General features: G+C 46.3%; 46 protein-coding genes, 2 tRNA genes and 1 rRNA gene. 9 read left to right on the plus strand and 40 right to left on the minus strand.

Annotated features, from left to right (window positions below; all coding sequences use genetic code 11):
* The 6 genes from NE665_RS15950 to NE665_RS15975 all read right to left on the minus strand — a co-directional run.
* Positions 1-203 (minus strand): 16S ribosomal RNA (locus tag NE665_RS15950); the annotation flags it as partial.
* Positions 204-496: 293 nt separating this feature from the next.
* Positions 497-1,642, minus strand: coding sequence for an ankyrin repeat domain-containing protein (locus tag NE665_RS15955; protein WP_233104715.1), 1,146 nt, complete (start codon positions 1,640-1,642; stop codon positions 497-499).
* A gap of 249 nt (positions 1,643-1,891) precedes the next feature.
* Positions 1,892-3,307 (minus strand): MATE family efflux transporter, encoded by a 1,416-nt coding sequence (locus NE665_RS15960; protein ID WP_117444315.1) that lies wholly within the window; start codon positions 3,305-3,307, stop codon positions 1,892-1,894.
* Positions 3,308-3,319: 12 nt separating this feature from the next.
* Complete coding sequence (locus NE665_RS15965; protein WP_117444314.1) at positions 3,320-3,790, minus strand: MarR family winged helix-turn-helix transcriptional regulator; 471 nt, start codon at positions 3,788-3,790, stop codon at positions 3,320-3,322.
* Positions 3,791-4,801: 1,011 nt separating this feature from the next.
* Positions 4,802-6,373, minus strand: a complete 1,572-nt coding sequence (locus NE665_RS15970) for a glycine betaine ABC transporter substrate-binding protein (RefSeq protein ID WP_117444312.1) — start codon at positions 6,371-6,373, stop codon at positions 4,802-4,804.
* Positions 6,370-7,503: an ABC transporter ATP-binding protein gene (locus tag NE665_RS15975; RefSeq protein WP_117444311.1), complete on the minus strand. Its 1,134-nt coding sequence runs from the start codon at positions 7,501-7,503 to the stop codon at positions 6,370-6,372. The genes NE665_RS15970 and NE665_RS15975 overlap by 4 nt, the downstream gene beginning before the upstream one ends.
* Before the next feature lie 291 nt (positions 7,504-7,794).
* Here NE665_RS15975 and NE665_RS15980 point away from each other — a divergent pair.
* Positions 7,795-7,881 (plus strand) — tRNA-Leu (locus NE665_RS15980).
* Positions 7,882-8,222: 341 nt separating this feature from the next.
* Here NE665_RS15980 and NE665_RS15985 read toward each other — a convergent pair.
* The 5 genes from NE665_RS15985 to NE665_RS16005 form a co-directional block, all read right to left on the minus strand.
* Entirely contained in the window at positions 8,223-8,924 is a 702-nt protein-coding gene (locus NE665_RS15985) for a biosynthetic peptidoglycan transglycosylase (RefSeq protein WP_117444310.1), read from the minus strand.
* Positions 8,925-9,052: 128 nt separating this feature from the next.
* Positions 9,053-9,268, minus strand: coding sequence for a YneF family protein (locus tag NE665_RS15990; RefSeq protein ID WP_002611396.1), 216 nt, complete (start codon positions 9,266-9,268; stop codon positions 9,053-9,055).
* 65 nt (positions 9,269-9,333) lie between these two features.
* Positions 9,334-9,669: a hypothetical protein gene (locus NE665_RS15995; protein ID WP_117444309.1), complete on the minus strand. Its 336-nt coding sequence runs from the start codon at positions 9,667-9,669 to the stop codon at positions 9,334-9,336.
* Between the two features lie 228 nt (positions 9,670-9,897).
* The gene (locus NE665_RS16000; protein ID WP_117444308.1) at positions 9,898-11,346 is read right to left on the minus strand and encodes a 4Fe-4S dicluster domain-containing protein; all 1,449 of its coding nucleotides are present in this window, start codon (positions 11,344-11,346) and stop codon (positions 9,898-9,900) included.
* Between the two features lie 134 nt (positions 11,347-11,480).
* Positions 11,481-12,365 (minus strand): DMT family transporter, encoded by an 885-nt coding sequence (locus NE665_RS16005; RefSeq protein ID WP_117444307.1) that lies wholly within the window; start codon positions 12,363-12,365, stop codon positions 11,481-11,483.
* A gap of 228 nt (positions 12,366-12,593) precedes the next feature.
* On the opposite strand from NE665_RS16005, the gene NE665_RS16010 reads away from it, so the two are divergent.
* A complete protein-coding gene (locus NE665_RS16010) occupies positions 12,594-13,184 on the plus strand; it encodes a xanthine phosphoribosyltransferase (RefSeq protein ID WP_117444306.1) in 591 nt (196 codons plus the stop codon).
* A 304-nt stretch (positions 13,185-13,488) separates the two neighbouring features.
* Here the strand turns inward: NE665_RS16010 and NE665_RS16015 are convergent, their stop codons facing one another.
* From NE665_RS16015 to NE665_RS16055, 9 genes are all read right to left on the minus strand, one after another.
* A complete protein-coding gene (locus tag NE665_RS16015; RefSeq protein ID WP_117444305.1) occupies positions 13,489-14,010 on the minus strand; it encodes an ECF transporter S component in 522 nt (173 codons plus the stop codon).
* Positions 14,011-14,020: 10 nt separating this feature from the next.
* The gene (locus NE665_RS16020; RefSeq protein WP_117444304.1) at positions 14,021-14,638 is read right to left on the minus strand and encodes a transporter accessory protein; all 618 of its coding nucleotides are present in this window, start codon (positions 14,636-14,638) and stop codon (positions 14,021-14,023) included.
* Between the two features lie 128 nt (positions 14,639-14,766).
* The gene (argF, locus tag NE665_RS16025) at positions 14,767-15,675 is read right to left on the minus strand and encodes an ornithine carbamoyltransferase (RefSeq protein WP_117444303.1); all 909 of its coding nucleotides are present in this window, start codon (positions 15,673-15,675) and stop codon (positions 14,767-14,769) included.
* Between the two features lie 11 nt (positions 15,676-15,686).
* Entirely contained in the window at positions 15,687-16,856 is a 1,170-nt protein-coding gene (locus NE665_RS16030) for an aspartate aminotransferase family protein (protein WP_117444302.1), read from the minus strand.
* Between the two features lie 4 nt (positions 16,857-16,860).
* The gene (argB, locus tag NE665_RS16035; protein WP_256302571.1) at positions 16,861-17,724 is read right to left on the minus strand and encodes an acetylglutamate kinase; all 864 of its coding nucleotides are present in this window, start codon (positions 17,722-17,724) and stop codon (positions 16,861-16,863) included.
* 21 nt (positions 17,725-17,745) lie between these two features.
* Positions 17,746-18,963, minus strand: a complete 1,218-nt coding sequence (gene argJ, locus NE665_RS16040; RefSeq protein WP_178760206.1) for a bifunctional glutamate N-acetyltransferase/amino-acid acetyltransferase ArgJ — start codon at positions 18,961-18,963, stop codon at positions 17,746-17,748.
* A gap of 16 nt (positions 18,964-18,979) precedes the next feature.
* Positions 18,980-20,020 (minus strand): N-acetyl-gamma-glutamyl-phosphate reductase, encoded by a 1,041-nt coding sequence (gene argC / locus NE665_RS16045; RefSeq protein WP_117444299.1) that lies wholly within the window; start codon positions 20,018-20,020, stop codon positions 18,980-18,982.
* Positions 20,007-21,401 (minus strand): argininosuccinate lyase, encoded by a 1,395-nt coding sequence (gene argH / locus NE665_RS16050; RefSeq protein WP_117444298.1) that lies wholly within the window; start codon positions 21,399-21,401, stop codon positions 20,007-20,009. Before argH ends, argC begins: the two co-directional genes overlap by 14 nt.
* A 91-nt stretch (positions 21,402-21,492) precedes the next feature.
* Positions 21,493-22,716 (minus strand): argininosuccinate synthase, encoded by a 1,224-nt coding sequence (locus NE665_RS16055; RefSeq protein WP_117444317.1) that lies wholly within the window; start codon positions 22,714-22,716, stop codon positions 21,493-21,495.
* 552 nt (positions 22,717-23,268) lie between these two features.
* On the opposite strand from NE665_RS16055, the gene NE665_RS16060 reads away from it, so the two are divergent.
* Positions 23,269-24,447, plus strand: a complete 1,179-nt coding sequence (locus NE665_RS16060; protein ID WP_117444297.1) for an ATP-grasp domain-containing protein — start codon at positions 23,269-23,271, stop codon at positions 24,445-24,447.
* 147 nt (positions 24,448-24,594) lie between these two features.
* Here the strand turns inward: NE665_RS16060 and NE665_RS16065 are convergent, their stop codons facing one another.
* Entirely contained in the window at positions 24,595-24,852 is a 258-nt protein-coding gene (locus NE665_RS16065) for a thioredoxin family protein (RefSeq protein ID WP_117444296.1), read from the minus strand.
* A gap of 59 nt (positions 24,853-24,911) precedes the next feature.
* Positions 24,912-25,574 carry a lysoplasmalogenase family protein gene (locus tag NE665_RS16070; protein WP_117444295.1) on the minus strand — a complete coding sequence of 221 codons (663 nt, stop codon included), beginning with the start codon at positions 25,572-25,574 and terminating at the stop codon, positions 24,912-24,914.
* A gap of 90 nt (positions 25,575-25,664) precedes the next feature.
* Here NE665_RS16070 and NE665_RS16075 point away from each other — a divergent pair, with 90 nt between their 5' ends.
* Entirely contained in the window at positions 25,665-26,423 is a 759-nt protein-coding gene (locus tag NE665_RS16075; RefSeq protein ID WP_117444294.1) for an alpha/beta hydrolase-fold protein, read from the plus strand.
* Positions 26,424-26,458: 35 nt separating this feature from the next.
* Here the strand turns inward: NE665_RS16075 and NE665_RS16080 are convergent, their stop codons facing one another.
* From NE665_RS16080 to NE665_RS16100, 5 genes are all read right to left on the minus strand, one after another.
* Positions 26,459-26,638: a hypothetical protein gene (locus tag NE665_RS16080; RefSeq protein ID WP_117444293.1), complete on the minus strand. Its 180-nt coding sequence runs from the start codon at positions 26,636-26,638 to the stop codon at positions 26,459-26,461.
* Between the two features lie 101 nt (positions 26,639-26,739).
* On the minus strand, positions 26,740-27,228 hold the full coding sequence (locus NE665_RS16085) for a GNAT family N-acetyltransferase (RefSeq protein ID WP_117444292.1): 489 nt from the start codon (positions 27,226-27,228) through the stop codon (positions 26,740-26,742).
* Complete coding sequence (locus NE665_RS16090) at positions 27,228-27,815, minus strand: nitroreductase family protein (protein WP_233104714.1); 588 nt, start codon at positions 27,813-27,815, stop codon at positions 27,228-27,230. Before NE665_RS16090 ends, NE665_RS16085 begins: the two co-directional genes overlap by 1 nt.
* 44 nt (positions 27,816-27,859) lie before the next feature.
* The gene (locus NE665_RS16095) at positions 27,860-29,080 is read right to left on the minus strand and encodes an MFS transporter (RefSeq protein WP_117444290.1); all 1,221 of its coding nucleotides are present in this window, start codon (positions 29,078-29,080) and stop codon (positions 27,860-27,862) included.
* A gap of 112 nt (positions 29,081-29,192) precedes the next feature.
* Positions 29,193-30,377, minus strand: coding sequence for a helix-turn-helix transcriptional regulator (locus NE665_RS16100; protein WP_117444289.1), 1,185 nt, complete (start codon positions 30,375-30,377; stop codon positions 29,193-29,195).
* 806 nt (positions 30,378-31,183) lie between these two features.
* On the opposite strand from NE665_RS16100, the gene NE665_RS16105 reads away from it, so the two are divergent.
* Complete coding sequence (locus NE665_RS16105) at positions 31,184-32,278, plus strand: metallophosphoesterase (RefSeq protein WP_117444288.1); 1,095 nt, start codon at positions 31,184-31,186, stop codon at positions 32,276-32,278.
* Between the two features lie 253 nt (positions 32,279-32,531).
* Here the strand turns inward: NE665_RS16105 and NE665_RS16110 are convergent, their stop codons facing one another.
* From NE665_RS16110 to NE665_RS16140, 7 genes are all read right to left on the minus strand, one after another.
* Positions 32,532-33,575, minus strand: a complete 1,044-nt coding sequence (locus NE665_RS16110; RefSeq protein ID WP_117444287.1) for a low specificity L-threonine aldolase — start codon at positions 33,573-33,575, stop codon at positions 32,532-32,534.
* Positions 33,576-33,995: 420 nt separating this feature from the next.
* Entirely contained in the window at positions 33,996-35,543 is a 1,548-nt protein-coding gene (locus NE665_RS16115; protein WP_117444286.1) for an acyl CoA:acetate/3-ketoacid CoA transferase, read from the minus strand.
* Positions 35,544-35,632: 89 nt separating this feature from the next.
* Entirely contained in the window at positions 35,633-36,412 is a 780-nt protein-coding gene (locus tag NE665_RS16120) for a short-chain-enoyl-CoA hydratase (protein ID WP_117444285.1), read from the minus strand.
* A gap of 99 nt (positions 36,413-36,511) precedes the next feature.
* On the minus strand, positions 36,512-37,351 hold the full coding sequence (locus tag NE665_RS16125) for a 3-hydroxyacyl-CoA dehydrogenase NAD-binding domain-containing protein (RefSeq protein WP_117444284.1): 840 nt from the start codon (positions 37,349-37,351) through the stop codon (positions 36,512-36,514).
* A 74-nt stretch (positions 37,352-37,425) separates the two neighbouring features.
* On the minus strand, positions 37,426-38,454 hold the full coding sequence (locus tag NE665_RS16130) for an electron transfer flavoprotein subunit alpha/FixB family protein (RefSeq protein WP_117444283.1): 1,029 nt from the start codon (positions 38,452-38,454) through the stop codon (positions 37,426-37,428).
* 14 nt (positions 38,455-38,468) lie between these two features.
* A complete protein-coding gene (locus tag NE665_RS16135; RefSeq protein WP_117444282.1) occupies positions 38,469-39,257 on the minus strand; it encodes an electron transfer flavoprotein subunit beta/FixA family protein in 789 nt (262 codons plus the stop codon).
* A gap of 30 nt (positions 39,258-39,287) precedes the next feature.
* Positions 39,288-40,427 carry an acyl-CoA dehydrogenase gene (locus tag NE665_RS16140; protein ID WP_117444281.1) on the minus strand — a complete coding sequence of 380 codons (1,140 nt, stop codon included), beginning with the start codon at positions 40,425-40,427 and terminating at the stop codon, positions 39,288-39,290.
* A 342-nt stretch (positions 40,428-40,769) separates the two neighbouring features.
* Between NE665_RS16140 and NE665_RS16145 the strand changes: the two genes are divergently transcribed.
* Together NE665_RS16145 and NE665_RS16150 are read left to right on the plus strand one after the other, a co-directional pair.
* Entirely contained in the window at positions 40,770-41,978 is a 1,209-nt protein-coding gene (locus NE665_RS16145; protein WP_117444280.1) for an acetyl-CoA C-acetyltransferase, read from the plus strand.
* 197 nt (positions 41,979-42,175) lie between these two features.
* Positions 42,176-43,381, plus strand: coding sequence for an acetyl-CoA C-acetyltransferase (locus NE665_RS16150; protein ID WP_008819296.1), 1,206 nt, complete (start codon positions 42,176-42,178; stop codon positions 43,379-43,381).
* A 117-nt stretch (positions 43,382-43,498) separates the two neighbouring features.
* Here NE665_RS16150 and feoB read toward each other — a convergent pair whose 3' ends face one another.
* The 6 genes from feoB to NE665_RS16180 all read right to left on the minus strand — a co-directional run bounded on the left by feoB (position 43,499) and on the right by NE665_RS16180 (position 51,147).
* A complete protein-coding gene (gene feoB, locus NE665_RS16155; RefSeq protein WP_117444279.1) occupies positions 43,499-45,613 on the minus strand; it encodes a ferrous iron transport protein B in 2,115 nt (704 codons plus the stop codon).
* On the minus strand, positions 45,603-45,848 hold the full coding sequence (locus NE665_RS16160; RefSeq protein ID WP_117444278.1) for a FeoA family protein: 246 nt from the start codon (positions 45,846-45,848) through the stop codon (positions 45,603-45,605). The genes feoB and NE665_RS16160 overlap by 11 nt, the downstream gene beginning before the upstream one ends.
* 369 nt (positions 45,849-46,217) lie before the next feature.
* Positions 46,218-47,354 carry an aldo/keto reductase gene (locus tag NE665_RS16165; RefSeq protein ID WP_117444277.1) on the minus strand — a complete coding sequence of 379 codons (1,137 nt, stop codon included), beginning with the start codon at positions 47,352-47,354 and terminating at the stop codon, positions 46,218-46,220.
* A 531-nt stretch (positions 47,355-47,885) separates the two neighbouring features.
* A complete protein-coding gene (gene metA / locus NE665_RS16170; protein ID WP_117444276.1) occupies positions 47,886-48,833 on the minus strand; it encodes a homoserine O-succinyltransferase in 948 nt (315 codons plus the stop codon).
* Between the two features lie 13 nt (positions 48,834-48,846).
* Positions 48,847-50,112 (minus strand): aminotransferase class I/II-fold pyridoxal phosphate-dependent enzyme, encoded by a 1,266-nt coding sequence (locus NE665_RS16175; protein WP_117444275.1) that lies wholly within the window; start codon positions 50,110-50,112, stop codon positions 48,847-48,849.
* A gap of 84 nt (positions 50,113-50,196) precedes the next feature.
* Positions 50,197-51,147: a Gfo/Idh/MocA family oxidoreductase gene (locus NE665_RS16180; RefSeq protein WP_117444274.1), complete on the minus strand. Its 951-nt coding sequence runs from the start codon at positions 51,145-51,147 to the stop codon at positions 50,197-50,199.
* Between the two features lie 111 nt (positions 51,148-51,258).
* On the opposite strand from NE665_RS16180, the gene NE665_RS16185 reads away from it, so the two are divergent.
* Both NE665_RS16185 and NE665_RS16190 read left to right on the plus strand, forming a co-directional pair.
* Positions 51,259-51,936 carry a TIGR00266 family protein gene (locus NE665_RS16185; protein WP_117444273.1) on the plus strand — a complete coding sequence of 226 codons (678 nt, stop codon included), beginning with the start codon at positions 51,259-51,261 and terminating at the stop codon, positions 51,934-51,936.
* Between the two features lie 378 nt (positions 51,937-52,314).
* Positions 52,315-52,388, plus strand: a tRNA-Gly gene (locus NE665_RS16190).
* Positions 52,389-52,774 lie beyond the last annotated feature (386 nt).

Genomic DNA, 52,774 nt, shown 5'->3' on the forward strand with positions numbered 1-52,774 from the left:
GAGCATGCGCTCCGTATACCTATCCGGTTTTAGCTACCGTTTCCAGCAGTTATCCCAGACACATGGGCAGGTTACCTACGTGTTACTCACCCGTTCGCCACTAAGTCTCTTTGGAAGCAAGCTTCCTGAAGACTTCGTTCGACTTGCATGTATTAGGCATGCCGCCAGCGTTCATCCTGAGCCAGGATCAAACTCTCCATTTGATTTAGCTCTAACGCATGACTTGCGTTTGAATTTCATTTTAGTCATCGTTATTTCCGAGAATATTGTTTTCTCAAATAATTGACGTTTCCTGTTCAGTTTTCAAAGACCGAAATTTCTATTTCGTTTGCCGCTGTACTCATCAGCGCTCGTATATAATACAACACATATCCCTGTGTGTCAACAGCTTTTTTTGTTTTTTTGACTTTTTTGTCATAAATCGACAAACTATGTCATAAAGCCTTTCTATATACCGTATCCAGCAGCAAGGTTTCCTACATCGCACAAACCTTCCCTATCGCTTATAGGACGATGAACCCAACGGAATTAAATCAGGATTTCGTAGGATCCAGTCTACCGTACATTCACACAAGCGTCTCATACCTTCGCCTCCCCTTCCACCGATGCACGCAGATAAAATCTCATGGACTTCCTGTAGCTCCTCTTGTGTAAATCCGTTTCCTATGGAAATGTATCTCTTCATTGCCTGTACCATCCTTTGATATTCTCTATCCCAATTCATACCACCGTTATCCAGCAGCTCATAAGAAAGTTTTCCAGTGATGCGAAGCACCTCTCCCTGTAGTGTTTCCGCAGCCCCACTAGCAGGCACCAACAACTCCCATAATTCCTGATACTGCTGTTGCCATTGATTGCTTTGTACTACAACACACTCTCCACTTTTCATTCTTGTTCGTTTCTCCACCGGTTTTACATGAAAGATCCTATATAGCTTTCGTAACGCCTCATCCGTTGCCTCCTGTATTTGAAGTGCAGCTTCATCACAAGCAGTAGGATCACAGCGGTAAAATTCTACATCTTTGCCAATCCGCTCCACTGACACCTTCATCTTCTTGCGGATATATTCTCCATGCTGCAACAGCAATTCCGCGATTTCAACCACCTCTGGCAAATGAAGACCATCCGCTCTCACTAGCATTTCCTCCAAGGGTGTTTCTCCGCTGTGGTTTTTCTTACGGACCTTCACCCCTGCAAACAGTAATTCTCTCACATGCTCCACCATAAAATTTGAAGCAGCAACATGCATTGGAGTATCTCCCTGATCATCCTGTTGCACATTTGCGCCAAGGGAAAGAAACAAAGCAAGATGACTTCCCCGATAGGATGCCTGATAATGCAGTGGCGTCTTACCCCAGCGTCCTACATAGTTCAAATTACATCCCTGTTCCACCAGCCAGAGAATCGCCTCTTTTGAAAGACCATAAAAGCTCAATGCATTGTTTTTAGTAAAGGTATCATACGCATTGATATCACAACGCTGAAATACTTTTTGAAGCTCCTGCAGATCGCCCTGTGCTACGATAGCACGAAAATCATCAACCAGTGTTTTTCTCTTATACCCCTTTTTGACGGCTGGCTGCTGGATTACTGTCTTCGTATCCTGTTCCTGCACCGCCTGCTTTCCATCTTCCTTACGCATTGTTTTCAAGAAGCCTCTTACCCTCATCGTTCTGTTCCTTTCCTTCATCCGTATTCTATATATAATAGCAGTATACCATACGACAAAGCCATTTTTAGTATTTTTTCCCTATTTGCCACAGGCTTTTTATAGTTCCCCTTTCTTCTTTTTCATAAAAAAAAGGCTTCCTATCGCATAGTATCCGATAAGAAGCCCTTCTATATATCAGAAATGTAGGAAAGCTCTTTATCAGCTATTCCCACTAACGGTTTACACTTCCTTTGCTTCCAGCTGTGCTTGCTGCTTTGCTTCTTCCACTTGTTCTTCATCCATGTTATGAAGCAGCTTTTTAAAGAAGAGCACAAACATCGTTACTGTAGTCAGAACGGCCAGTATATCCGCAATCGGCTCTGCCAGGAAAACTGCCATGACCTTATCCTCTATAAACATTGGAAGGATATAAATCAGCGGAATCAAAACGATAATTTTACGAAACATCGCCAGGAAGGCTGAGGTCTTTGCGTTACCAAGGGCAATAAAGGTTTGCTGACAGGCAATCTGTGCGCCAAACAGCAAACACCCTCCCATATAAATGCGCAGGGCCCATACGGTGATTTCTGTTAAAGCAGGATCACTGGTGAAAATCGCCGCAAACATATTCGGCACCACCATGGCAAGCAGCCAGAGTATAGCTGAGTAGGTCAGACAGCTGATCAGCAAAAGCCGAAAGGCCTTTTTCACGCGATAGGCATTGTTTGCGCCATAGTTATAACTGATAATCGGCTGTGCTCCCTGTGTGAAACCGGATAACGGCAGCATGGCAAACTGCATAACACTTGATAGTATTGTCATTGCTCCAACAGCAAGGTCTCCTCCATATTTCAATAAGGAGGAATTAAAGCACAATACGAGGATACTTTCCGTTGATTGCATAATAAAGGGTGCCACACCTAAGGCGAGAGATGGAAGCAGCACCTTTGCGTTTAATCGGAAATTGCTCAGGCGCAGCTTTAATACCGTCTGCTTTCCCATCAGAAAGCGCATTACCCAGATGGAAGAGATTCCCTGCGATATGACCGTAGCAAGTGCGGCTCCCTGCACTCCCATATCAAAAACAAAAATCAGAATCGGATCCAGGATGATATTGGTGATTGCTCCGATCACAACCGTCAGCATACTGATTCTGCTGAATCCCTGTGCTGATATAAAGGCATTCATCCCCAGCGTCAGCTGAACGAAAATCGTACCGGCCGCATATATGATCATGTAGGATTGGGCATAGCCAATCGTGTTCTCACTCGCGCCAAACATGTACAGCAGTGGTGTATGAAAGCCGATGACAACCACCGTAAGCACCAGTGCGGTGATGATCAACGCACAGCAGCAGTTTCCCAGTATCTTTTCCGCACCCTTCATATCCTGCTGTCCCATCAGGATGGAGGCACGCGGTGCACCGCCCATTGCGACCAGTGCCGCAAAGGCGGAGATGATCATGATAATGGGAAAGCTGATGCCCACACCGGTCAGAGCCGTCGCTCCCACTTCCGGTATATGACCGATGTACATACGGTCGACCATATTATAGAGCGCATTGACCAGCTGTGACAGAATAGCCGGTACTGCCAGCATAAAAAACAATCTGCCGATGCGCTCCTTCCCTAAATCTACTTCTTTTGACATCTTCATTCAGCATTCCTCCTATGTATGTTCGTTTGTATGTTCATTTGCTTCTGTGATGCTTTCAATATTCGCGTTGATGCGATCGAAGGTCTGTACAAGGATATCCAAATGCTCCTGAGGAATCCCCTTCAGTATCTGTGCTTCCACCTCACTGCGCTGTTTCGATAGAACCTGTATGACCTCCTGCACCTCTTCTGTTAGAAACAGGTGCTGTATACGCCGGTCACTGTTATCCGTTTCAATGTATACATACTCTTTCAACAGCAGGGATTCAATTCCTCTGGCAACCAGTCCTTTGGATATACCAAGAAACGCACAAAGCTCCTTCGCCGTATTGATCGTGCGGTTGTTAGATAAGAAAATCAGAATATCCACCTCACTGGGCGACAGCTGATATTGCTTTAGCTGTGGCGCACAGACCCTGGCATACACCTTACGAAAGGCTGCACAGCGTTTTACGAGTGTTTCCAGATTGGTATGGTCCAGCATGACATCACCTCCATTAGTTTACCTGTAAACGAATATAGTATATCATGTTTTTATGAACTTGCAAGCACCTTCTGGAAAGCGCTGTTGACTGTGAGCATGATACTCGCTTCCTTTTGCTATCGCTTCATGCTTTTATACCTGATGCAATGATTATCCAGATGCATTCCTTTTATGTAATTTTTTATGCTATTTGCTTCTTTATGTGATTGCTTTATCGGATGCATCCTATTATATGGATTGCCATCCCATGAAGCTTCGCCCCTTTCCCTATAAAAGATATAAGAGCGAAAGCAAGAGCATAGCTGCGAGTGTTCGTTTCTCAGCATTCCTACCATTTATTTCACTGTCATCGATAAGAAGCAGCTCGATCACCCTTCAGCCGAAAAAAAGCAGTGCTTCAAAATCCAATACCGCCTTGTAGGTATCCTTCGTCCAAGCAGTTCCTCTATGGCAAAGTCCTCCTCAAGTTACTCGTCACTGAAATCCGATTGTATAAGGTCAACGCCCTTTTCAAAGAACCGTGCTGTACTGAATTCATATAGATAAAAGGATGTGAGAGTATGCAGAAGCAGCCATCAGAGCCAATAGCAATCGCAGAGTCAATGGTGAAAGAGATCAGACTCATCATCATAAACAGAATGAAGTCTGCGAAACCGTTTCCCATCATCTAAACCTGTTTTATTTCATTCACATAACAGGACATTCACCGATAGTCACAACGGAAATGAAAAAAAGCGGTGTAATCCATGCTGCACAGCCCTTCATCCGCGCTACCTCATTCATCCACACAAAAGCATATAGTATGAAATTCAAGCTGTATCCTACATCGCGCATACCAGCAGCATACCGTAATTGCATTCCTTCCATTTGATTTTCTCAGAACAAAAAGAGGCCTCATATCCTATCAGATCAGCAACTGATAGAATACAAAGCCATGCTTTCTTTTATTTTAAAATCATTGTTACACTCAAGCCGCAAGCTGCAGCACTTTGACTTCGCTTTTTTACAGGCTTATTTTTCAAGCAATCCTTCCTGTACCAGAAATTCATGTGCAACCTCCGCCGGCTCGCGTTTTTTTACATCCACCTCATAGTTCAGCTTCCGCATGCCTTCACTGCTCAGGTGCTTGCTGAGCTCATTGATAACAGGAACAGCATCCGGATATTCCGTAAGCAGATGCTCACTTACCATCGGTACTCCATAGTATGGAAGAAAATACTGCTTATCATCTTCCAGCACAACCAGATCATAATAGGAAATCAATCCATCTGTGGAATACGCATCAATTACATCGCTTTCTTTATTGGCGAGAGCCACATAGCGTGTCGCTCCATCCATTGCAATATTATCCTTAAAGCTCATGTTCGGATATTTGCTTTTGATACCGGGCAGTGCTTCTTTCCGGTTATTGAATGCCAGTGTTGGTGTAATGATAAGACGATCGGATACCTTTTCCAAATCACTGACTGTCTTCAAATTATATTTCTCAGCCGTATCCTTACGCACAGTAAAGGTATAGGTATCATTAAACGGTGTCTGATCCAGCAGTGTAAGATTATACTTTTCTTTGATTTTCTCTTTTGCAACGCGATACACCTCATCTGCATTGCTGTTAGACTTCATTTTCAAAATATCGCCATATAATGTTCCGGTATAATCAACATACATGTCAATCTGACCATTTTGCAATGCACTGAAGCAAATTTGCACTCCGCCTAGAGAAAGATCTCTTTGCACCTTGTAGTCCGTTTTCGCTTCTATCATATCGGCATACATGTTACCGAGAATCAGCTGTTCACTCATATCAGAGCTACCGATATGCAAAGCTTCCTTATTTACACCCTTCATAAGTCTGCCGCCAACAGATGCCAGCAGCAAACAAAGGCATAGCAGCGATACGATAATTTTTGTTGATTTGCGTACCGGACGGTTTGTCTGTGAATTTCCGATGGTCAGTCCCTCCGGTACAACCACACGCTCCAGAATGCCCATGAAGGAATCGATGACCAAAGCCAGAATACAGGCTGGAATCGCACCGGCCAGTATTTGCATATTGTTGGATGTTCGGATACCGGAATATACAAGATATCCAAGACCACCTGCTCCGATAAAGGCCGCAATCGTCATCAGCCCGACAGCCGTAACCGCCGAAATCCGCACACCTGCCATAATGATTGGTAATGCCATGGGAATTTGTACCTTTATCAGAATCTGTGCTCTTGTCATGCCGATTCCCTTTGCAGCCTCCAGTGTCTGATCCGGGATGCTTTGAATACCGGTATACGTATTTTTGATAATGGGCAGCAGGGAATATAAGATCACCATAAAGATGGCAGGCTTGGAGCCGATTCCCAGAAAAGGGATAGCGAAGCCCAGCAACGCAAGGCTTGGTATGGCCTGTACGATATTGGCGATCCCCAGAACCGGCTTTGTCAGCTTTTTGAGGTAGGATATCAAAATACCAAGGGGAACACCGATTGCAATGGCAAGAATAACAGAAAACAAAGTAAGCTCCACATGCTCCCAGCTCAGCGATAGAATTTGTCCCTGTATGGATTGTACGTATTCGATAAATTCACTCATGCCTGTTCACCTTCTTCCAGATCAAACTGCTTGGAGAAGGTGGTCACCAGAGAGCTTCTGGTAATCAGTCCACGCAGCTTCCCCTGCTCATCCAATACAGGAACGTTGTAAAAGTCATGCTGTCTTGTCTGCTGCATAACATCTACAAGGTTATCATCCTCCTGTGCACAATATGCGGGATTGACCATAATATCACGCACAAGCAGGTGATTGTCGCGCGGCTGTCTGCGAATCATCTTGGCTGTGATCATTCCCTGCAGCTGCTGGCTGTGATCAACAACCATGAGGGTATCCACCTTGTTGTAGCGCATATATTCATAGGCACGTACCAGAGAAACACCGGGATAGGTTGTAATAACACGGCGAATCATGATATCACTGGCACGTATCAGCTCCGGTGAATCCCATATGCGGTTTTTACCGACAAAGCTGCTGACAAATTCATTGACCGGATGCTTCAGTATTTCCTCCGGCGTATCAAATTGCACGATATTTCCATCGTGCATAATACAGATACGATCTGCTATTTTAATTGCTTCATCCATATCATGTGTTACAAATACGATCGTTTTCTTTACGTTTTCCTGAATCTGTAACAGCTGATCCTGAAGAGAGGAACGCGTGATTGGATCCAAAGCCGAAAACGGCTCATCCATCAGGATGATATCCGGATCAAGAGCAAAGGCTCTGGCAACGCCGACTCTTTGCTGCTGACCGCCGCTTAGCTCCTGTGGATAGCGTTGAGAAAATTCGGCATAGTCCAGTCCGACCATTTCCATCAGCTCCTTGGTCCTCGCCCTGCGCTGTGACTGCTCCACATGCTCCAGCTTTGCAATCACCTCCATATTATCCTCGATGTTCATGTGTGGAAACAAGCCTGTCTGCTGTATGACATATCCCATATTTCTTCGCAGACGAATCACATCCTCATTTCGGATATCACTGCCATTTAAAAGAATCTGACCGCCTGTGGGCGCTATCAGACGATTGATCATTTTCAGGGTCGTCGTCTTTCCACAGCCACTGGGGCCAATCAATACAACGAATTCCCCGTCGTGAATCTCCATGCTGATATCATGGAGAACCTCCTGGTTTTTAAAAGTTTTGGAAACATGCTGAAATTCCAACATATACATTCCTCCTCTCTTTTCCAAATAGAAAAAACTGTCTGTCGACAGCGTACCGGCGACGTAAGATGAAAGTCGATTCCTGCGAACCCCATCCTTTTTCACCATGTGTAGTTATAAGTATAACACAGTTTGAAAAGAATGTAAAATCGTCGGTAAAAATAGAAGCTGTTTTTCATTTTATTTCAGTTGTAACATTTCTTACATTTTCTATAGAACTCACCCTTATCCTATGTTTTTCATAAAAAAGGGATTGCATTCCCTGAAAAAATACGCTATAATAACAAAGCAATCGCCCGAGTGGTGAAACTGGTAGACGCAACGGACTCAAAATCCGTCGGTAGCAATACCATGCCGGTTCGAGTCCGGCCTCGGGCACCAGTGAACCAGACAGCAGATACATCGTATCTGCTTTTTTTGTATATATGACAGAAAATAGAAGCGCAGTTTCAAATACACAAGCAGAATCCCCTGCAGATTTTGCTGTGGCTGCTATTTCTGTTTTCATATTTGTCTTACTGCGATACACTACCTCCAACAGAAAAAGGAAGCCCTCTGCATACTTGATGAACAGCTGAATCCATCTGGAAAACCAGAAATCATCATCTTATCCATCCACGGAATCGAAGGCTTCCTTTTTTTTATTATCTGTGGTCTGGCTTTTTTATGATGCGGCAATCCGTTTCTTTTAAATATCTCCCTCCTGATACTAGATAGCCGCTTTACGTATCCGCCTGCTTCATAACTACCGTTTTCTGCTGTTCATCGATCATATTTTCCCGAATCATCGCATCCAACACCTGAACCTGCCGTTTTCTTGCTGCGGATTCATGATTGCTCAGCTGATAATTTGCAGGAGATTGCGGAAGACCTGCCAGAAGCGTTGCCTCATCCAGTGTCAGATCCTTTGGCTTCTTATGGAAATACCCCTCACTTGCCGCCTTGATCCCGATATAATTATCCCCGTAATTGATCACATTGACATAAAGCTCCAAAATCTCTTTTTTGCTCAGCTCCTTTTCAAGATCATAGGCAGTAAAGATTTCGCTGACCTTACGAAGATAGGATGGCTGATAGGTATAATACATATTTTTTGCCAGCTGCTGTGTAATCGTACTGCCTCCCCCGCGGATTTGCCCTGCCAGCACATTCTGATAGAGCGCTCTGGCCATAGAACGGTATTCCACCCCGTGATGCTCATAAAAGCGCCGGTCCTCAATCGCAACCGTTGCCTGCAGCAGCTCCTCGCTAATTTCGTCATAAGTCACATAGGACTTCTTATTTTTAATTTCCTCTACCTTCTCACGGATGCTGACCTCATTGGTGGCCTTAACATAATTAACAAAGCCAAGTCCTACAAACAACGTCAAAACAATCAAAATGATCAGAAGCAAAATCAGGAACAGTTTTCTTATAATCTTCACTTTATCACCATCCTCATTATAGCATACTTATTTCCTTGTGAAGCTAACTTACAGATTCGTTAGAAAATTGTCAGGAAACAGAAAGATATGCAAACAAATGCAAAATAAAACACGGTCATCACCGTGTATTATCTGTTTGCGTTCACTGACTTCATTATCTGTTTAATCTGAGCCTCAGATGGTTTTCTTCCCATTTGTAAAAACATCGCACGAATCATTTTCTCGTTGATAGGCGGGTTTTCTCTAAGTTCCTTCTCGAATTTCTTTTTTGTGAAATAGAAACCGAGGAATCCCCCAATTGCCAATCCTACAAGGGTAAATAACACAGAGCTTAAAAAATCCATATGTAATCCTCCTTACAATAAGCATATTTTACTATTTTTAAAGAGATTTTACAATAGTTTTCGCCCTATTTATCCACTTCTTGAACGAGAAGGCAGCGATATTTTCTTTTCAGCAGCTGATAAAACGGATTCGTGCAATCCTCGAACCATGCCGCCCCCTCTCGTATGTATACCTCATATACACGGGATTTCAGAAAATGATCATAACAAAGACAGTCCTCCCTGCACGCAATTTCTTTTTGAAAGAAGGCCTCCGCACTCTCTTGCAGGGTCTGTGCTTCAATGGGAATCTGAATTCTGCTTCTTTGCTGCTCATCCATCCCATCCAGTAATGCCTGTATATCTCCGCTCTGCTTCATGGCATCGTAAAAGGCCGGCTGAAGCGCATAACATAATTTCATAGATTATCACCTGTTCCCATTGTACATTCCATCTTGCATGAGATTTGTAGAATTTTGTGGAACCGATTGTTTTTATGCAGAAAGCGCTGCAGAGGAAAGCCGCTTACAGCAGACAGCTAGATGCAATATAAAGCCTGCTTGCTTATGTCCGGGAAGTTGAAACGTCGCTCATAGCAAAAAAGACAGGCACTGGATTGCGAAGAACCCAGCTCCCGCCTTTTTCATTCTTTATCTGTGTAAATCAATATCAGAGAAATCATATTTTTCAAGAGTAGCTGCAATCGTCTTATCCTTGATTGCCAAATTCTCCTTGGTCATGCGAGCTTTTGCTTTCGGCATGTTTTCTATAGTAGCCGGTCCGCAGATACAGCCGCCCTGACACGCCATTCCCTCCAGTATATCCGCCTGGAAGCGGTTGACCTTCATCATGAGCAGTGCTTTTTTACATGCATCGCTTCCATCAGCATATTCAGCGCTGACAGCTTCATCATTATTCTCCTTCAGGGCAACGGCAACCGCCTTGGAGACTCCACCGCCGACAGAGAAGAAACGTCCATAGGCAGAAGCGGTATCCTCTTCCTTCGCAGTCACATTCTCCGGAGAGATATGCTTGGATACAAACATCGCACCTAGCTCTTCAAAGGTGATGCAGAAATCAACCTCACTATCCAAAACCTCTTGCTTTTTCGCAACACATGGTCCAACGAAAACAACCTTGCAATCCGGATGATGCTTTTTCAGATAGCGCGTCGTCGCAACCATTGGGCTGACCATATGGGATACACTGCTTTCATAAACCGTTGGGAAATGCTGCTTTGCCATATTTACGAAGGCAGGACAGCAGGAGGTGGTAATTTTCTTTCCCTCTGCCTTGTGCTTTTTCGCATCTTCCTTTTCATACCATGCCACAGCATCTGCCCCAATGGCCGCTTCGTACACATCGCTAAAGCCCAGATCACGCATCGCCTGCATGATCTGCGGCAGGGTAGCGCTGTCAAACTGCCCCTGAATAGCAGGAGCAAACACCGCATAAACCTCTTCCTTTTTCTTCAGCAGCTCAATCACATCCAGCATCCAGGACATATCCTCGATTGCGCCGAACGGACATTTTGCCTGACAGGCGCCGCAGTTGATGCATTTTGCCTCATCGATTTTCGCTAAGCCGTCTTCTCCCATGCGAATCGCATCCACCGGACAGCTTTTCATGCAGGGACGCTGCGTTTCAACAATCGCATTGAACGGACATGCATTTCTGCAGGCACCGCATTCCTTACATTTATCATAGTCAATAAATGCGTGATCCTCTCCCATATGGATCGCATCAAATTTACACGCAGACAGGCAGGCCTTTGCCATACACTTCCGGCAATTATCCGTTACCTGAATCTTATGGATGCTGCAGCCGTCACAGGCTGCTTCAATTACACGTACAATCTGACGCTTGTTGTCATTTTCTACCGGAACCGGCGGTTTCCCCAGCGCCATTCGTGTCCTTTGACGAATGATTTCCTTTTCCTTATAAATACAGCAGCGGAATTCTGCATGTTTCCCCGGAATCAACAGATTCGCTACCTCATCACAGACGTCATCGTTCAGCTTTCCATCAAACGCACGCTTGCTAACCTCTCTCAGTACGTCGAATTTAAACTGTCTGGCTTCGTGATCAAATAATGACATAATATCCTCCTCTATGCACAAGCATAAAAAACAGCTTGTGCTTTTTTTAACATGATAATTATATCACAAAGCATGTATATAAAAAAAGCGGTAAATAGTAAAATTTACAGCTTTTTATGTATTTATACTTTTTTTCAACGGGTATCCGTTGGCACCTCTTTTTTCTTTCGCCTTGGCTTATACTCGATATACAGAATAGAGGAAAAAATAAGACAGGCGCCAAGTATCATCGGAAGACTCATAACCTCCCCCAGCAGCAGAAATGAGAAGATGGACGCAAAGAGTGCCTCCATGGACAGGATCAGGGATGCGCTGTTGGCGGTTGTATATTTCTGTGCAAAGGTCTGCAGCAGATAGGCAAGCAGCGTTGACACAAAAATCAGATAGGCCACATTTCCTGCCGCATGCCAGTCAAAGGAAGCCGGCGGCTGTTCCAGCGTCAATGCACAAACAGTGGAAATCACACCGGCTGTTATCATTTGCAAAGCCGTCATGCACACCGTATCAACATGGGCGGAATAGCGTTCCAGAGCAATGATGTGCAATGCGAAGAACAAGGCACAGACAAGAGACAGCATATCGCCGATTCCCAGCAGCAACGCATCCTTTTTCAACGTCAGCAACGCAATCCCCACAATGCAGAGCAGCGATGCAATCAGCTCCTTGCGGGAGGGACGCCGATGCCAAAGCAGCCAAAGCAGATATGGTACAAACACCACATTGGTAGCAGTCAGAAATGCATTCTTACTCGGCGTTGAATACTTCAGTCCAAAGGTCTGAAAGGCAAACGCCAGAAACAGGAAGATTCCCGTAATAATTCCATGACCGATGGTAGAGTGATCCAGCCTGCGCAGCTTTTTCCAGCAGATCAGCAATGGAAAAACAGCAGCTCCCACAAAACGTATCATCATGATATAAAACGGAGACAAAGCATCCAGTGCTCCGTCGGTAGCGATAAAACCGCCTCCCCAGACAACGGTAACAACGACCAGTATCATATTCGCGTATATTTTTTTCACACTTTCACCTCATTGCTCAACATCATACCACAGCCCCTTCGCTGCCGCAAGTGTTCTTTGCCAGGAAATATAAGCTTTTTTCGTATACTTTCCTAGACGTAATTCCCCATTGTGCAGAAGCAAAAAAAGGATTGCTATTTCTCTATCCCCATATTATAATAATACCCATGAGAAATCAGTCTCGTTTTTTTATACAGTTTAGTACATGAGTAGAGAGGAAGCGTTTGTATGAGATTACTGGAAGAATACATAGAAAAATACGGCAATGCTATGAATGAGGATGTATTGAAGGTGGATGCCTTTTTAAATCACCAGATTGATGCACAGCTGATGATGGAGCTGGCAAAGGATTTCAAAGAGCATTTCAAGGATAAGCACATCACCAAGATTGCGACCATCGAGACAAGCGGTATCGCACCGGCAGTTATGCTTGGCTATCTGCTGCAGGTTCCGGTTGTCTACTTCAAAAAGGATACCTCACGGATCATGAAGGATGATTTGTACACCTGTCAGATTCATTCCTTCACAAAAAACAAGGATTACGACATTATCTGCAGCAAAAAGTACCTGTCTGCTGAGGACCATGTTCTGTTTCTGGATGATTTCATGGCAAACGGAGAGGCATGTCTTGGCGGCATCGAAATCCTGAAGCAGGCAAACGCTGTCATTGAGGGGATTGGAATTGTGATTGAGAAAGCCTTTCAGCCGGGGCGCCAGAAGGTGGAGGCACAGGGATATCCTGTCTATTCCCAGGCACGCATTGCTTCCCTTTCACAGGGGATGATTACCTTTGTTTCCGAAGAGTACGAAGCTGCATAAGCGAATATTATAAACCGGCCGGACACTGTCCGGTTTTTCTATAGCCTTTTCTCTCTACCAGCCACCTGTGCTTCTTTTCCATATCACCTTGTAAGCTGCTTACCTTTCTGTATTTTGTTTGCGATGCAGAGTGGCTCTCTGTTATCATTCATTTGTTTTTCTAGACTCATGATAGCCAAAGGTACCCGGTATGGACGTCTTTTTTCTCTGCATATAAAAAGGAAGATGGTACGATTGCTCAATCGAATCCCTTCCTCCTTGTCCTATGAAAGCATGCACAAGCAGAATCGCCTGCTTATCCATTTCAATCCTCTGTCTTTCTGACCTCTACCTTTTTCACCACACTGACCAGAAGCGGAATCATTACCAGCTGCAGCACAATACCAGGTATCGCGGTTACAAAGGCGGCTGTTAAAAAGATATGCACAGTATATGCCTTTCCCGCCATGCTCAGCAGCACCAGATTTGTCATTCCGCTGACCGCTCTTCCCGCCAGCATCGTGATAATCAAGGAAGGATACAGCGGCAGCTTTTTTGTCATCCATCCGCTCAAAAAGCCATACGTCAGCAGCTCCAGACACATTGCAATTCCGGTTGGCATTAGCGGCGGCATACCGGTTAATGCGCTGGACAGCAACGGCGTCAGCACTCCGATCAAAGCACCATATGCAGAACCGCACACGAAGCCACATAGCAATACCGGAATATGCATTGGCAGAAAAACTGCACCTGCCTGCGGACCAAAGGAATGAAAGGCAAAGGGCAGTACAAGCCCCAGTGCCAGAAAGAACGCTGACAGCGTCAGCCGTTTTACCTGATCACTCATAACATTCCCCCTACTTCGTTACGGCAGAAAACATATCCGCATAGATTTTTTTCAGCTCCTGCGTTTCCTTCTCCGTCATTTTCCGTTCATGGGCATCATGTCCATCGACGGTACCGATGTGTCCGGAAACAGCTTTTCCATCCTTTACGACAACAACAAAGGGAACGTACAGCTGAACTTCGCCCTCATCATCCTTTTCCATAAACTTCTTTGTATAGGAAATCAGTTCCTTCTTCTGCTCCGGCGTATAGAGAAGCTCCTTCTTATCATCTCTTGTTCGTATGTATAAAATATGCTGTTTGTCTTCCTTTGCGACCGCATTCATCACAGGCAGAGCCTCCACACACCATGGGCAGTTTGGATACCCAAAATACAAAATTGCACTTTCCTTCTTCTGAAATACAGAAAGAGCCTCCTGCATATCGGAATCCACAAACTGATTTTCCGTTTCCTTGAAATCCTTATATCCGCTCATATCCGCACTTTCATCAATGCCGCAGGCACTGCTTTTATCTGTTTCATCCGAGCAGTAGGCATCCTTCTTATTTTGCTCTGTCTTATCTGCCTTCGTATTCGCACTGCATGCGCACAGCAGACTGACCAACATCAGCAGAACGATTTTTTTCATATGTTCACCTCATTTGTCTGTGTTGATTATACCATACCTGTCTGTAAAATCACATGAAAACCATGTAAAATATATCCCCGTGCTGGATAGAAAAGAAAACGGACAGATTCTCACCATCCGTTTGTTTTTCAATCCTTCAGCAGTGTAACAAGAACCGCCTTCTGTGCATGCAGACGATTTTCTGCCTCATCGAATATTTCATCCGCATGAGCTTCAAATACCTTCTCTGTAATTTCCTCTTCCCTATGCGCAGGCAGACAGTGCAGAACCATGGCGTCTGCTTTCGCCACAGCCATGCATGCATCATTGATCTGATAGGTGCCCTCAAATATTTTTCTGCGTTGGGCAGCCTCCGCTTCTTCCCCCATGCTTGCCCATACATCGGTGACCAGTACATCCGCATCCTTTGCAGCCTCCAGCACATTCTGTGTCAGTGTAAAGCGTCCGCTAGCCTGTGCACGCTTCGTGATCCCCTCATCTGGCAGATATTCCAGCGGACAGGCGCATGCCACCTCCATACCGGCGAGGATTCCGCCGTTGATCAGAGAATTTGCCATATTATTTCCCGCACCGATAAAGCACATTTTTAAGCCCTCTAGGCTACCCTTGTGTTCCCGGATCGTCTGTAAATCTGCCAGCACCTGACAGGGATGCACATAGTCTGTCAGACCATTGATAATCGGAATACTTCCATATTCCGCAAGCTCCTCCAAATCGGAATGCTTATACGTACGAATCATGATGCCATCCAGATAGCGAGACAGTACCCGCGCCGTATCCTTGATGGGCTCTCCGCGTCCCAACTGCATATCATTGGCATTCAGATACAGGGCAGTCCCGCCCAGCTGTGCCATTCCCGTTTCAAAGGAGACACGGGTTCTGGTAGATGATTTGGTAAAGATCATACCCAATGTTTTATTACGCAGGTATGGCGTAAACACACCCTTTTTCACTTCTTTTTTCAGACTATCTGCCAAATCCAGCAGCTCATACAGCTCTTCTTTTGTCAGATCTGCTAGTGTCAGTAAATGCTCCATCGTCTTCCTCCTTACGCAATCTGCGTCAGTACAGCTTCCACAATATCCATTGCTTCCTTCAGCTCCTCCATCGTGATGGTAAGCGGAGGCAGCAGGCGAAGCTTGTCCTTAGCCGTCAAAAGCAATACGCCCTTTTCGATGCATGCAGCCACAACATCTCTGGCTGTGACACCATCCAGCACCACTCCACGCATGAGTCCCAGACCATTGACCTGTACGACATGCGGCATTTTGCTCAGACGCTGCTTTACATAGGCACCCTTTTCCTGAACAGCGCTCAGAAATGCTTCATCCATGCGCTTTAATACAACGCGTGCACCAGCACAGGCAATCGGGTTGCCGCCGAACGTTGTACCGTGATCTCCGGGATGAAAGGTATCGGATACCTTTTCCGATAATAGAACACCGCCAATCGGAAGTCCGTTTCCAAGCCCCTTGGCCGTTGTAACGATATCCGGGTGTACACCATATTGCTCATATGCATAAAAGGTACCGCAGCGTCCCACACCGGTCTGCACCTCATCCACAATCAGCAGGATATCCTGCTTTCTGCACAGCTCTGCCACCGCACGCACAAATGCCTGCTCCAGTGGAAGTACACCGCCTTCCCCCTGTATCATTTCCAGCATAACAGCGCAGGTACGCTTGCTTACCTTGCTTTTCAAATCCTCGATATCATTGGCGAGCGCATGTACAAATCCAGGTGTAAAGGGATCAAAATGTTGGTGGAAATGATCCTGTCCGGTTGCACTCAACGCCGTAATGGTACGTCCGTGAAAGGAATTCACCAATGTGATGATTTCATGCCGCCCAGAGCCATAATGATCACTGGAATATTTTCTAGCAACCTTGATTGCACCCTCATTCGCCTCTGCGCCGGAATTTGCAAAAAACATATTGGTAAAGCCGCAGCGCTCACAGATCAGCTTCGCCACATCGCTGTCCGGCTGTGAATAATACAGATTGGATACATGCGGAAGCGTTGCCGCTTGGCTTGCAACAGCCTGCACCCACGCATCATCTGCATAGCCAAGTGCATTTACACCGATACCGGCTGTCAAATCCAGATATTCCTTTTCATTTTCATCATATACCCGACAGCCCTTGCCATGCGTCAGCACAACGTCAAAGCGTGCATACGTATGGGCGATATAGCGCTGATCATTCTCTTTTATACCCATTTTTTCACTCCTCTACCAGGGTTCCGATTCCCTCTTCGCTGAACATTTCAATCAGGATGGAATGCGGAACTCGTCCATCGATAATCACCGCTCGCTGCACAGAGCCCTGTACAGCGGTCACCAGACAGTCCACCTTGGGGATCATCCCGCCGCTGATAACGCCATCCTTTTTCAATTCCTCGATTTCAGATAGCGTAGCTCTTGGAATCAGAGAGCCTTCATCCTCGGGATTTCGTAAAAGCCCCGGGATATCGCTGACCAGAATCATATTTTCCGCATGCAGCTTTGCCGCAATACTGGCAGCTGCCGTATCCGCATTGATGTTATAGGCGTGGCCTGCCGCGTCACAGCCGACACTCGCCACCACCGGAATATAGCCCTTTTCAATGATATCCAGAATCAGCTCTTCATGAATTTCCTCGATTTCACCGACATAGCCAAGATCCCCTTCTTCCACCGTATACTGCTTCGCCTGAATACTATTGGCATCCATACCGCTGATTCCAACCGCTCTGGCACCCTTCTGATTGATCAAAGACACCAGATCCTTATTCGTTTTTCCCGCCAGTACCATCTGTACAACATCCATTGTTTCCTCATCCGTATAGCGCAGTCCTCCCACAAAGCGTGACTGCTTACCGACCTTTTTCAGCATTCCGTTGATTTCCGGCCCTCCGCCGTGTACCAGCACGACATGCACACCGATTTCCGACAGCAATACGATATCTGTCATGACATTCTGCTTCAGCGTTTCATTTTTCATGGCATTTCCACCGTATTTGATAACAACGATTTTTCCGTTATACTTTTGTATATACGGAAGTGCCTTGGACAGTATGGTTGCTTTCTGTATGGCATCTATTTTCAATGTACTCACATCTCCCTTATCCTATGTTCGATAGTCTCCATTGATTTTCACATAATCATATGTCAGGTCACAGCCCCATGCCGTTGCCTGTGCATTTCCCTGCTTCATATCAATCAGAATATCAATTTCACTTTCACTTAAAATGCTAAGTGCCACTTCCTCATCGAAGCCGCAGCCCGCACCATCCTTACATACCTGCATACGACCTGCCTTACTGGCAAGTGCCACATCCACCTTACGGATATCGAAATCCCCCTCTGCATACCCGATGGCACACAGGATCCGTCCCCAGTTGGCATCACGCCCAAACATGGCAGCCTTGAACAAAGAGCTTGTGACAACGGATTTTGCAATCGCTTTTGCTGTTTCCGTATCCTTGGCAGAGGTTACCTTGCAGGTTAGCAGCTTGGTAGCTCCTTCCCCATCCTTGGCGATATTCCGGCTGATTTCCACACAGATTTCCATCAGAGCCTGCTTGAAGGCTTCATAATCCTCATTTCGCTCACGGATTTCCGGATTTCTTGCTAAACCATTCGCAAGAATACTCAACATATCATTCGTTGAGGTATCCCCATCAACACTGACCATATTGAAGGTATCTACGACTACCTCATGCACAACGGCATCCAGCAGCTCGGCAGAGATTGCCACATCGGTTGTCAGAAATGCCAGCATCGTTGCCATATTGGGATGGATCATCCCGCTTCCCTTGGCCATACCGCCGATATGACATACCTTGTCCTGGAGTGTAAAGGTCACTGCGAATTGTTTTTTAAAGGTGTCTGTAGTCATGATCCCCTCACAGGCATCGCTTCCGCCCTTCACATCCAGCGCAGAAACCAGCTCCTGCATGTGCTCCTCAAACGGTGTAATGCTCAGCGGCTCGCCAATGACCCCGGTAGAAGCAACGATTATATCCTCTGCGTTTAGATTCAGCTCCTGTGCGCAAAGCTCGCACATGCGGTTTGCAATTTCCTCACCATTGGCGTTGCAGGTGTTGGCATTACCGGAATTGCAGATGATCGCCTGGGCGTGCCCGTCCTGCAGATGCCGCTTGGTAACAGCAATCGGTGCACCCTTCACCTTGTTTAATGTATATGTGCTGGCAGCCGTACACATGACACTGCTGTAAATCAGAGCCAGATCCTTTTTGGACCGGTTCCTGCGAATCCCGCAGTGAATCCCTGCAGCCTGAAAGCCTAGAGGTGCACAGATACCGTTTTCCTTCCAAATAACCATAATCAATTTCCTTTCCCTAGAAGGAGGCAGGCACATACATCAGCCCGCTGTCCTCCTTACAGTCGAACAGAATGTTCATATTTTGTATAGCCTGTCCGGCAGCGCCTTTCACCATATTGTCGATAGCCGATACCAGAATCAGGCGGTTATTGCGTGTATCCATATGCAGGGACACATCACAGAAGTTAGAATACTTAATATATTTCAAATCCGCACAGCTGCCTAGCGGCAGTACGCGGACAAAGGGTTCATCCTGATAGAACACGCGATACATCGTCCACAGCTCCTCCAGAATCGCCTCATCCGTCAAATCCACATAAATCGTGGAAATGATACCGCGGTTAATCGGCAGTAAATGCGGTGTAAAGGTAATGCTTGCGTTGCCTTGGCACAGCTCAGACAGGGTCTGTTCAATTTCCGGTGTATGGCGGTGTGCCGCAACCTTATACGGAGCAAAGGCTTCATTGCAGCGAGGGAAATGTGTGGTATCACTCAGCCCCTTGCCTGCCCCGGTTGTCCCCGACTTCGCATCAATGATAATGTGCTGCTCATTGACCAGCCCCAGCTTCATGAGCGGTGCAAGAGCCAGCGCAACGCTGGTTGGATAGCAGCCCGGATTTCCGATGATATCCGCCCCCTTGATTTGCGCACGATACAGCTCCGGCAAGCCATACACAGCCAGCTCATGAAGCTCACTGTCATGATAATCCAGCTTGTACCATTCCCTGTAGTCCTGCTCATCACGCAGACGGAAATCCGCCCCCAGATCAATGAATTTCACATGAGCATCATAGCATTTGCGTGCCAGCGGCTCACTGAGACCGTGCGGCAGGGATGCAAATACGACATCCGATGCTGCAATTACCGTGTCCTCATCACAGAATACCATATCACAGAGCTGATAGAAGCCCGGATACAATTCACTGATCGGCCTTCCGGTATAGCTTTGGGAGCTGATTGCCGTCAGCTCAGCATATGGATGCATCAGCAGCAGTCGTACAAGCTCTGCCCCGGCATAGCCGCTGGCACCGATAACACCCGCTTTAATCGGTTTCATCTGCCCCCATCTCCTTTCGTATCATGTTCACATGCTCGATATGCGCAGCAACGATTTCCGGAGCCGGTCCACCGATGACCTTGCGCTGCTTCACACAGGTTTCCAGAGAAATCGCTTCATAAATATCTTCTTCAAACTGATCACTGAAGCTTTTATATTCATCCAGTGTCAGTGTTTCCAGTGTTTTTTCCTGTTCCTGAGCATAGCTTACCACTCTGCCCAATACACGGTAGGCATCCCGAAATGCCATGCCCTTCTTTGTCAGATAATCGGCGCAGTCCGTGGCATTGATAAAGCCCTTCGCTGCTGCATTACGCATATTATCCTTGCGAATTGCTGCACTTTTGAGCATCGGTGTAAAGGTGGTTAGACACAGCTGCACTGTATGCAAAGCATCAAAAATGGCCTCCTTATCCTCCTGCATATCCTTATTATAGGCAAGCGGAAGTCCCTTCATCATCGTTAGCAGCGTCTGTAAATCGCCATATACCCGTCCGGTTTTACCTCGAATCAGCTCTGCTACATCGGGGTTCTTCTTCTGCGGCATGATGCTGCTTCCTGTCGCAAAGGCATCGTCAAGCTCCATAAACTTGAATTCCCAGGAGCACCACAAAATGACCTCTTCCGCAAAACGGGACAGATGCATCATAACCATGGAAAGATCGGAAGCGATTTCTATACAGAAGTCGCGATCACTGACACCGTCCAGAGAATTCATGCTGATGCTGTCAAAGTGCAGCTGCTCCCTGACAAATTCACGGTCGATCGGATAGGTGGTAGCCGCCAGGGCGCCACTTCCAAGCGGCAGTATTCGGATACGCTTCTGTGCCTCCTGCAATCGCTGCAGATCGCGCAGAAACATCTCCGCATAGGCCATCAGATGATGGGCGAAGGTAATGGGCTGTGCACGCTGCAGATGCGTATAGCCCGGCATAATGGTTTCCGTATGCTCCTGTGCCTTTTCGCACAGCATTGCCAGCAGCTCCTGCAGCTTGTCACATACCGCACGTACCTCATCACTGCAATACATACGGGTATCCAGTGCCACCTGATCATTACGGGAGCGTGCTGTGTGCAATCGCTTTCCCGCATCCCCGATGCGCTTGGTCAGCTCCTGCTCCATGAACATATGAATATCCTCCGCTGCGGGATCAATCGGAAGCGTGCCGCTTTCGATGTCACTTCGGATGTCGTTTAATCCCTGCTGAATCGCAGCCCCATCCGCTGCATTGATAATACCGCAACGCGCCAGCATAGCGGCGTGTGCCTTGGAGCCCTCAATGTCCTGCATAACCATCAGATGGTCAATGGAAATACTGGAGTTGAAATCATTCAGCCGCTGATCTGCTTCCTTTTTGAATCGTGCATCCCATAAATTCATATGCTCTCGTCCTCTCTTTTCCTTGTATGCTGGAAGTGGTGCAGGTCAAATGCCGCAGCATTCCCGAACTGACTTCCCTTCTTATCTATATTTATTTCTTCCGTTTTTCATCCATGATTGCCTTCACCTTGATCGGCAGGCCATACAGATTGATAAAGCCTGCGGAATCATTTTGATCATAGGAATCATCCTCCCCAAAGCTTGCAATCTGCTCGGAATATAAGGTATATGGTGAGGAGATGCTGGCTGGTGTAAGATTTCCCTTATACAGCTTGATTTTTACCTCGCCGCTCACGGTTTCACTTGTCTTATCAACAAACGCACTCAATGCCTCACGAAGCGGAGTAAACCACTGTCCATTGTATAGAATTTCACCGAATTTCACCCCTACCCCCTGCTTGTAATGCATGGTTTCCTTATCCAGACAGATGGACTCCAGCCACTGATGCGCCTTATATAAAATGGTTCCGCCCGGCGTTTCATACACACCGCGGCTCTTCATTCCCACCAGACGGTTTTCTACCATGTCAATAATACCGATGCCATTGGCTCCGCCAATCTCATTCAGCTTTGTAACCATGGCCTGACCGCCCAGCTTTTCACCATTTAATGCGGTTGGGATTCCCTTTTCAAAGGACAGTGTGATATAGGTTGGTGTATCCGGTGCCTGTTCCGGCGTCACTCCCATCTCCAGTATGTCGTCATACTGCGGTTCATTCATCGGATCCTCCAGATCCAGTCCCTCATGGCTTAGGTGCCACAGATTCTTATCCTTGGAATAATTGGTTTCCCTTGAAATTTTCAACGGAATATTATGCGCTTCTGCATAATCAATTTCATCATCTCTGGATTTCAGCTCCCATGTCCGCCATGGCGCAATGATCGGCATATCCGGTGCAAATGCCTTGATAGCCAGCTCGAAACGCACCTGGTCATTCCCCTTACCGGTACAGCCGTGACAGATGGCGTCAGCCCCCTCCTGCTTTGCGATTTCCACCAGCTTTTGTCCGATCAGCGGTCGTGCAAAGGCGGTTCCCAGCAGATATACATCCTCATAGACCGCATTGGCCTTCAGACACGGATAAATATAATCCTCAACAAATTCATCCTTTAAATCCAGAATATACAGCTTGCTGGCACCGGTCTTGATTGCTTTTTCCTCCAGCCCGTCCAGCTCTGTTCCCTGACCGACGTCGGCAGATACTGCAACAACCTCACAGTTATTGTAATGCTCCTTCAGCCAAGGAATGATGATGGAGGTATCCAGTCCTCCGGAATATGCGAGTACTACCTTCTTGATGTCTTTTGTTTCCATGTTCTTCTCCTCTACTTTCTTTTGCTTTTGCTCTACCTTCATTGTAACACGTTTTCAGTCTTCCTCATCGCTTTCATCGTCGTTTCATCATATTTTTCATACTCTCACCTCATGTACAAAAAAAGCGCCGTTCGATATGCTCGAAAGACGCTTGCACGCGGTACCACTTCCGTTGCTCTGTCAGCGACAGAACCCCTTATTTCATAACGCAGAAAGATCGCGTCCCATGATACTTGATTCCCACAGGCTCTAGCAGGTGCGTTTCCTCATACATTTCACAACAGCCTTCCACCAACGCTGTCTCGCTTTAGATCCCAGTATGATTACTCTCCTGCATCATCGATTTGTTGAATACATCATACTACTGTGAAAACACAATGTCAACCTTAAATTTCATAATTTTACATTTTGTTATCATTTGTTTCATTTTTATTACAAAACAAGTTTCTTTCTTTCATTTTATACCGTCTCAAGCAAGACTGCTTTGACAATCCCTGCAGAATACAGTAGAATTTAGCTATACATATGAAATAACCGTCAGGAGGGAGTCTTATGAACTTTATCTTTATTTCTCCGCACTTTCCGGAAAGCTACTGGCTGTTCTGTCAGGGATTGAAGAACAACGGCGTCAATGTGCTGGCGATTGCGGACACTCCGTATAACTCGTTAAGCACCAATCTGAAGAATTCCATCAATGACTTCTATCAGGTTTCCAGTCTTGAAAATTACGATGAAATGCTGCGGGCTGTTGCCTGGTTTACCTATAAGCATGGTAAAATCGACTGGATTGAATCAAATAATGAATACTGGCTTCGTCAGGATGCAGCCCTGCGCAGAGATTTCCATGTTGAAAACGGATTCCCCTGTGAAGCGCTCGACAACTGTCAGAGTAAGCATCGCATGAAGGAATTTTTTGCAGCTGCCGGGTTGAAAACCGCACGCTGGCAGCTGGCAACCACCCTCAAGGATGCACAGGCATTCACAGAGCTTGTCGGATATCCAATCGTGATCAAGCCGGATATCGGCGTAGGCGCAAGTGATACGCACAAAATCAAAAACGAGGAAGAGCTGCGCACTGCCTTTACCCATGGCTTCAAGGAGGCTATGATTATGGAGGAATACATAAACGGAAGCTGTTTTTCCTTTGACGGTATCACGAACAGCAAAAAGGAGCTGCTGTTTGTGACCTCTCATCAATACACGGATAGTATTATGGATGCTGTCAATGAGCAGAAAAATATCGGCTGTTATTCCTATAAGGATATTCCTGCCGACATCATGGAGGCCGGTATCCGCAGTGTGGAAGCCTTTGATACCCGCAGCAGATTCTTCCATTTTGAATTTTTCCGTCTGCTGGAGGATCAGGCAGTCGGTAAAAAAGGAGATATTATCGGCCTTGAGGTCAATATGCGCCCACCCGGCGGCTTTTTGCCGGATATGATCAACTATGCCAATGACAGCAATGTCTATCAGCTGTGGGCAGATATGATCGTTCACGACACGATCCATTACCAGCAGGTACGTAAGTATTCCTCCGGCTTCATCGGAAGAAGAGACCGTCTGCACTATGCACATACGACACAGGACATTCAGGATACCTACCGCGACAGTATTTTGATGATTCGCCGTCTTCCTGCGGCTCTTGCCACTGCGATGGGTGATGAAGTGATTGTAGCACGCTTTAAAACCGAGGAGGAAATCCTTGATTTCTTCCTCTATGTACAGGAATAACGAAAAAAGCAAACTAATACGAAAACGGGACATAAAAAAGAGATTTCGCAAATGATGAAGAGCTTCATTTGCGAAATTTCTTTTTCTTTTTTTCAAATATAACCGCGAGGGTATGGCTGTTCTTTTATCATGCAAAGGTCCATAGTCCTACAATGCAGCGCGCAGCACATTCTCCACCTTTTCCTTTGTCGGAACACCCTCCAGAAGCTTAACACCATCTACGAAATAGGTTGGAACATACCAGTAGTCCAGAGAATCCGCAAGCTCCTTCTGTTCCTGTTCCTCAATTTCCTCTATGACCACGTCCCGCAGCTCAGGATAGCTGTCCTGCAATTCCTTTACCATTGCGAATGCCGCTTTGCAATGCGGACATCCCTTCAAATACATCATACGTACATGCTTCATGAACATCATCTCCTTTATATTACTATAGCACAGCATGCCCCAAAGCCACAGGAATATGCCTACAGCAGCATTGTCAGTGCCAGCAAAAGCTGCGCTGTGTAGTACAGACTCAGATTCCAGCGGGTCATGCGTGCTGTGCTTCGATTGCCAAACAGCATAAATGCCAGAATCAGATCACTCATCACAAAGCACAGCGTGGCTATATTCAGGATGCCGCCATATGCCATTCCATCCTGCAAATGCCAAAGAGCGCACGCTTCCATAAACAAAATAACAGCAGCATAGACCGTACTGGGAAGACGCATCGCTTCAAAATCCACCTTGCTGCGCGTTAAGCCTGCGATGACGAGCAATGCCAGTAAAGCCGAACAAATCGCAGTCAGAACCCCCGCTTTCATCGGCATGACATAAAGTGCAGCCACATATGCCAGATGTCCGAATAGGAAAAAGAGCAGTCCTGTCAGAAAGAAGAAGTCCTTCCTTTTGGGATAGCAAAACGGCAGGGCTAGCAGAACATCACCAATCGCTCCCAGCACAAGTCCTGCCAGCATCCATCCCCCATACCACCTATCCTCACAAGCAGCAAACGCACAAAAGCCGACGAGCAGAAAGCAGAAGGAGGAAGCACTTTTCCAGCCCAGTGCGGTAAACGCAGAGGAATGCTCCTTGAAAATATAATACAGAACAACGAACAGAAACAGCAGACATGCAATACCGATCATAGCCTCTCTCCCCTTCCTATCCCAATTATAACAAACCCAACATCATTTGACATCATTTTTGTGCTATAATACTGACCATGAGGTGATGGTATGATTGAGAAACGAGATATTTATATCCCCTGCTTTCAGGATATGAGAATGCTGCATATCTATCTGCCGGAGGATTACGAAAACGAAACAAGGCATTACCCTGTCCTGTATATGTTTGATGGTCACAACCTGTTCTACGATGAGGATGCGACATTTGGCAGAAGCTGGGGATTGAAGCGATGGCTGGATGAGCATACTGCACCGCTTATCGTCGTCGGTGTGGAATGCAACCATGAAGGAAATCGCCGGCTGGAAGAATTCTCTCCCTATGACTTCAGTGATACGACGGTTGGTTTTATTCACGGTCAGGGCAAGGAGCTTATGGAGTGGATGAGCAGCGACCTGAAGCACTGGATCGATCATGCCTACCGGACACTGCCCGGAAAGCAACATACAGCAATCGGCGGCAGCTCAATGGGCGGTCTTATGGCACTGTATGCAGTTGTCCATCACTGTGATATTTACAGTAAGGCAGCCGTCCTATCCCCCTTCATCTATCGTCTGAAGGAGGAGCTTCTTACCGAAATTCAGGCCTGTCCCAAGCTGCGTTCGCATAAAATTTATATATCCTGGGGGAGTGATGAATTTCGCAGCAAGCAGCAGCTGGCGCTTGCCAGCGGCAGAATTCTCGAGCTGATGCGCAGCCTTGAGGAAAAAGAGGCTAGGGTGTATCCCAATCTCGTCTTCAAGGGAAGACATAATGAGGAAAGCTGGGAACAGGAGCTGGATACCGTCCTTCCATGGCTGTTTACACAATGAAAAAAGCGGATATTTGAAGTCCGCTTTTTCTGTAGTCATAGCAGGATATTCGCGATCACCAAAATCAGCATCACTAAGAGGAGCACAGCCAGCAGAATCAGAAAATCTCTGCGATACTGGTTCCAATATGCCTGCATATTTTGTCCGTATTCGATATCCTTCTGCATCCGCTCTCTGACAGCCTTAGTCATTACGATTTTTTTGCGACCTGACATTGCCGTCCCCTCCTTTCCTTATCTATCTATATCATACCATATAACCAGTGTATGTACATACTTCTGGAATACTTCGCCTGTTTTTGGGAAAGCTTTTCACCTTACTGCTTCGTTAGAGAAATATAGTAGGGCACGATATTAACGTATGCTCCATCACTTTGTAAAAAGCCGCCCGGTATGGTGCCCAGAGCGTGAAATCCCAGACTCTCATACAAATGCCGTGCGGAAGCATTGCTTTCTACGACAGCATTAAACTGTAGAATGCGAAAGCCCAAAGCCTTTGCCGTCTGCATACAGTCCAGCACCAGCGCTCTACCGATATGCTTTCCCCTTTGCTTCTGATCGACTGCAAAGCTGGCATTGCATATATGTCCGCAGCGACCTACATTATTCGGATGCAGGATATACAGCCCCGTCAGCACAGTATCCTCATCGATACAGACACGCGTCTTGCTCTGAGAGGAAAAAAAGACATCGCCGCTTTGTTCATCCAGCTGCTCCAGCTGAGGAAAGGCATTTCCCTGTGCGACTACAGCATTCCATATGCGGCACATCTGTGGCAGATCCTGTCGTTGATAATCTCGCAGCATCAGCTGTCCTCTCCATTGATGACCAGCTCCCTGACACTACGCTTTGGAACATGGTGCACATCCTGTGCATCCCGATAATATGTCGTATCTCCCTGTTCATTCACATTCTCAAGGACAATCGTTTCATCCGGTTTTCCAATAGCCAGAACCAGCAGCGGACGAAGCTGCTCTCTGAGCTTCAGCACTTGCTGCAATGCTTCCTTTTGAAAGCTGCCAATCATACAGCCGCCAAGCCCCAGCTCTGCAGCACGCAGCAGCATCGTCTGAGCTACAATACCAACATCCTTCAAATATGCATCAAGTGCCGGTGAAATGGCCGTATCCTGACAAATCACGATAAAGGCTCTGGGGCAATGTCCCTTGTACGGCACCTCCTTCTTCAGGGCTTTTGCCCATGCGGTTAAGGGCTGAATCCGATCCGTCTCTTCCCTCTCACAGGCTAGATAATATTTCAGCGCCTGTTTATTCACACTGGAAGGTGTCAGTCTGGCATGCTCTACCAGATTAATCAGCTCCTTGCGAGTAACCGCTCTTGTTTCATCATATCCCCGATAGCTTCGGTTTTTCAATAACAGATCCTTCAGCATAAAGATCCCTCCTCCTATCCATTATAGCACTGCATACCCACATCTCATAGCTCCTGATTATAGATTTTGGAAACCTGCTTCCTGTTGCGGATAATCAGCAGGAAAATAGCAAGCATGGATACAGAGGCAAACAGCAGGGCCGTTACTGGATAGGATACGTATTGTGCAATTACACCTGCGCTGAATCTGGAAGCCATCATGATGAGAGCAACCAGCACCTGAAACAATGCATTCACTCTTGCCCGCATGTGAGAGGGCAAATAGTTCTGTGTGCTGGCTTCCCGTATATTCAGGGAATTGATGCCCAGAAAGCCGCAGGTAAATCGATTGACAACCATGAGCGGATAAGGAAGAAACAGGAACACCATATCCAGCGATTCATAAACTGCATACACGCTGACAGCTACCTGATAGCGTTTCTTTGCCGGAATATGCAGGACGTAATGCATAAACCCTCCAGCCATACGCCCAAGGGTATCCGCCGTTGTCAGAAATGCATACATCGTCGTTGTGAGTATGGGAGATGATTGAAACATCGCCATGGTTACCAGATTGATCCCCTCTGCCGAGGCATTGGTAACCGCCATGTAGCCGTAAATGGAACGGATTCCCTTTTCTTTCTTTAGATAACGAAAGCCATCCAACAGATCTGCCTTATACCCCTGCATGGTAAATACACGCTTTCCGACTGTTTCCTGATAGCGTATACGCGCTTCAAACAGAGCTGCCAGCAACAGCAGCACACCCTCCATCGCACAAATCCAGGCAATCCCCAGATGTACATACAGCAGGGATGCAACCGGTGTGAATAACGCTGTCACACTGGGATAAATCAAAGAGGATACGGAATAGCCCTTCTGTGCAAAGCCCTTGGGAATCAGATCGGGATACAGGGAGGAATATGCCAGAGAATAAATGGCTCCGGTGGATGCGGTAAGCAGGGAAAATATTAGATAGCCCGCATAAGAAAATTCCTGTACAAGCAGAAAGGCGGCAAACAGCAGATACAGAATGCCATTTCCACTGTCCAGCATGACGATCAAACGCTTTCTGCTGCTGCCATCGACCAGTGGCGCTGCCAGAATGGGAATCAGAACCGTCGGCATCAGGGATACCGCTGAGAAAATCCCCGTCATGAGTGTTGAGGAGGTATGGTCGAAAACAACAAGCGACAGTGCAAAGCTCATGGCGGTAGAACCGATTGCACTGATCAGTGTCCCCAGTGTAATAATCGTAAAATCATGTGACCATAGGGTCTTTTTCATATACATCATCTCCTACACTCAGTATACTCCATTATATGAATACAAAAAATACCCTGTATTTGGGAAAATCGCAACCGAATATCAGGGTTAAGGTATTAAAAAAAACAGTTTTTTAAGAAAATTCCGTTTCCTCCATCAGCTGCATGACCTCCTTGTATCGGCGGCTCTTTTTCAAAGCAGTAATGAGGTAGGACAGATGAAACTGGCGAAAGCCGTGGAAATAGAGGGAGCTGTCACAAAGCTTGTACAAGCAATCGATATACACCTTGGCATCGACTGCAGTCCCATAGCGGTATTTCACAAACTGCACGATTTCTCTGCGACCATCGTTCTCATGGGAATCCAGCTGCCTCTCCATCTCCTGTACATAGCGAAGCCCTTCCTTCTTTTGATCTAGCCGTTCATATAATAGAGCCAGCTTATGACAGCATAAAAAGGTATCATCCAGTATCTGATAGGCCTTTAGAAGCAGTGGCAGCGCCTTTTGATCCTCCCCCCACTGCTGATATGTGGATCCGATATTATACCATACATGGGCCTGCATCTGCTTGTTTTTGCTGCTGCGGCAAAGGTGCTCACAGCGCTCATAATACATCAGCATGACGCCTTCCGCATGCATGCCGGAATAGCAGTTTGCGACATGCATGGACGCATCGATCATGCAGGGCAGAAAGCCTTCCTCACAGGCAAGGTCATAGGCCTTTAGATGGTGATGCAGAGCCTGCGAGTAGTCTCCCATACGAGCATACACATATCCCTTTTCCTGATATAAAATACTCCAGCCTCCATATTTCTGTGCTTCCTGCAGCTGGGCGAGTATCTCTGAAAGCGCGTGTGCTTCCTTTGCTTGAAATGCCTGTCTCGCACATAGAAAATGATATAAAAACCGCTGATCATCCTGCATATAGGGAAGAAAAACCGAAGCTGATGCCAATGTTGTTTCTGCCTGCTCCTTTTCATACAACGCTTTTATAAGCAAAGCATCCACACAGAGGGGAGAATTTAAAAGTCGCTCCATCTGTTCCTCCAGCTCAAAAGCTTCGCTTTGTTCCTCATAAAACCAGGCTGCAGCAAGCTCCTGAAGCTTTTCCTTCCAAACAGTGAGCCATTCTGGCTGCTCCTGAAACGCTATCCCCAGTCTGTGAAACAGCGCCTGATAAATTTCATCCGCCGCCTGTACCTTTCCCTGCTCCAGCTTACTGAGATAGGAAACAGCGCAGATGCCATGACACAGCCCCTCCTGTGAGTAGTTTCTCTGCAGCCGATGACAACGTATTAAAAAGCCTCGTAAATCCATAAAATCACCTCATTTTCATTTTCGTTGCAGAAGCGCATACCAGATCGCCGTTCTGCAATACGCAGCACGAATACAAGCAGCCACTTCCACAGCTTTTCTTATGACGACAATCGCTGCCGCCGATGCAAACATTTTTCATTCATAGACAGCCTCCAAACCCACATCCGCCTTCTGTTACCTATCTCAGCACTTCACTGCATGAAATTTACCTGCTGCTCAACAGCCACATGGATATCATGATGATATCAGGTATGAGATCACAATACAAGCAAACAAAAGCCCCTCCTTCTTCCCTCAGTCAGAAGACATTATGCTACAAGGATTGCTGCATAATCAAACTTTGTCTGCACGCAAGCATTACCAAAAAGATACAGGACAAACTATGGTAGCTATTCAAGAGGCAATGCTGAGGTTGTTGTGGGAACAAGTCTGCCAATGCAAAGGTCTCCACACGGGATAGAAATGCTTATAAAGCATTTGCAGGATTGCAGGTGCATCGTGTTGATTGCGCGCATAGCAGCCATTTGCATACCATGCACTGCTATATATCAGCTCTGCTATCGTTTGTGCATCTCATGCAGTCGTCTGATAGCGATAATAATTGGTGCTTGCTAGCTTTGCTGCCGCATTGCTGAAGGCTTGTATCTGAAAGCCGCCTTAAAAAGCTGCTTCATCATTTTATGCTTCCTGGATGACTTCCCTCTTTATGGGACTAGGATAGAGCAGAATGTAGAAGTTTACAACGTTTTTCTTGCATGACAAACGGAAATTCACTATAATTGAGCCAGAGATAAAGGAGGCCGTCTATGTTTGATCGTTCCATTCATTCGTATTCTGTTTTATCAGAGAACAGAAGAATTATTGCCATCAGCGATATTCATGGCAATCTGCCTGTATTGAAAAAGCTGCTCCGCAAAGTTGCCTTTGACCCGGAAAAGGACGAGCTGTTCCTCGTTGGTGATTTACTTGAAAAGGGACCCTATAATCTGGAAACACTGCACTACATCATGGAGCTTTCCAGATATTCGCATGTGCATCCCATGATTGGGAACTGCGATGTAGTATGCCGCAATGTGCTGTATGATACCCGTCTGGATTTTCTGCAGGAGATTCTGCTGAATCGATGCAACAGCATTCTGCATGAAATGGCACAGCGCATCGGTCAACACATCGACAGGGATACGGATATGGTTGTTCTCAGCAAGAAGCTGCGAGAGGTATTTCTCAGGGAATTGACCTTTATCGACAGGCTTCCCCATGTGATTGAAACAGAGCAGTTCATCTTTGCCCACGCAGGCATACGGGATGAAAAAACCTATGGTCGGGATATGCGTGATATCATGGTACAGGATCTATTTATGAAGGAGGCCGTCAGCTTTCATAAATACATTGTCGTCGGACACCTGCCGGTAAGCGAATATCGAACCGACATCTGCTGCTTCAATCCCATTATTGACACACATCGTCATATCATATCCATAGACGGCGGAAATGAAGTAAAATCGGCAGGACAGCTGAATGCACTCATTTACGAGCAGGGAAGATTTCAGTTCGCATGCAGTGATCAGCTGAAGAAGGCACGTATAACTCGTGATGTTCTCCCCGTCAACAGGGCTCCCTTTTTTATCACCTGGCATGAGGGACGCGTACATGTGCTGCGCGATGAAGGCGTCTGCTGTCTTTGCCGGCATGAAGCCAGCGGCAGAGTGGTGCCTATCGCAAAAGAATTTTTGTTTCACAAGGGCAAGGAGCTTCATGCCTGTGATTTCACCAATTACCAGATACCTGCCAAGCGTGGAGATCTGGTAAAAATCGTACGCCGCACAAAAGAGGCTGTGCTTGTGAAAAAGCAGGGCCTGATGGGCTGGATTCCTGCTGATGCACTCACCTGCGTACACTGAACACATGCACATACATGCTATGAAGGAGAATATAAACGCTTTGCCTTTGCAAAGCAAAAGGCTTATAACCGCCCCGGTTCTCACTCACTTTTGAATATCATCAAGAGGAAAAGTAGTAGGGTTCGTTTCATTGATGTACCCTGCTATTTTTGAGTAAGAACAAGCCTTACCAAGGGATTGGTGATAAGCTTTTTTATATTCCTATCTGTTTATACAAATCGCGATGCATGCCTTTTCTGTAATTGGAAGCTTACTAGCTTTCCCGCATCCGTACAAGCAGGGCGTTCACAAATTCGATAAATCGATCCACTTCCTTCTCTTCTGTTGCCCAGGATGTCACAAAGCGCATTGCCGTATGTGTTTCATCCATTGCTTCCCAGACCTGAAATGCATATTCCTTCTGCAGCTCTTCAATCAGCATATTGGGTAGAATAGGGAAAATTTGATTCGTTGTCGTCTTGATAAAGAATGGCAGACCGCAAGCCTCCATGGCATCTTGCAGCTTCTGTGCCATACGGTTTGCATGCGCTGCGATTTCAATATAGCGGTTTCCTTCAAACAATGCCGCAAACTGTACACCCAGCAGCCACCCCTTGGCAAGCATGCCACCGCGCTGTTTGATCATATAGCGGAAGTCTTTTTTCAATTCATCGTTGACAATAACAACCGCTTCCCCGAAGAAAGCGCCATTCTTGGTCCCGCCAAGATAGAATACATCACAGTATGTACACAAATCAGCGAAGGATACATCATTATCCTCTGCTGCAAGAGCAGCACCCATGCGGGCACCATCCATAAACAGATACAAGCCGTATTCCCTGCAAACTGCTGCAATCTGTGTTAATTCCTCCTTGTGATAGATGGTTCCGATTTCCGTCGCATTTGAGATATAGACCATGGCAGGCTTCACCATATGCTCATCCTCATGCAAATGCACCGCTTTGCGAATTCCCTCCGGTGTGATTTTCCCATCCACACTATCCGCTATCAGCACCTTGTGCCCAGTCGCTTCCACAGCACCTGTTTCATGAACATTGATATGCCCGCTATCTACAGCAATCACTGCCTCATACGGACGTAGAGCAGCCGCAATCACCGTCAGATTAGCCTGGGTTCCGCCGACCAGAAAGTGTATATCGCAATCCTCACATTGCAGCTTTTCCTTCAACATTTGCTTTGCATGCTCACAAAGTGCATCCTCACCATACCCGACATTCTGACACTGATTCATATCCAGCAGGCGCTTTAGGATATCAGGATGAGCACCCTCACTATAATCATTACGAAAACTATACATATATTCATTCCTCATTTCTTTTTTACTCTATCATTATAATACAGGCAGAGAGAAAAGGAAACGAAAAGGCGGCCGGAATCTCATCGTCCGTACCGCCAATCGTTTGCCCTGTATTGTCTGTGATTATTACTACTACCATTGAGACTTCTACATGCTAATGCTACTCACTACAAGCTACCTTATCATTCCAACACAATGCTATGCCAGACAATACCAAGGCTGAGTCAGCCAGAGAAGCAATCTCCAAGACCGATGGTCTCCACTGCCTCCCCCGCATGAGCTCTATATCATCACTTTCAACAAGTGTGATAATCTTTAGCCACCTTTATTATATAAAATACAGCAATAATGTAAAGCGTTCTGGAATTTTTGGCAGAAAAATGGAAAAAAAGGGATATTTCATCCCTTTTCTGATTTGATTTATGCCTTTAATCCGATCAATTCATCACGGAACAGACGTTCATCCATGGTTTTCAGGTTATCAGCGACAGCAGGCTTGAACTCCATCTGTCCCAGAACATCCTTATCCAGATCAACGCCCGGTGCGATCTCCGTTAATGTCAGCTTACCATCCAACAGCTCGAATACCGCACGCTCGGTAACGTACAGAACCTTTTGTCCTGTCTCAGTTGCGAAATCTGCTGAGAAGGTAATCTGTTCAACTTCCTGTTTGAACTTTTTGATTCTTCCCTCCTGCAGAATGTGCAGCTTACCGTCTTTGACCTCAACCTTGAGTCCGCCTGCAGTAAAGGTACCGCAGTACACAACAACCGGGGAAGTCTGTGTAATATTGATAAACCCGCCACAGCCTGCAATTTTCGGTCCGAAACGGCTGACGTTGATGTTACCGGAGCAGTCGCATTCCGCAAGACCGAGGAATGCCTGATCCAGTCCGCCTCCGTCATAGAAGTCAAACTGATATGGCTGATCGATGATTGCATCCGGATTTGTACACGTTCCAAATGCAGTACCTGCATTCGGCACACCGCCGATTCCACCGGCTTCCACCGTCAGCTTCAAGCCTGGAAGCCCCTCTTCATTTGCCACATTGGCGATGCCCTCCGGCATACCGATGCCAAGGTTGATAATCGCAGCGGGATCCAGCTCCATCGCCGCACGACGGCAGATGACCTTACGCTCATTCAGCTTCATTGGTGCAATGGAATTGACCGGAACTTTAACCTCTCCGCTCAATGCAGGATCATACGGGTTCGCATATGTCTGCCAGTGATTTTCCGGGCGTGCAACAACGATGCCATCTACATAAATTCCCGGAATTTTTACTTTTCTTGGATCCAGTGTACCGTTCTGTACCACCTTTTCCACCTGCAGCAATACGATACCGCCGGAATTCTTCGCAGCCTGAGCAATGGAAAGAGAGTCCAGAGTAGCTGCTTCCTTTTCCATGGTCGCATTGCCATCCTCATCACAATACGTAGCACGAATCAGTGCCACATTTAGCGGGAAGGATTTATAACGCAGCCACTCTTCCCCATCGATATGCATCAGCTCGACAAGGTCTTCCTTAGAGCGCTCATTCATCTTCGCTCCCTCAATACGAGGGTCGACAAAGGTTTTCAAGCCAACCTTTGTTATCGTACCGGGACGATGTCCGGCAATATCACGAAACATCAGAGAAATGGTTCCAAGAGGAAGGTTGTAGCCCTCTACCTTGTTTTCAAATACCAGCTTCTGCAGCTTAGGAATTAGCCCCCAGTGACCACCGATGATACGCTTCAGCAGTCCCTCGTGCCCCAGCTTGTTCAAACCGAGACGATCTGTTCCATCTCCGATTCCCGCAGAAAACATGATGGTCAGATCCTTGGGATGTCCGCTCTTGAGAAAGGATTCTTCGATACCTACAGAAAATTCCTGAGGATGTCCGGATCCGATGAAACCGCCAATTCCAATAGCAGCACCATCCGGAATCATGGAAACTGCCTGTTCAATGCTTATTACTTTACTCAAATCGATTACCTCCTTTGTATTATTTCCTGCTTTCAGTGTATCATAAGCGAAAGCGTTTACGGAAATAATAAGCTCAAGAATTTTCTTGCTTATTTGTTAGCGAATTTTTTGTCCTTTGTTTTTTCCAGGAAGCAGGTCATACCATAGGTCTGATCTTCCGTTGCAAAGCAGTTGGAGAATTCTTCTACTTCGATTGCGATTCCGCCATCGATATCCGTCTGCAATCCGTTGTTGATTGCTTTTTTACTGTTTGCTACAGCAATCGGTGCATTCTTAGCGATACCATTTGCCATTTTCATAACAGCTGCCATGAGCTCTTCTGCAGGAACAACGTTATTTACCAGACCGATTGCATATGCACGCTCTGCTTTGATGTTTCTCGCTGTATAAATCATTTCCTTCGCAATTCCAGTACCAACCAGACGTGCCAGACGCTGTGTTCCACCGAAGCCCGGTGTGATTCCCAAGCCTACCTCCGGCTGTCCGAACACTGCATTTTCACTTGCCACACGGATGTCGCAGCTCATTGCCAGCTCACAGCCTCCGCCCAATGCGAAGCCGTTTACAGCAGCAATTACAGGGCAGCGGAATGTCTCAATCTTACGGAATACCTCGTTACCGAATTTTCCGTATGCCGCAGCCTCTTCCACACTCTTATCCTTCATTTCAGCGATATCTGCGCCAGCAACAAAGGATTTCTCTCCTGCTCCGGTAAGTACCAGTGCATATACGTCATTGTTTGCCGCAACTTCATCCAGTGCCTGGTTCAATTCCGTCAAAACTTGTGTGCTTAATGCGTTCAATGCTTTCGGACGGTTGATTGTGATCGTAGCAACATGTCCTTCATAGTTTACTAAAATAGTTTCCATTGTATTCATCTTCCTTTCCGTTTTTAAAAAGTGAATCCACAATTTCAATGGGTTTCATGTGAAATTACAGATTCACTCGTCATGTGTTCTATGCGTGAATTATTTAGAGTAGTCGTAGAATCCGACACCGGACTTCTGACCAAGCTTACCACCGCGAACCATTTTGCGGATCAGCGTACAGCAGCGATACTTAGAGTCTTTTGTTTCATTGTAAAGAACATCCATGATAGCTTCCACGATATCCAGACCAATCAGGTCACCCAGTGCCAGAGGTCCCATAGGGTGATTAGCCCCCAGCTTCATAGCTGTATCGATATCTTCAACAGATGCGATTCCTTCCTGCAGGATGAATGCAGCCTCGTTGATCATAGGAACCAGAATACGGTTTACAACAAATCCAGGGCCCTCAGCTACCTCTACCGGAGTTTTCCCTAAGGATTTGGAGATTTCCAGAATTGCTTCCTTTGTTTCAACAGGCGTGTTGATTCCGGAAATAACCTCAACCAGCTTCATACGGTCAGCAGGATTGAAGAAGTGCATACCAATTACATTGTGTTTGATTCCAGTAGCGATTTCCGTGATGGATAAAGAAGAAGTGTTAGATCCAAAGATACAGGAATCCTTACAGATTTCATCCAGTGTTGTGAACAGCTCTTTCTTAACTTCCATCTTTTCCAGAACAGCTTCCACGATCAGATCGCAGTCAGCCAGATCCTTGTATTCTCCAGCCTTCAGATTGCCCTTTACTTCAGCAGCCTTGTCAGCAGTCATTTTTTCTCTTGAAACCAGTTTGTCCAGCTTTTTAGCGATTTTGTCGATTCCGCCCTGTGCCCATTCGATTTTGATGTCACATACGGTTACATCGTAACCATTGGAAGCAAATGCATTTGCAATACCCTGGCCCATTGTTCCGGCACCAATTACACCAACTTTTTTCATAGATTTATCTCCTTTACTTTTTCTTTTTATATACCAAGAGGGGCAGTTTCCCACCCTCTTGTATATGCGTTATCTTATCCTTTTTTTGCAGCGATGATTTCGTCCTTCAGCAGAGGAAGAACTTCCTTAACATCACCGATGAAGCCCATGTTTGCAATGCTGAAGATTTCAGCCTGCGGGTCACGGTTGATGGCAATGATCATATCGGATTTTTCCATACCGGCAACATGCTGACATGCACCAGAGATACCGCATGCAATGTACAGACTAGGACGTACCGTCTTACCGGTCTGCCCAACCTGAATTGCCTTGTCAGCAAATCCATCATCAACTACGGCACGGGAAGCACACAGCTCTCCGCCCAGCTCTTCAGCAACCGCCTGCACCATATCCAGACAGTCTTCTGCACCACGGCCTGCACCTACCAGGATATCAGCCTTTGTGATGTCAACGCCTTCTACTACTTTAGCGATAACTTCCTTTACGATGACCTTAGGATCTGTATCTGTCCAAGCCGGAGCAAATTCTACAATCTCTCCAGTTCTGGAAGCATCCACAGCGTCCATAGAGAATACATTTGGACGGATGGTTGCCATCTGCGGACGCGTATCCGGACATACGATGGTACCAAACAGGTTTCCACCGAATGTAGGACGGGTAACCAGCAGCAGTGCTTCTCCGTCTTTTGCTTTTTCCTGATCGATTTCGATCTTCGTAGCATCTGCAGTCAGACCGGCATTCAGACGAGCAGCTACACGTGGTGCAAGGTCACGACCAAGTACGGTAGCTCCCGTCAGGAAGCTGTCTGGCTTGAAGTTGTTGATGACCTGTGTCAGGGCATCCGCATAGAACTGTGTAGAGTATCCTTCCAGCAGCGCATCATCCACAACGATCACCTTGTCAGCACCGTGTGCGATTACATCGTTTGCCTTGTCTTTGATGTTGTGTCCAAGCAGTACACCGACAACCTGGAAGTTCATCTGAGGAATGGATGCAACCAGTTTTCTAGCTTCGGAAATCAGTTCGTATCCAACGTTGGCAACTTCGCCGTTTTTCTGTTCTACGAATACGTAAATGTCTTTATATCCTTCAAATTTAGCCATTGTTCCTTCTCCTCCTATTTCGTAATGATCTGCTTGTCTTTCAGTGTCTTTGCAATCAGTTTGGCAGCTTCTGCAGCTGGCAGATCGAATGTTTCTGTTTCAGCAGATACTTCTTTGGTGAATGTAGCGTGAACCTTTGTTGGAGAACCTGCAAGGCCAACGATGCTCTCATCGATTCCCAAATCATCAAATGTCATAACTTTCACTTCTTTAGAGAAGGAGTCAACGATATCGTTACAGTTCATGTAACGTGGCTCGTTCATTCCACTTAATGTTGTCAGAACACAAGGCAGCTTTGCCTCAATGATCTCTTCACTGTCTTCCAGTGATTTTCTAACAGTAACAGCAGTATCGCTAAGTTCAATAATGTCGTCTACGTAGGTAACCTGCGGAATGTTCAGACGTTCAGCTGTCTGTGGACCAACCTGTGCAGTATCCCCATCAATTGCCTGACGTCCTGCAATGATCAGGTCATAGCCTGTCTTGTTCAATGCAGCAGCCAGTGTGCTGGAAGTCGCACATGTATCAGCACCTGCAAACTTGCGGTCAGTGATCAGGATACATTCGTCAACTCCACGAGCGTATAATTCTTTCAGCATTCCCGTAGCCTGAGGAGGTCCCATGGAAATGATAGTAACGCTTGCCCCGTATTTTTCTTTCAGCTGCAATGCAGCTTCCACACCAGCCAGATCATCTGGGTTGATGATACTAGGAACTCCGGCACGAATCAATGTACCAGTAACTTTGTCAACACGGATCTCAGTAGAATCCGGTACCTGTTTTACAAGAACGATAATTTTCATAATCTTCGTATCCTTTCTTTTCTCTCTGTATTACTTCAGCATTGCGCCACTGATAACCATACGCTGTACTTCGGAAGTACCCTCATAGATTTCAGTGATCTTAGCATCACGGAACATTCTTTCAACCGGATAGTCACGTGTATAACCGTATCCACCCATCAGCTGAATTGCCTTGGTCGTAACCTCCATAGCAACCTCTGCTGCGAACAGCTTTGCCTTAGCAGCTTCTACAGAGTAAGGAAGACCTTTTTCTTTCTTCATTGCTGCATCATATACCAGCCATCTAGCTGCATCTGTTTTTACCTGCATATCAGCCAGCTGGAACTGTGTGTTCTGGAATTTCGCAATGGAACGTCCGAACTGCTTACGAGCCTTTACATAAGGTACGGTTTCATCAATTGCGCCCTGTGCAATACCAAGTGCCTGTGCAGCGATACCGATACGTCCGCCATCCAGTGTCATCATGGCAATTTTAAAGCCTTTTCCTTCCTGTCCTAACAGGTGGTCCTTACTTAAACGCACATTGTTGAAAATCAGCTCACTGGTTGCACTACCGCGGATACCCAGCTTCTTTTCATGCTGACCAACAGTGAACCCTGGCATTCCCTTCTCTACGATAAATGCAGAGATACCATGTGTTCCCTTTGTCTTGTCTGTCATTGCGAAGATTACATATACATCTGCTTCACCAGCATTGGTAATAAAGATCTTCGTACCGTTCAGGATGTAATCATCACCGTCTTTTACAGCAGTTGTCTGCTGTCCGGCAGCATCTGTACCGGCATTTGGCTCTGTTAAACCGAATGCAGCCAGCTTCTTCCCTGTACATAAGTCAGGCAGATATTTGTTTTTCTGTTCTTCTGTTCCGAAGTGTTCGATTGGCCATGTTCCAAGAGATGTGTGAGCAGACAATACAACACCTGTTGTACCGCATTTTTTGCTCAGCTCCTCGACTGCCAGAATATAGCTCAGGTAGTCAGCACCTGCTCCGCCGTATTCTCTGCTGAACGGAATCCCCATCATTTTGCAGGCTTTCATTTTTTCAACGTTTTCTCTAGGGAAACGTTCATCTTCGTCTACTTCTGCTGCAAGAGGTTTTACATCTTTTTCAGCAAACTCAGCGAAAAGTTTCTTCATCATCTGTTGTTGTTCTGTTAACATGAAGTCCATAAGTGATCTCCTCTCCTTGATTTACTTGAACTTAGGATTGCTTGCATGCGCCTATATAAATATAGTATAAGCAGCGTATTCATCGCGTTGTCGAGAATACATAATCCATCTACATTTTAGACCTCTTTTTTGCTCCCGTCAATATGTTTGTTAAAGTTTTAACAAGTTTTTGTTACAAGATTAACAAGTTGACATTTGTTCCGATTATATTCCTACATTCGCATTTGTTAATTTTTTAACAAGTTTCTTGACAAACGTTTTTTCTTCCGTTACCATAGCCTTGACAAAGGGTCCTCTTCCCCTTCCCCAAGGAAGACCAACATAGAAAGCGGAGGTTATTACATGAGAAAAGCATATGTCGTAGCAGCAAAGCGAAGCGCCATTGGAAGCTTCATGGGCGGGCTTACCAACATGCCCCTGGTAGATTTGGGAGCTGCTGTTTTAAGCAGAACCATCGAGGAGGCAGGCATTGATCCCGCCAACATTGATGAGGTGATTGTCGGAAACGTGATTGCGGCAGGTCTTGGTCAAAACATCGGACGTCAGGTCAGTATCAAGGCCGGTGTCCCGGTTGAGGTCTGTGCACAGTCCTTGAATATGCTGTGTGGTTCCGGGTTAAAGGCAGTTATGGAAGCAACCATGCGCATTCAGTGCGGATTCGGTGATATCTTTGTAGCCGGTGGAGTGGAATCCATGACCAATGCGCCATATCTGGTGCCCAGCAAGGTGCGAAACGGTGTGAAAATGGGGGATATGAAGATGGTGGATTCCATGCTGCATGATGGATTAACAGATGGTATGTATGGGATACACATGGGCGTTACCGCAGATAATATAGCAAAAAAATACGCCATTACCCGTGAGGATCAGGATGCCTTTGCCTATGCGTCCCAGCAGAAGGCGATCGCTGCCATCGACGCTGGACGATTCAAGGATGAAATCGTTCCGGTAGAGGTGCCGGGCCGTAAGGGCAGTGTAACCGTGTTCGATACAGATGAGCATCCAAACCGCGCATCAACGCCGGAAAAGCTGGCAAAGCTACGTCCTGCATTCACAAAGGATGGAACTGTTACTGCTGGAAATGCCTCCGGTATCAATGACGGTGCCAGCTTTACAATCATCGCCAGTGAGGATGCGGTTAAAAAATACAATCTGACACCGCTTGCGGAAGTCATCGGCATCGGTCAGGGCGGTGTGGATCCGCGCGTCATGGGTCTTGGTCCTACGCCGGCTATTCTGCATGCGCTGAAGTATGCTGACCTAAGCATTGAGGATATGGAGCTGGTAGAATTGAATGAAGCGTTCGCTGCACAGTCTCTGGGTGTAATTCATGAGCTTGCGGAAGCAACCGGCATGGATCGTAGCGCGTTTATGGAAAAAACCAATGTCAATGGCGGAGCTATCGCACTGGGACATCCGGTCGGCGCATCCGGAAACCGAATTCTGGTGAGCCTGCTGCACGAAATGCAGAAGCGTGATTTAAAAATCGGACTGGCTTCCCTATGCATTGGCGGCGGTCAGGGCGCAGCGGTCATCATCAAGCGCGTATAAACAAAAGAGCAAGCTCGCAAGAGCTTGTTTTCCTGCTTTTGTGTTTCTAAATAGAAAAAATAGAAATCCGGACAGACAACTTCACTTATGAATTTTTTCACAAGTTATTGACAAATGCATGAATTTTAGTTACTATGTTGATGTATTGAGTGTCGTAAGCGACACGTTACATTGGAAAGAAAGACAGGTAGAGAAAAATGAGAAAAACTTATGTTGTTAGCGCTAAACGTAGTGCAATCGGTAGTTTCTTAGGATCTTTAACTACCGTAAAACCAGTTGATTTAGGGGCTACAGTAGTAAAGGCACTGCTGGAGGATGGAAAGGTCGCTCCTGAGCAGGTAGACGAGCTGCTGTGCGGAAACGTGCTGAGTGCTGGTCTGGGACAGAACATCGGACGTCAGGTTGCCCTGGCTGCCGGTATTCCGGAAAGCGTATGCTCCCACTCCGTGAACATGGTATGTGGTTCCGGTCTTCGTACCGTTATGGAGGGTGTTATGTCCATTCAGACAGGATTCAATGACATCGTCGTTGCCGGTGGTGTGGAATCCATGTCCGGTGCGCCTTACCTGATTCCTGCAAACACACGTACAGGAAACAAAATGGGTGATTTCAAATGTGTAGACCACATGATCTATGATGCCCTGACCGATGCTATGAACGGTATCCATATGGGTGTTACGGCAGAAAACATTGCCAAGAAATACAATATCACACGTGAAATGCAGGATGCTTTCGGCTATGCTTCCCAGCAGAAGGCAATCGCAGCTGTTGATTCCGGACGTTTCAAGGATGAAATCGTTCCTGTAGAAGTGAAGCTGAGAAAAGAAACAATCGTATTTGATACAGATGAACATCCAAACCGCAAATCCACGCCTGAAAAAATGGCGAAACTGCGTCCGGCATTCGTTAAGGATGGAAGTGTTACAGCTGCAAACGCATCCGGTATCAACGATGGTGCTTCCTTCGTACTGCTGGCTAGTGAAGAGGCTGTAGAAAAATACAACCTGACACCGCTGTGCGAGGTAGTCGGCATCGGTCAGGGTGGTGTGGATCCGTTAACAATGGGTCTGGGACCTACTCCGGCAATCCGCAATGCATTGAAATATGCAGACATGAAGCTGGATGAGGTTGAACTGGTAGAGCTGAATGAAGCATTTGCCGCTCAGTCTTTAGGTGTTGTACACGAGCTGGTGGAAGAGCACGGCATCGATCGTGAAGCATTCCTGGAAAAAACGAATGTAAACGGTGGAGCTATCGCTCTGGGTCACCCGGTTGGTGCATCCGGAAACCGTATTCTGGTTACACTGATTCACGAAATGATCAAGCGTGATGCAAAATCAGGTCTTGCATCTCTGTGTATCGGTGGCGGACAGGGTACAGCAGTTATCGTAAAACGTCCATAATATGTAAGAAAAGAGGAACCCCACACGGCTCCTCTTTTTTTGTAACCATTTATTTGCCGTTACCTTTTGCATAAATTGTGCGCTCTATTTTCAACTCATCATAGTTGGCGGACATCGTTATACCAGCAGAAAGATATGCGCAAGCAGATTGATTCCCATACACAGCAGAATTCCAAGTATGGTCGGCAGCAGAAAGCTGACGGCGGTCCATTTCCAGCTCTGTGTCTCCTTGCGTATGGTGAGCAGTGTGGTAGCACATGGAAAGTGTACCAGAGAGAACATAAGGGTGCAGATGGCGGTTACCCATGTCCAGCCGTTGTTGACGAACAGCTCCTTTAATACGGCAAGATCACCGATATCCGTCATGGATCCATTTGCCAGATATGCCATGATCATAATCGGTACAACGATTTCATTTGCCGGAAAGCCCAGAAGGAACGCCAGCAGAATCACACCATCCAGTCCCATCAAATGGGCGAAGGGATCCAGAAACAGCGATATATGCTGCAGCAGGCTTGCATCCTGTACCTGAATATTGGCCAGCAACCAGATGATTGCCCCGGCAGGAATGGCAACACTCACTGCCCTGCCCAGAACAAACAGCGTACGGTCGAATATGGAACGTATGATCACCTTACCAAACTGCGGGCGACGATACGGAGGAAGCTCCAGTGTGAAGCTGGACGGTACTCCCTTCAGTAGTGTTTTCGACAAAAAGCGTGAGGTCAGAAAGGTCAGGATGACGCCAAATACAATAACACCCGTCAGCAGCAGTGTTGACAGCAGACCATTCCACGGAGCTGCAACAACACCTGCAAAGAACATCGTGATAATGCTGATCAGTGTAGGAAAGCGGCCATTACAAGGCACAAAGGTATTTGTGATAATTGCAATCAGACGCTCTCGCGGACTGTCGATAATGCGTGCACCGCTTACCCCTACTGCATTGCACCCAAACCCCATACACATCGTCAGCGCCTGTTTTCCGCAGGTACAGGCCTTTTGAAAGAAGCCATCCAGATTGAAAGCAATCCGCGGCAGATACCCAAAATCCTCCAGCAGCGTAAACATAGGAAAGAAGATCGCCATCGGTGGCAGCATAACAGAGATAACCCACCCACAGGTCTTCACAACTCCATCTACGATAAAGCTTGTGATATACGGATTCATACTCCAGGAGGCAAACGTATGATGCAGCCATACCTGCAGATCCTCGAACATTCCAGAAAGCATTTCGCTTGGAACATTGGCTCCGGAAATGGTAATCCAAAATATTACAGATAACAATACGACCATCCATACCAGTCCCCAGCCTTTGCTGGTAACAACATGGTCAATACGCATATCTCTGTTCTGGTAGGATGCATTGTTAAATATAATACATTCTTCACTGATTTCCCTTGCTCTTTCATGCAGGGCGTGTACTACGATGTCTTCAAAACGTTCATACAAATCCTTATTCTTTAATCGCTCGATCTGTCTTTCTACCTCCGCTTTTGTTTCCTCCCTGTTTTCGATATCCTCATAAAACAGTGTATTATCAACCTCCGGATCCAGCAGCTTTAAGGCAGCAAAGCGTGTATTGAGCCGGCGCGTTTTCATAACGGCGGCTACTGCTTCAATTGCATGCTCCAGATCATCCGCATAGCGAATTGCTGTACTTTGCGCATCACTAACGCGGTTGCCCACCTCTTCAATGGCCTCCTTCACATCCTCAAAGCCCTCATGATTGCGGGCGCTCATTTCTACGACACGAACCTTTAAAAGCTTAGAAAGCTTTTCCGTATCAATGGTGATGTTCTTCTTTTTGGCTTCATCCATAAGGTTTAAAACAAGTACGACATGATCTGTGATTTCCATCGTCTGCAGAACCAGATTCAAATTACGCTCCAGTACAGTAGCATCACAGATTACCAGACACACATCGCATGGCTCGAAGCACACATAATTTCGTGTAACCTCCTCCTCACTGGAGTGTGCAAGCAGGGAGTATGTTCCCGGTAGATCGATCATCTGATTCTGGCGATACCTGTGTGTATAATGCCCCTTTGCAAGCTCCACCGTTTTCCCCGGCCAGTTACCGGTATGCTGATTCATGCCGGTAAGCTCATTGAACACGGTACTCTTTCCAACATTGGGATTTCCCAACAAAGCAATGGTATATCCCTTGCGCTGCTTCAAATACAGTTCATTGATATTGTCATTTGCCTGCACAAGCTTTTCAAACAGCATATCCATCCTCCTTCCCTTTTATCAGAATCCGCTCACTGTCTTCACTGCGTAAAGCGATTTTACAGCCCTTGATCAGATAGGCACGCATATCCCTGCTCGGACTTTCCAATACCGGTATCACTCCAGTACCCGGTACGAATCCAAGATCCATCAGCCTGCGTTTCATTAAAGCCGTATGCTCAATGTCTTCCACAAAAACCTCTTCGTTGAGAACAGCATCTTTTAAACAGTTCATTTCTACCCTCCTGCACCTATACTATCGTCATGCGGGCAAATGCGCCTCCACAAATGCCTACAAGCGCTATCCCCCCTTGCCTGAAGCAGGCAGAAGCAACAGTGTCTAGGCGTGGATTTACGCAGGAATACGGCTTACAAAAGACCTGTGCAAATACTTAAAAAATTGAGAGCGATACATCTGCACATACGCATAGCAAAGCAGAACAGCGCACGCTGCCCTCCTGCTTTGCTTTATGCAAATGCCATACAGCGTAGCTGCCGAAGAAATTGAAGAATGCATCGATAGAAAGGCTCTACACTAAAAAAAGGAATGCCGCCATGATATCATGGAAACACTCCTGTCTGCATTATTGGTTGCATTTCATGCTTACTCAGCCTTGCTCTTTAGAAGCTCCATATCGCTGCTCATTCGTGCCAGATCCTCACGTATAGCGATATGCTGTGGACAAAGGGCTTCACATTTCCCGCATTTCTTACACTGGCTGCTTCTTTCTTCCTCCTTCATTTCTTCAAAATAACGTTTTCTTGCCACTTCCGTATTTCCATATTTTGCATGCTCATTCCAGATGCGGAAATTCTTTGGAATATCCAGACCGAATGGACATGGCATACAGTAAGCGCAGCCCGTGCAGCCGTTCATCGTTCTCGCCTTGATTTCTTCTGCAATCTCCTTGATCAACCCCTGCTCCGCTACACTCAGCGGTTTAAAATCATCAAAGGTGGACAGGTTATCGAGCACCTGCTCCATGGTGGACATGCCACTGAGCACCACCTTAACATTCGGCTTGCTGGCTACCCAGCGAAGCGCCCAGGAGGAGATACTGCGGTGAGGTGCAGCTTCCTTTAACCGTGAAGCAAGATCCTGTGGCAGCTTGGAAAGCGAACCGCCCTTCACCGGCTCCATGATGACCATCGGAATTCCCAGTTTCTCAGCCAGTGCATAGCCGCGATCTCCCGCCTGCTCCTGTGTATCCACATAATTATACTGTATCTGGCAGAAATCCCATTTGCGATAAGTCAGAATCTCTTCAAATACGTCATATTCATCATGAAAGGAAAAGCCGAAATTCCGGATTTTTCCCTGTGCTTTTAATTCTTCACAGTATGTAAGGATGCCCAGCTGCTTTGCTTTTTCCCATTTCGCCTTATCAACGGCATGAAGCAGATAAAAATCCACATACGTTACATCAAGGCGCTTCAGCTGATTTTCAAACATCGCTTTCGCATCCTCCAGCGTATGCAAATCCCAAAGCGGCAGCTTTGTTGTCAGATAGTAGCTGCTTCTATCGTATTTTTTCAGTACACGGCCTACAAACGGCTCACTATCTCCATGATGATACGGAAATGCTGTATCAATATACTTCACACCATGTGCGATTGCGGTATCCAGCATCCGTTCAGCTTCCGCCTCATCAATATTCCCCTGTGCATCCAGCGGAAAACGCATACATCCAAATCCCAGCAGGGATGGCTGATATTCCTCATTTAGCTCTCTGTATTCCATACTTCAAACTCCTCCTTTAACCAGCATCTTATAATACCTATATTATAAACGCACAGGAAGAAAAAGGAAACAGAGCAGGCAAAAATATCTTACAAAATAGCTATCAGGCATTCCCTATGCCGTTTCAAAATGCAGGGCACAGACCAGAGAAAGCTATCGTTTCTTTTGCAAGCCATCCGATCTGAACAATGAAAGCTGCAAATTATGAAAAAATTTCTTGCTATGCTGCCTACGGGTCTTGATCTGTCAGATTTGCAATCACATCCCCTGGTATCAGAAAAATAAAAAACGGATAGAAATCGTCCAGCCAATGCTTGATTTCTACCCATTCGTAAAATACTAGGTGACTGCAGATAAATACGGGAATAACAGGCTGTTTACTTTCATCCGTCGACTTCCTGCATTCTTCAAGAACCGCAGTTCTCTGTGAAGACGGCCTGCATGGCAGGCCTGTTACAACACACAAGGCGCTGCATACTCACATCATTATACACGCCAAGGCAGTATCCCCTATATCATTTCAGGATAATTCTATATATGCTGCTTGTTATGTTCTTGTTTATATGCGCTTAATTCCTGCAGGTCATACGGTGTCATCTGATATACATAATTCAGCCAGTTGCGATACAGCAGATTTGCATGGGAACGCCATGTTAAAACAGGCTCCTGCTGTGGATCATCCTCTGGGAAATAATTAAAGGGAAGCTGAATTACCTTACCCTGTGAAAGATCGCGAAAATATTCCTGCGCCAGTGTTTCCTTGCCATATTCCAGATGCCCCAGAATATAGATTTCCCGAAAATCTCTAGTCGCAACAATATTGCTTCCAGTGATATCCGAGCGGGATAAAATTTCAAGCGTATCCTGTTTTGCCAGAGCCTCTTCATCGATGGCAGTGTGGCGCGAATGTGGGGTATAATGTATTTCATCAAAGCCATTTGTCAGAAAGTTGTATTCATCACATAACATTTGCGGATAAATCCCAAACACCTTCTGCTTCATCAAATGCTTCTGAATATGATAATGATAATACAGTCCGGCTTGTGCACCCCAGCAGATATGCAGCGTAGAGTACACGTGCGTCTTGCTCCATTCCATGATTTCACAAAGCTCCTCCCAGTAGTCAACATCCTCAAACTCCAGATGCTCCACCGGGGCTCCGGTTATGATCAGACAGTCATAACGATTCTTTTTCAGTGTCAAAAAATCATCATAAAACTTCAACAGATGGTCCGCACTTGTATTTTTAGACACATGATTGCTAACCATCATAAAATCGATATCCACCTGCAACGGGGATTTGGAAATCAGACGCAGAATCTGTGTTTCCGTTTCAATTTTTTTTGGCATCAGATTGAGAATCACAATCTTCAGCGGACGGATATCCTGCTTTCTGGCTACGTCCTCCTCCAGTGCAAAGATTTTTTCACTTTCCAGAATCTGCTTGGCAGGCAAGCCATTCGGTATATTGATCGGCATGCTGTTTCATCTCCTATATCTGTGCAAACGCCTGTGTTAAATCTTCCAGAATATCGTCAATATGCTCTATTCCACAGGACAGTCGGATCAATCCCGGAGTAATGCCGCAGTTCACCAGCTGTTCATCCGTAAGCTGTCGGTGTGTAGAGCTTGCCGGATGCAGAATACAGGTGCGGATATCCGCAACATGGACTTCCAGAGATACCATCTTCAAATGATCAATGAAAGCAGCGGCGCGCTCTCTTCCTCCCTTGATGGAGAAGGAAACAACGCCACAGCAGCCCTTGGGCAGATATTTCTGTGCCAGGGCATGATATTTATCCTGCTTCAGCCCTGGATAGTTTACAAATTCCACCGCGTCCTGTGCTTCCAGAAACTCAGCCGCCCTTTGTGCATTCGCACAATGCCGTTCCATGCGGACTGCCAGCGTTTCCAACCCAAGATTCAACAGGAAGGCGGAATGTGCTGCCGGATAGCAGCCCAGATCACGCATTAGCTGAACTCTGGCCTTGGTGATATATGCAGCCTCCTGGAAGGTATCTGTATACACGATACCATGATAGGAAGCATCCGGCGTACTCAGCCCAGGAAATTTGCCGTTTGCCCAGTTAAAGGTTCCCCCATCGACGATGACGCCGCCAACCTGCAATGCATGTCCGTCCATATATTTTGTCGTACTGTGGATGACGATATCCGCTCCGAAACGAAACGGCTGACAAAGAACAGGCGTCGCAAAGGTATTATCGACAAACAACGGAATGTCATGCGCATGTGCGACACTGGCAAATTTTTCAATATCCAGTACATTCATAGCAGGATTTGCCATAATCTCTCCGAATATTGCCTTCGTATTCGGACGAATCAGCCGTTCGATTTCCTTGGCATCCGCATCCGGATCCACATAGGATACTTCAATACCGAATTTCTGGAAGGTGATAGACAGCAGATTGACCGTACCTCCGTATATAGTAGAGGAAGCCACCAGATGATCTCCGCTTTCCAGCACATTCATCAAAGCAAGGAAGGTTGCGGACTGTCCGGACGTTGTACAAAGCGCTCCTACACCGCCCTCCAGCGCTGCAATTTTTTTCTCTACCGCATCCACCGTCGGATTGGAGATGCGGGAATACATGTGTCCCTCCGCCGTTAGATCAAACAGCTGACCGACAAAGTCTGTAGAGTCATATTTATAGGTCGTACTCTGGTAAATCGGCAGAACACGAGGTTCTCCATTTTTCGGTTCATAGCCTGCATGCAGACATTTTGATTCAATTTTCATTACAATTACCTCACCTTTCACTGCGTATTATTTTACTATCTTTATGAAAAACATTCAATCCGTAATGAAAAACTTTCAAAAATATCAAAGGGATTTCACATATTCCAGGACCTTCATGATTTCCATGCTTTGTCGCTCTCCTAAAATCGGACTCTCCAGCAGTCCCTGCTCTATGCATGCCGCCGCGTGCTCCACCTCCCCGGTGAAGTCGGATTTCATTTCAACCTCAATGGGTGTACTGATCCCGTTTTTATTCACAATCGCTCTGGTATTTTTCCAGAAGTTCTCTGTCTCAATACTGCCCTCACTGCCATACAACACCCCGCGATTATCCATCCACTGCTTCCAGCCGCTGCGCACACTGGCTATCATACCGTTATCGTAGGTGAGCAATGCCTGTGTGAACATATCATAGCCTTGAACTGCGCAATCCTTGACCGCCTGTATGCTTGTTATGCGTCCATTGGAAAACCAGTTCGCATAACAGATTGGATACACACCGACATCATAGACACTGCCGCCGGCTTCTTTGGAAAAACACCAGTGGTCCTCCTTCATTTCTGAAACATCGATCGGATAGGAATAGCTGCCCTCCACATACTGCAGCTGTCCGATCACGCCTTCCTCTACCAGCTGCTTGAGCTTTCTGTTCAACGGCGTAAATAATGTCTTTTCCGCTTCCATTAGAAACAGATTGCTGCTGCGTGCCAGCTGAAAGCACTCCTTTAGCTGCTGCGCATTCGCCACCAGCGGCTTTTCACATAAAACATGCTTTCCATGACGCAAAGCATTTTGAATATGCTCGAAATGCAGATGATTGGGTGTACATATGTATACCATCTCCACCTGCGGATCCTGCAGGAGCTTTTCATAGCTGTCATGGATTCTTTTCGCTCCATACAGTCCCTGAAACGCTCTTGCTTTTTCTAAGGAGCGTGAGCCGACCGCATACAGCTCTGCATTTTCTGCATAGCAGATTCCCTTTGCTACACGATGTGCAATCTGCCCCAGCCCCATAATTCCTACACGTATCATCGTATGTCCTCACTTTCTGCTCTAATTTTATCGCACTTTCGCACAATAGAAAAGGTAAATATTTTCCAATTATGATAGAATAAAGATATCATACGATAGGAGGAGATTATCATGAAATATGAAATAATCGGCGGACAACTGCCGGCCGTTGTCTGCAAGCTGGATCGTGGCGAAAAAATGTTTACTGAATCCGGCGCCATGTGCTGGATGGAAGAAGGGTTCTCCATGGATTCCAATACCCGTGGAGGGCTGCTGAAGGGATTGGGACGTGCGATGTCCGGTGAATCTATTTTCCTGACCACGTATACAAGCAGTCACGACCATGCGGAAATTGCCTTCGGCTCCAGCTTTCCAGGTAAAATTCTGCCTGTTACCCTGCAGGATGGGGAGACGCTCATTGTTCAGAAAAATGCTTTTCTTGCTGCAGAGGACGGGGTGAATCTACAGGCTCACTTCCGCAAAAAGCTGGGTACCGGATTTTTTGGCGGTGAGGGCTTTGTCTTACAGAAGCTGACAGGAAACGGTACAGCCTTTCTTGAGATCGATGGAGATATCATTGAAAAAACACTGGCTCCCGGTGAAACCTTGCAGGTGGATCAGGGATATATCGCCGGATTCGAGGAAACTGTACACTTTGATATTACAACGGTAAAGGGATTGAAAAACAAATTCTTCAGTGGTGAAGGAATGTTTCTTGCGACGTTAAGCGGTCCCGGCAAAATCTGGCTGCAGACGATGCCATTCAGTGTTTTGGCAGACCGTGTGATTTCTCTGGTGCCTAAAAATTAACCGGACACCTTCTCATATGCTACATAAAAGTGTATGGGAAGGTTTTTTTGTTATCAAACAATAGGCTGCTATCTTTTCGTGCAGCAGCATACTAAGCAGCTTTTACAGAATTGAAAGGGCTACGTATATGCGTGCTATAGAGCTACACGTCTTCTTCCGGGAAAGGAAACGCCTTGGCCAATATTCATCGATGTGTAGAGAAACGCACAAAACCAAATCGTAAGAAAGTCTATGATAAATCCATACACGATATCTCTTATTGTTTTACAGACTCTCTCAAATGAATAGGAATCTGGTTGTAAAAAAAGTGAAAAAAATTCAAAAAAAGTATTGCATAATCAAAAAAAATGGTGTATATTATTAGAGCAATCAAGAGATGCGGGTGTAGTTCAATGGTAGAACTTCAGCCTTCCAAGCTGACTACGTGAGTTCGATTCTCATCACCCGCTCCATTATGAGTAAGATTTGTGCTCAGAGCCTATGGCTCTGGGCATTTTTGTTAAATTTTACGAAAAATCGGAAGCGAGTTCGTACGATATGTACACGGGATGTGTAAGGAATATTTCTCCTTATACATCCCTTTTTCTTTTTCCTCCACCATGGTCCATGATCCATGATCTTTGAAAATAAAATAGCGAGCACTAAAACAAGAAGTGAGCGACATCTGATGATACGCCAAGACGGTATTTTTGAATTCAGAAAGAAATCAAGAATACAAGAGCGATCCATATCAGGCAGAAAAAGCGGTCTCGAAAGCCGGTTCGCCAGGACCTTCGTATAATGATACTTATAAATAAAATGCTCCGTGGAGGAGTTGGTGTGAATCCAATGAATGCTA

Source organism: Clostridium sp. DFI.1.208 (assembly GCF_024463855.1).
GTDB lineage: Bacteria > Bacillota_I > Bacilli_A > Erysipelotrichales > Erysipelotrichaceae > Clostridium_AQ.

Coding starts and splice junctions, on each gene's coding strand:
- NE665_RS15995 (WP_117444309.1), bottom strand. CDS start 9,669: ATGAAATTATGTTATGCGCTTCAGCCGGCCTTTTACGATGCCATGAAG.
- argJ (WP_178760206.1), bottom strand. CDS start 18,963: ATGGTTATTTGGAAGGAAAACGGTATCTGTGCACCTCTAGGCTTTCAG.
- NE665_RS15955 (WP_233104715.1), bottom strand. CDS start 1,642: ATGCGTAAGGAAGATGGAAAGCAGGCGGTGCAGGAACAGGATACGAAG.
- argH (WP_117444298.1), bottom strand. CDS start 21,401: ATGAATTTATGGGATGCACGATTCAAAAAGGAAGCAGATCAGCGGCTG.
- NE665_RS16080 (WP_117444293.1), bottom strand. CDS start 26,638: ATGTCAGGTCGCAAAAAAATCGTAATGACTAAGGCTGTCAGAGAGCGG.
- NE665_RS15960 (WP_117444315.1), bottom strand. CDS start 3,307: ATGAAGATGTCAAAAGAAGTAGATTTAGGGAAGGAGCGCATCGGCAGA.
- metA (WP_117444276.1), bottom strand. CDS start 48,833: ATGCCGATCAATATACCGAATGGCTTGCCTGCCAAGCAGATTCTGGAA.
- NE665_RS16185 (WP_117444273.1), top strand. CDS start 51,259: ATGAAATATGAAATAATCGGCGGACAACTGCCGGCCGTTGTCTGCAAG.
- argF (WP_117444303.1), bottom strand. CDS start 15,675: ATGGAGCATTTACTGACACTAGCAGATCTGACAAAAGAAGAGCTGTAT.
- NE665_RS16000 (WP_117444308.1), bottom strand. CDS start 11,346: ATGTCATTATTTGATCACGAAGCCAGACAGTTTAAATTCGACGTACTG.
- NE665_RS16125 (WP_117444284.1), bottom strand. CDS start 37,351: ATGAAAAAAGTTGGTGTAATTGGTGCCGGAACAATGGGCCAGGGTATT.
- NE665_RS15975 (WP_117444311.1), bottom strand. CDS start 7,503: ATGTTGGAATTTCAGCATGTTTCCAAAACTTTTAAAAACCAGGAGGTT.
- NE665_RS16090 (WP_233104714.1), bottom strand. CDS start 27,815: ATGCTGAAGGATCTGTTATTGAAAAACCGAAGCTATCGGGGATATGAT.
- feoB (WP_117444279.1), bottom strand. CDS start 45,613: ATGCTGTTTGAAAAGCTTGTGCAGGCAAATGACAATATCAATGAACTG.
- NE665_RS16065 (WP_117444296.1), bottom strand. CDS start 24,852: ATGAAGCATGTACGTATGATGTATTTGAAGGGATGTCCGCATTGCAAA.
- NE665_RS16010 (WP_117444306.1), top strand. CDS start 12,594: ATGAGATTACTGGAAGAATACATAGAAAAATACGGCAATGCTATGAAT.
- NE665_RS16060 (WP_117444297.1), top strand. CDS start 23,269: ATGAACTTTATCTTTATTTCTCCGCACTTTCCGGAAAGCTACTGGCTG.
- NE665_RS16085 (WP_117444292.1), bottom strand. CDS start 27,228: ATGCTGCGAGATTATCAACGACAGGATCTGCCACAGATGTGCCGCATA.
- NE665_RS16075 (WP_117444294.1), top strand. CDS start 25,665: ATGATTGAGAAACGAGATATTTATATCCCCTGCTTTCAGGATATGAGA.
- NE665_RS16055 (WP_117444317.1), bottom strand. CDS start 22,716: ATGGAAACAAAAGACATCAAGAAGGTAGTACTCGCATATTCCGGAGGA.
- NE665_RS16070 (WP_117444295.1), bottom strand. CDS start 25,574: ATGATCGGTATTGCATGTCTGCTGTTTCTGTTCGTTGTTCTGTATTAT.
- NE665_RS16100 (WP_117444289.1), bottom strand. CDS start 30,377: ATGGATTTACGAGGCTTTTTAATACGTTGTCATCGGCTGCAGAGAAAC.
- NE665_RS16105 (WP_117444288.1), top strand. CDS start 31,184: ATGTTTGATCGTTCCATTCATTCGTATTCTGTTTTATCAGAGAACAGA.
- NE665_RS16120 (WP_117444285.1), bottom strand. CDS start 36,412: ATGGAAACTATTTTAGTAAACTATGAAGGACATGTTGCTACGATCACA.
- NE665_RS16140 (WP_117444281.1), bottom strand. CDS start 40,427: ATGGACTTCATGTTAACAGAACAACAACAGATGATGAAGAAACTTTTC.
- NE665_RS16145 (WP_117444280.1), top strand. CDS start 40,770: ATGAGAAAAGCATATGTCGTAGCAGCAAAGCGAAGCGCCATTGGAAGC.
- NE665_RS15970 (WP_117444312.1), bottom strand. CDS start 6,373: ATGAGTGAATTTATCGAATACGTACAATCCATACAGGGACAAATTCTA.
- NE665_RS16180 (WP_117444274.1), bottom strand. CDS start 51,147: ATGATACGTGTAGGAATTATGGGGCTGGGGCAGATTGCACATCGTGTA.
- NE665_RS16030 (WP_117444302.1), bottom strand. CDS start 16,856: ATGGGTATAAAAGAGAATGATCAGCGCTATATCGCCCATACGTATGCA.
- argC (WP_117444299.1), bottom strand. CDS start 20,020: ATGAAACCGATTAAAGCGGGTGTTATCGGTGCCAGCGGCTATGCCGGG.
- NE665_RS16160 (WP_117444278.1), bottom strand. CDS start 45,848: ATGAACTGTTTAAAAGATGCTGTTCTCAACGAAGAGGTTTTTGTGGAA.
- NE665_RS16110 (WP_117444287.1), bottom strand. CDS start 33,575: ATGTATAGTTTTCGTAATGATTATAGTGAGGGTGCTCATCCTGATATC.
- NE665_RS16015 (WP_117444305.1), bottom strand. CDS start 14,010: ATGAGTGATCAGGTAAAACGGCTGACGCTGTCAGCGTTCTTTCTGGCA.
- NE665_RS16095 (WP_117444290.1), bottom strand. CDS start 29,080: ATGAAAAAGACCCTATGGTCACATGATTTTACGATTATTACACTGGGG.
- NE665_RS16135 (WP_117444282.1), bottom strand. CDS start 39,257: ATGAAAATTATCGTTCTTGTAAAACAGGTACCGGATTCTACTGAGATC.
- NE665_RS16150 (WP_008819296.1), top strand. CDS start 42,176: ATGAGAAAAACTTATGTTGTTAGCGCTAAACGTAGTGCAATCGGTAGT.
- NE665_RS15965 (WP_117444314.1), bottom strand. CDS start 3,790: ATGCTGGACCATACCAATCTGGAAACACTCGTAAAACGCTGTGCAGCC.
- NE665_RS16130 (WP_117444283.1), bottom strand. CDS start 38,454: ATGGCTAAATTTGAAGGATATAAAGACATTTACGTATTCGTAGAACAG.
- NE665_RS15990 (WP_002611396.1), bottom strand. CDS start 9,268: ATGGATTTTTTAAGCTCTGTGTTATTTACCCTTGTAGGATTGGCAATT.
- NE665_RS16175 (WP_117444275.1), bottom strand. CDS start 50,112: ATGAAAATTGAATCAAAATGTCTGCATGCAGGCTATGAACCGAAAAAT.
- NE665_RS16020 (WP_117444304.1), bottom strand. CDS start 14,638: ATGAAAAAAATCGTTCTGCTGATGTTGGTCAGTCTGCTGTGCGCATGC.
- NE665_RS16165 (WP_117444277.1), bottom strand. CDS start 47,354: ATGGAATACAGAGAGCTAAATGAGGAATATCAGCCATCCCTGCTGGGA.